Here is a 57,238-nt window from a genome sequence, read left to right as displayed (position 1 = left end):
GAAGAATTTGCACATCTGGAAATGATAGCAACAATGATATACAAACTAACAAAGGACGCTACACCGGAGCAATTAAAAGCAGCTGGGCTTGGTGCACATTATGCTAATCATGGGCATGCTTTATACTATCATGATGCAGCAGGAAACCCATGGACTGCAACGTATATTCAAGCAAAAAGCGACCCTATAGCAGATCTATACGAAGATATTGCAGCAGAGGAAAAGGCAAGAGCCACGTACCAATGGATTATCAACATGAGTGATGATCCAGATTTGAATGATAGTTTACGTTTTTTAAGAGAAAGAGAAATCATTCACTCCCAGCGATTTAGAGAAGCTGTGGAGATTATTAAAGATGATCGAAAACAACAAAAAATATTTTAAAAAGTGAATATAAAAAAACATAGACAAACTAAGATTAGGACGAAAGTTTGTCTATGTTTATGAAAAGACAGTTCTTATTTGGCTTGGTGAAATAGATTAATATCATACTGATTTTTTAATACATTATAAATTTCATGTCTGTTTTCCCAAGTATCACTATTTGTTATTAAATCTTTACTTTTATCAATAATTTCACATCGTAGCTCATGATATTCTTTTTCTGCTTTCTCTCTCTTCTGTTTTAACACATTGACAAATCCAAAGGATCCTATAACAATAATTAAGGCATACAAATTAAAGATATGACTAACATAGGCAGAAAACATGGAAGCAAAAGAATAAGAATAAGGCATAGCTATATGCTTATATATGTACATAAAATATAAGGACGTAAAAAAAATAGTAACCCAAAGCATAAGGATATGCCTACTCTTTAAATAATCAAATTTTTTCTTTTTCTCAATTAATTTCAACAATATTTTTTGTAGTGTCCCATCTATAAAATAGCTTTCAGGGAATATGGATTTAGTCATATCTTTGTCCCCCTTTACTATCTCAAATATATGTAGGAGGAGGACAAGATAGAATGTGTATATTAAATTAATTTAAAACAATTTTTAATGTTTGACCTGCCTGAATATCATTTGTTTTCAGGTTGTTTAATGCTTTAATCTTTTCCATACCATCACCTGCTGGATAGTATTTTAGTGCAATTTCAAATAGAGTTTCGCCTTTCTTTACTTGATGATAGATAATATTACTATCTACAGAGCTATTATCCATCACTTCTGTTGCTACTTCTTGTTCTTCCGTATTCGTTTGTGGCTCTTCTCTATTCGTTTCTTGTCCCTCTAATTCTGTTTCCTCGGAGACAAGTTGATTCTCCTCAGTATCATCATTTTCTAAAATGTTTTCTGCTTCTTCCGTCTCTTGTGCTTTATTCTCCATATCCTTTGTATTCTTTTCATTAGCCTGATTATCATTTTCTTCCGTAATACTCACCCTTTCAAAAAAGCTACTTGTAGCTTCAGATGGTATGAATGTAGGAAGTCCCTTACTTTTTAACATGCTATTAATTCCTAAAATGCTAACAGGAAGTAAGATAAACAGAATGGCAAGGCTTGAAATAATAGGAGTTTTCCATTTTCTCTTTTTTCCTGCGTGAATACTACTTCTCGAAGGAAGTGCGTTACTCTCTTCTTCATGTTCTATCTCTTTTTCTTCCATCCTGTTTACTCTGGTTAATTTTTCTTTATGTAATTCTGCTTTAATTCTATATGGATCTTCTTTCTTCATGAATAAAGCCCTCCCCCACAACTACAACTACTTCTCTCTCTTATCAAACAGTCTATAACGAAGTATACAACCGAGAATAAAGTCAATTAAAAAATGCATAATTACTGTTACCCAAAGATTTTCTGTCCATTCAAATAATAAACTGATCACTACACTTACTAAAACCACATTAAAAAACAAAAACAAATTAAATAAATAACGATAATGCATCAATGCAAAAATAAGACAACTAATCCATATACCTAAATTAGATTGAATGACACCTCTAAAGAGGATTTCTTCAACAAATGCAACAACGAAGGCAATGAAAGCAATATGCAAAGGATTGCGATTCTGAAAAACCCTTTTGTTGACACCTCCATCATCATGATATTGTTGTGGAAGTTTCACCATAAAGATTACATCCAAGCCAACTATAATAAAACCAGCCATGATTCCAATAAAAAAATCCACTAAATCATAATGAAACATCTGATAAAAAGTTTCTTCATCATGAAAAATCAGAAACTGTAACACAAGACATATGAATAAAAGAATAGCTTGTGTTGCATAAAGGTTTTTGACCAAGTCGCGATCAGAAAGTTGATTAATTAATTTAGAATAATTCTCTTTATTCATTTCATTACCTACTTTTTATCCCTAAAATTTCTTGTAACTGTTCCTTCCAACCCATATCAGAAAAAGTCGCAGATGGCTGTTCTTTATCTCCTGCAAAAAATGCTAAGTCAAATCCACAATAATCACAGCAGAATGTCTCATAAGAAATCCATACTTCTTCAAAATAACTTGCAATATACTTTCGTCTACATTCTTTTGCGGAAATCCAATCCATTAATTGCTGTATTTTTTGCTTTTTCTCCTCTATTCTTACTTTCCTAAATCGCTTAAAGCGTTCCAACTCAATGTGTATTTCTTCTATTGACTTACTATCAGGCTTTACAAAATCCCTTAATACTCTCCATTGAGTTTCCGTAAACAAGTTAGGTATAGTATGCTCATTAGCATGTAACCATTGCATATAATCAGAAAATTGATTTAGTGATATTTTCCATTGATCTATTTGTAATTCGTTCGACAGCTCAGACTCTACAAGCTGATAGGCGATTCTTTCATCACCGGAAACATAAAGTAAAATGGCAACACTTTGTTTCCCATCTCGACCAGCCCTCCCTATTTCTTGGAGATAGGATTCTAATTTTGTTGGAATATGGTAATGAATGATATATCGAATATCTTCTTTATTAATCCCCATCCCGAAAGCGCTCGTTGCACAAATAATATCTAATTGTCCTGCAAGATACTGTTGCTGTACGAGGATTCTATCCTCTTGATTCATACTCCCGTGATAAGCCATTATTCGCTTCTCTGTACGCTCTTTTAAATAACTAGATACTTGTTCCGCTACTTTCTTACTAGAAAAATAGATAATTCCTTGCCCCTTCAACTGTTTAATATAGTTTAATAAAACAGGTAGCTTTTCATTAGCATTTGAAATCTCTTTCATTTTCAAAGTAATATTAGCTCTGTCAACAGGGTAAATAATCTCATTAACTTCTTCTAAATAAAGAGATTGGATAATATCTTTCCTTATGGAATCCGTTGCAGTTGCTGTTAACGCTAAAGTGAGTGGATTATTTAATTTTTGTCGAATCTCTCCTAATTTTTGATAATCAGGTCGAAAATCATATCCCCATTGAGAAATACAATGAGCTTCATCGACAACAAATAACCCTATTTTCATTTTCCTCAAAATAAAGAGTACATTAGGCAAAACAATCATTTCTGGGGAAATAAAAATAAATTTATACTTATGCAATGTATGTAAAACATGTTTTTTCTCATTCAAAGTGAGAAAAGAATTTAGTGCAATTACATTCTTTTCTCCCTTCATTTTCATTTGTTCTACTTGATCCTGCATCAGCGATAACAATGGAGAAATTATGATGACAGAACCATCCAATAGCTTCCCTGTAAATTGATAACATAATGACTTACCCGTTCCTGTTGGTAGCATCGTAAGAGTATGTTGTTTACTAATTAGAGATGTGATTGTTTCTTTTTGACCAATACGAAAACTTTCTAAACCAAATGACTTCCTTAAAATAGCTTCTAAATTCATTTATAAGTCACCATACCTTGCTAATACTACTCTAATTTCGAAATAGGATACTTCCTCTAATTGTTCTTTGATAATTTTTAAAGATTTTGAGGAAGAGCTTTCGATACAAGCTTTAATTTTCTTAATTTTTTCAGAAGATACAAAATGTTCTGGGGTAAACTCTGGGATATTCAATAATATTTCAATAAAATGATCTTCAATAGTACTTCTTTTTAAGGATCTTCTTTCAACTATTTGTTCTATACTGAACCCTTTTTTCACATAATCTAGTGTTTTATTTGTAGAAGCAGTTAACGTATAACCGTTTTGATTAGACTCTAACATACAGCTTACTATTGGATATGCCTCTTGATTAGCTTTCATTTTATCCATCATATAGTGAAGAAGAGCAACAAATTGTACTTGATAATAAAATGGATCTAATTTTAACTCTTCTACCAATTGATTTGCCGTTAGCCCTATTTTGTTAATACCAGTAAATCTACTTATTATTAACAAAGGATCTATTGGTGAATCTATAAATATAGAAACCAATTCCTTATATAAGTAACTGTTTATTTCACTTTTTTCAATAGGTAATGATACAATTGCTTTTTTTACCCATTGTTGAACATATGGATTTCTTTGAACAGGAATGTATTGAGTTTTACTTTCTGCTAAATGAGCACATACTTGAACCATTAGCGTTAATTTAGCCCAAAAAAGATTTGTATCCTGATGAAATTTCCACCCCTGCAATTCCCTTGGAAAAGGTTTTTCTATCCATAGTTCTTGTAGCTCTGTCATCCTATTCTCTCTTACTTTATAGTGATCTTTATTTAATTCCGTTAACCAATTCTCCTGATTTAACTCGAACACTAATCCATTAAGGCGTTCTCTTGTTAGTGTTGGATATAGTTGAAAAAGAGGCGTTAACTGAAAAATATGGATATCTTGGATTGTTTGGGAAGATTTTTTTCCATTTAACAAGTGAAGAATAGAATAGACAGTCCTTTCTCCATTCATCTTAAATAAGCAATATAGAATAATGATTTTCTCAAAGGACATCTCTTCCCACTTCCTTATACATGTGTTAAAAGTTGTAGAATATTGTAGATATTTATTTTCATTTTACCATGAATGGTGAAAAAACGTGAACAACACATATAAACAAATACATGAAGTGCTATAAAATAAAGTCTCTATTCGACCAAATAAGAACAAGAAAATATTTCTTTCTCTCTTTTATCAGTCTTTTTTATTGAAAAGTTAAGTATTCAGACTTACAATAAGATAATGGTATGGAGTTTTACGACACTTGTATTTGTATGACTCTACTATGAATAACACTGGAGGTTTTTAATACTCATGGCAAAATATACAATAGTTGATAAAGACACATGTATCGCATGTGGAGCATGTGGAGCTGCGGCACCTGATATTTATGATTATGATGACGAGGGCTTAGCATTTGTTATGTTAGATGATAACCAAGGGACAGTCGAAATTCCTGAGGTATTATTAGAAGATATGTTAGATGCATTTGAAGGCTGCCCAACTGATTCAATTAAAGTGGCAGACGAATCATTTGAAGGTGATGCTCTTAAATTTGAATAGTACTGGTTAAAAGAGCAGAAAGATAATTCTTTCTGCTTTTTTTGTTTCTACATGAAAAACTCCTAAATACTTATTTAGGAGTTTTTCAACAGTCTTTATTAATTTATACATTTCGATATTGCATTTGCTTCATTATCCAAGTATTCATTTTAGAGAAAATGAGTACAAATAGGACAGAAATTATAGTGCCTTTTAATAAATTAAACGGAATAATCGCAGTTACAATCGTATTTTTTAATATTGTACCTTCAATTGGTAAGTTCATTAGAGTGTAATAAACAGGTAAAAGAACATAGTAATTAAATACACTCAGTAAAGTTGTCATTAAAACAACACTTACAATTAAACCAATAACCATACCTATTTTTGATTTAATTTTATTATATATATAGTAAGTTGGCAGTATAAAGGATATCCCAGCAATTAAGTTTGCTAAGTGACCTACAGGAACTCCACTTTCACTCCCTGTAAGAACATAATCAATTAGATTTTTTATTACTTCCACTAATATCCCTGCAACTGGACCTAAAATAAATGCGGCAAGTAATGCAGGTAAATCACTGAAATCTACTTGCAGATAAGTAGGAAATGATGGCAATGGGAAATTAAGAAACATAAGAACATACGATAATGCACTCATCATCCCAATTAAAACATAGGACCTTACTGTTAACTTTTTACTCTTTTTCATGATAAAACTCTCCTTCTTATTAGGATCTACCTAAGAAGAAAGATTCAGCAATTCATTAAGCATGCAGGCATATAAAAACCCTTAAGTACAAGTACTTAAGGGAGAATATTAAGGCATACTTAACAAACGTTCGAAACATAATTTTTGAACGATTTGCAGAACCTCCATCTTCTCCCATCCAGACTTTACTGTCGGTTTTGGAATCTCACCAAATCAACCTACCATAGTAGGTTCACGGACTTTGAGCATGTAAAACTCATCACCGCCGGTCGGGAATTACACCCTGCCCCGAAGATAGACCATATTTAATTTTTATATACTAACTTATTATACATAAGAAGAATTCATTTGTGAAGAAAATTGCTTAACTTTCATAAAGGGAGTTTTTGACTCTCCAACTTACTAACAGTTAGAAGATTATTTTGTTTTCCAAGGCATACCGCTCTCATGAAAGAAAGCGATATGCCTTAGAAAACAGAAGTTAGGATCATGAATTTAAAAAGAAAGTCCCTCTATATGAAAGGGAGAAAACAAATGTATATCTTGGTTTTTCCACGTTTCCAGTGCGTTAGAAGCATCACCTTGTGTAGAACCCTCTACTTTTTTCAAATCAATATTACTCTTCATAAAAAGAAGACTTTTCTTATAAGGAAGTACTGTAACTTGCTCTCCGTCTACTTGTACATCTTCCTTAGTGGCCGCTTCTTCTGCTGTATGTATTTCTTCGTTTCCTTCTACTATCACATTCTTCTCCATTTTTAATTCTTCTTGCTGTAATAATCCCATTTTAAAAGAATTAGGTTGCTCTACTTTTTGTTCCACTTGTTCTGTTTCTACCTCTTCTGTTGTAGCAGCGATAGTTACAGTCTGTCCTACTACCACTTCCCCAAGCACGAGAATTGGATCTATTGCGTTTTCTTTTGTGACAGTCCATTCCTTATTATGTATTTCAAAATGCAAATGAACACCAGATGAATGTCCAGTATTCCCCATTTCACCTATTTTATCTCCTCTTTTTACCACATCATTTTCGTTAAAGTCACGCGTATTTAAATGAGCATAGACGGTTTCTAACTCATTGTCATGTTTAACAAATATGACATTTCCATATGATTGTGAAAAATAAGACCTTGTCACTATTCCATCATCTACAACGTAAACAGCATCTCCTAAATCGCCTGCAATATCAATTCCTTTATGATTTCCATTTCTTGTATTAAATGTATCTGAGATAATCCCTTCACTTGGCCAAGTCCAATCTATCGTTCTCTCAGATAATGAAGGCGTTTCAGCTTGCGAGTGTCTACCACCTAAGAATAAAAAGCTTACAAAGAGTAATATAAATGCCGCTATCAATATTCTCCTCATGTAATCTCTCATAATATCCTCCTTTTCAAAAAAATCAATATTATGTTCATAGAAATAATTTTTGGCTATCAAAAATTGTCATTTAATCCATTATAAATAATTTTGATAATGGATTTAGCGTTCCATTCAACTTATGAGTACATGTTAGCTCTTAGAACAAGATACTATATCTGTGTTATTTTAAAATAATATCAAGTAAGATAACACCAATTATTACAGATCAATATCCCCTAAATGAACAAACTTTATTTTTCCCCATTTCTTTTCTTCTATCCTATAAATCATTATCTTAAAATATTTATTTTTTAATAATAGAAAGACAAAAAAAGAAGCCTAGATGTCTCTAGACTTTCTACAAATCCACATTATTAGCTGCAACTGGCACCTCTAATTCATTAGATAAGTTAAATTCTCCAACATATTTCTTCTCCGTATTCTCAAATTTAACAGATTGATAATTGAATTCCTTTGCCGTTAAAAGAATACACTCAATTGCCTCAATTGTTTCTTTATTGTCTTCTACAATACTTTCATCTGTTAAATACAAAATTAATTGATTTTCAGAAATATTTTCGGTTATTTCCTCAAAATTTATATTTTTAGGAATGGATGCTAATAATCCATATTTTTCCACATCTTTCTTCATTGCATTTAACGCAGCCTTAATAGAGTCAAAAGGCTCTTCCCATGGTACATATAATACCTCTTGTTCACTATCAGTATCATCTAGTAGAAAATATGCTCGATTCACTAGTGGTTGATAGTTTATTTCTGTTTCTTCCCTGTTTCCAAAAACGACTCCTTCTTTCCCATTTGAATAGAAAGCCATTTTTTTTGCTCCAATTGTTTCTAACTGCTGATCTATTAATGTACGGAAAAATCCTTCTGAGTGTGAACCTAACTGGATAACACCTTCCTCAAAGTTCACATTAACAGTAGCTTGTTCCTGATTATAAGTAAACATCTTTGGATCAAGTGGAAGGTAATCACTTAATTGCCATTTTGTTTGATTAATCACGTCTCGAATATACTGTTTATAGAGTTCAAATCGAGATAAATGTTCAGGATTATTAACCATTATACTAACTGGGACTAAAACTTGAACATTATCATCAGGTATTGGATAGGTTAACACTTCTTTTTCTCCAATTTCTTCCTTGTATATAGAGTTTGTATGAACTTTTTCTATTTTCTCTTGAATAGAACTGTCTTGTTCCGCATTCTCCATTAAGGAAGTATCTGATTGCATTTCCTTATTACTTCTATTTTCCAGACTAGGACTAGAGGCAATTTGGAAACTGCTGTTGCTATCCTTATTCGTAAAATCGTAGAAACTTAGTCCTATTATTAAGAGGAGAGAAGCAGCAAGAGCAGAAGCAATACTTGGGAATACCCATGTACTTTTTTGCTTCCCTTCTAACTGCACTTGCACTCTGTTATATACTACCTCTTTTGTCCTATCATCTTTTATAGTAGGTAATTTTCTAACTAAATCTTCTATGTTATTTTCATCCCATTTTTGATGCGGCATTACACTCCCTCCTCTCCATCTATATTTTCCAATTGTTTTCGCAACGATTTTAAAGCTCTATGCTGTGTTGTCTTTACTTTACTTTCTGTCCAACCTAGAGTGAGAGCTGTCTCTACTATCGAACGTTCCTGAATATAACGAAGTATGATTACTGCTTTTTGATCAACAGTACAAGTGGTTAATGCTTTATAAATGACCTGTAATTCTTCTGATTGTACCGTCATTTCTTCTGGTAACAAATCTTGTGATTGTATCTGTTGTTTGGACCAATCAAATTTGTCCATAATTCTTTCTTTCCAATTCTTCTGCTTACGAAAATGGTCAATTGCTACATTCCTAGCAATACTAAATAACCAGGTTTTTTCTGTACTTTTCCCTTCAAAACGGTGATAGGATTTAAGTACCCGAATATAAACCTCTTGTACCAAGTCTTCGGCTGTTTCCTTATGGTTAACCATATAAAAAAGGAACTGAAAAACGTCCTGATGATACTTCTCGTACATTTCATCAAAAACGGAGTTCATTCTTTTCCCCCCCCCGTTCATATAATTAGTCGTAAATTATGTATATTAGTTTCATTTTTTTTGTATTTTACAAAATAAAAAGGAAGGAAACATTCCTCCCCTTACTTTCTATTATGTTTAAATGTTTCTTGTGAATCAAGAACAATCGGCAGTTTCTATCAATTTATTCGTTATTTCGAGGTAAAAAGATAAAAAAGGTTGTTCCTCGACCAATTTTACTATGAACAGAAATACCTCCGTGATGAGCTTCCACAATATCTTTTGCTATTGCAAGACCTAAGCCTGTCCCATAATTCCCTCTTGTTCTTGCTTTGTCCGCTTTATAGAATCTTTCAAATACATACGGTAAATCCTCTTCAGGAATACCTGTGCCAGTATCTTCTATTTCTATGAATACTCCATACTCATCCGACTTGCTACGAACAGAAACAGCTCCACCTTTATTGGTATGTCGTATACAATTATCCATCACATTTGTTAACACTTGTTCCATTCGATCAGGATCCATTTCATAATAGTCCGTATCTCCTGTAATTAACACACTAAACTCTACTTCTTTTTCCCTTGCTAATGCATTAAATTTTCTAGTTACTCGATTAATAAAGGAAGAGACTTCTATTGATTCTTTATTTAAATCAAGGTGCCCTGCTTCCATTCTAGCAAGATCTAGAAACTCATTTACCAATCTTCCCATTCTAAGGGATTCATCATAAATAATTCTAGCTAATTCTTTTTTATCTTCTGCCGATTCTGCTATATCATCAACTATTGCTTCACTATACCCCTGTAGCATACTAATAGGAGTACGTAGTTCATGTGAAACATTCGCAATAAAATCAATTCTAAGTTTATCTAACTTTCTTTCCTCTGTCATATCCCGTATAACAACAATTGCGCCTCTTATATTTTCTTTATTATATAGAGGGGAAACAATCATAACCCAATTTCTTCCTTGAAGCGTAATTTCATCAATTTGTTCATCGCCTGTTGTAACAGCAAGCTGGAAGAGTTCTTTGAGCTGATTCGGGATTTGAGATTTATCTTTCACTTGCTCACCTTGCTCATAATACCAATGCTGCAGGAATCTTTCTGCTGGAGGATTCGTTATGAGTAAGCTGCCATTTTTATTAAATGTAATAACACCATCAGCCATTCCACTAAGAATATTATTCAATTGTTCTTTTTCTTGGCTGAGAGCATTCATGTTGAAGTTTAGCCTTCTAGCCATTTCATTAAAGGCTACTCCAAGCTCCCCTATTTCATCCTGGGAAAGTATTGGTATTTTTGTATCAAAATCCCCTTGAGCTAACTTTAGTGCAGCCTCTCTAATACTTCTTAACGGGGCAGTTATCCTTGTTAACAGGAAAAATGCAAAAATAGTGGTTAAGATAATGGCAACAACTGCTGCTAAAACAATAAATTTAGTTGTTGAAACCTTGGAGCCATCAATGGAGTTATTGGATTGGTACACATATACCATTCCATTACTACTATTTCCTCCAATAGGAGAAGCCGCGACAGCAACTTGTTGCGCTTTTTCCTTTTCTTTCCCTAAATCAAAACTAGTAACCGTTGACTCGTTGTTAGAAATAGATTTTGTCATTTCTTTATTTTTTTGAAGAGTGGAAAGAGTAATATCCTCTAGATTACTTACCGAAAAGGTGTAGATTTCCTTTTCTGGAAAAACTATAAATGCTCCAACCGAATTGTCTAATAATTCTTTGGATATATCTAATCCTATTTCCTTGTCCTGTTCAATCAAGACCTCTGATATCTTTAAAGCTGTTGCTGATAATGATTTTGCCGTTTGCTCCTTATATGTTTCATCAAAGTACTCAAGCAACATGATGGTCAAAATCGTTAACACGACAGAAACAAGCAATAAAAAAGTAATCCAAAGCTTAAATACTACACTTCTCCAGAATTTCATCCATTATTAACCTCAAACTTATAACCTACTCCCCAAACCGTAACAATCATTGCGGCTGCTTCTTCCGAGACCCGGTTAAGTTTTTCTCTCAATCTTTTCACATGTGTATCTACTGTTCTTAAATCACCGAAAAACTCGTAATGCCATACCTCTTTAAGCAAAAGCTCACGATCAAAGACTTTGTCTGGAGATTTTGCTAAGAAATATAACAGTTCATACTCTTTTGGTGTTAAGCTTACTTCTTTTCCATTTGCAAGTACACGGTGCGCATCATGATCTATCGTTAAGCTTGGAAATACAATAACGTCTTTTGATGCAATCTCAGTTTGAACATAACTTGCTGTGTTAGAGCGTCTTAGAAGCGCCTTTACTCTTAAGACCACTTCTCTTGGACTAAATGGCTTTACAATATAATCATCTGTACCTACTTCAAACCCTTGAACTCTGTTTACTTCTTCACCTTTAGCCGTTAGCATGATAACAGGAGTAGCTTTCTTTTCTCGTAATTCTTTACAAACTTCCATGCCGTCTTTTCCTGGCATCATAAGATCAAGAAGAATCACATCATAATCTGTTTGAAGAGCTTTTGAAAGTGCCACATTACCATCTTCCGCTTCTTCTACAACGAAATTTTCTCTTTCTAAGTACATCTTTAATAGACGTCTAATTCTTTCCTCATCATCAACTATTAAAACCTTAATTTCTTTTTCCAATTGAAAAACCTCCTAAACAATACGCAAAAAACCAATGCTGAATATTAGTAATACGTTTTTATCTACAGAATATTAACAATACGAAAGGTTATTTTCATATTCGTCATATATGAGAAGCGAAAGATCCAGTTTCGATCCTTTCACTAGCAAAATAGTATATTTCACCTAACCATTTAAGTAGCAAATTTCATTGATCTTCTTCTTAACTAACGCATTCATTATACCATTTATAGCATGTAGATATTGTTATCATTACTAGTTCAACTGTGAAAGTTTTATGAACGTTTAGTTACCAATTGGTATTTTTTCACATAGTCATAGCTACTACTTTTTCTTTGTTGCCTCTGTTCGTAATAACTTCACTTCATGCGCTGTTAATTCTCTAGCATCACCTGGCTGTAATCCATTTAGATTTAGAAAAGAGTATCTTTCTCTTTTTAGCTTCATAACAGGAGTCCCTATAGCTTCAAACATTCTACGAACCTGTCTATTTCTGCCCTCGTGAATTTTAAGTTCCACAATAGAAGATCCCTTTTTCTTATCTACAGACAGAACCTTCACCTTCGCCGGCGCTGTTTTTCCATCTTCTAACATGATACCTCTTTCCAAGAGTTTCACCTTTTCCCTTGATGGAATACCTTTTATTTTCGCCACATAAACTTTTTCAATTTCCCCTTTTGGATGCATCATCAAGTTAGCAAATTCGCCATCATTTGTTAAAAGGATGATGCCAGAAGTATCATAATCTAATCGACCAATAGGATAAATTCTTGCTTGAATTTCAGAAAAATAATCTGTTACTACTTTTCTTCCTTTATCATCATTCACACTAGAAATAACCCCTCTAGGTTTATAAAGAATAAAATAAACTGGTTCCTCACGTTCTAATGGTATACCATTCACTTCTATTTTATCTGACGGAGTTACTTTCACACCTAATTCTTTCACAACTTTTCCATTAACTGTAACTCTTCCTTCTTGTATAAGTTCTTCCGCTTTCCTTCTTGACGCAATCCCTGCATGTGCAATTACTTTTTGTAGTCTTTCCATTAAGTCACCTCGTTGATTCTTGCTACTATGAGCTTTTATCTATTTCATATATGTTTTAGTAAATAATTGATTAATACATACTAATGAATTATGACATAAATCGACGAAATTTCAAAGATTATCTTTAGAATAGAAAAAAGAACACTCTTCTAACACAAGGAATTTCTCATCATGAAAGAAATTTAGTGTCCAATAGTGTTCCGTCTGATTATTTACCAAACATTAATGTAACAACAACAATAGCAGCAATAAATCCGACCAAATCTGCTAAAAGTCCTACCTTCAGTGCATCTCCCATTTTCTTTACTCCAACAGCACCAAAATAGACAGTTAATACATAAAAAGTCGTATCTGTACTACCTTGTATGACAGAAGCTAGTCTACCTATATAGGAATCAGCACCATATGTAGAAATTAAATCACTTGTCATTCCCAAAGCTGCATTTCCTGAGATAGGGCGAATAAAAGCAAGTGGTGCCACTTCCGAAGGTACACCTATAAAATCAAGAAGGGGCTTTAGAAACCCCATGAAAAATTCTAATGCACCAGATGCTCGAAAAATAGAAATAGCTACAAGCATTCCAACTAAAAAGGGGATAATGGAAAAAGCGATTTGAATGCCTTCTTTACCACCTTCCACAAAGCTTTCGTAGGTTGGAACCTTTTTAAATGTGCCATAGAGTAAAATAAACCCGATTAAGGATGGAATCATCCATAATGAAATCAAGGATATTATCTGCATTCAATCACCCTTTTTTCATTCGTTTGTAATAAAAATAACGATCAATCAATATCCCGCTTATACAAGATATAATAGTGGCTAGAATAGTAGGTCCGACAATATCAGTTGGATTTGCAGAATCATAATTTATTCGAATGGCAATAACCGTTGTAGGAATAAGGGTTATGCAAGAAGTATTTAATGCAAGAAAGGTAATCATACTGTTACTAGCTGTATTTTTATCACCATTAAGCTGTTTCAATTCTTCCATCGCTTTAATCCCTAAAGGCGTAGCGGCATTTCCTAATCCAAAGATATTAGCCATTATATTAGACAGAATATATCCCATTGCTGGATGATCTTTTGGAACCTCAGGGAAAAGTCTCCCTACTAGAGGTCTAAATAAATTACTTAGCTTTTTTAATAAGCCTGCGAGTTCCGCTATTCTCATTATTCCTAACCAAAAAACCAATACACTAATTAACCCAATACAAATCGTTACTGCTTCTTTTGCGCCAGAAAAAATAGCTTTATTCACTTCATCCATTGTTCCATTTATAGCTGCAAAGATGATACCAATTAGTGCTAAGGCTGCCCAAATATAATTAACCATTACTCTCCACTCCTGTTAGTGCGAGAAATATACTTTTGAAAAAGTCTAGGAAACTTTTATCTTGTTTAGGATTATGTTTATAATGAATGGGAACACTTTCAACTTGCTGATCATTCAAATATATTTTTGCTTGACCTACAATCTCAGGGACTTTTGTTTCATCACTCTTCCATTCCTTTTTTACAGAATTTAGCTCGTATTTTATTTCAAAAGAATCTGTTTCTTCTTCCGTAATGGGATATTCTACATTGGAAGTTATATATATTTTATTTTTGTAAAATTCGTCTTCTACTGCTTTAATATTTCCCTCTTCTAATACTTGTACCTTTTTATACGTCTTAAAAGCTGTTTCAAACATATTAATATGGTCATCCCAATCGTCTGGATCATTTAAGGTAACAGCTATAAACGATTGGCCATCTTTTTCTGCTGTACTTACTAATGTTCTTTTCGCTCTAGTTGTATAGCCTGTTTTGCCACCTGTTGAATATTCATACAAGCTTGTTAGTAACTTATTCTTGTTTTTCCATACACGATCCCACTCATCATTTGAACTTTCCGAACGATAACTCTCTGTTCCTGCAATCTTTTTGTATGTATCATTTTCCATTGCATACCGAGTAAGTAGTGCCATATCATAGGCTGTTGAATAGTGATCTTCATGATCATCTAGTCCATGTGGATTGGCGAAATGAGTATTTTTCATACCTATTTCTTCTGCTTTTTGATTCATTAAATACACAAATCCCTCTAAGCTTCCACCTACATTTTCTGCAATAGCAACTGCTGCGTCATTTCCAGAGCGTAGCATTAACCCATAGACTAAATCTTCAAGTTTTATTTTCTCTCCTGGTTTTAAATAAATGGATGACCCTTCTACTTTTGTATTACTGTCGGTTATTGTTATGGTTTCATTTAGTTTTCCAGATTCAACCGCTAATAAAGCAGTCATTATCTTGGTAATACTTGCAATCCTTCTTTGAGTATAAGCATCTTTTTCAAATATAACTCGTCCAGATTCTTGTTCCATAAGAACAGCACTACTTGCGCTTACATATATTTGAGCATTACTTTTTCCAGGAATGGCTAGTAACAGAATGGAGATGACCATTGATAGAATAATTCCTTTACGTAATTTCATGACACACAACCCCGTCTCCTTTTATGGTTTGTACAAGTTTATGCAAGAGTTATCGTCCTATGACTAGATTTTCATTTCAACGGGTTGTTTTCGTAAGAATTCTTGTACTCGAATTTACCATTTACTCCTAAGGAGAGGGAGATTTCTTTCGTTATAAAGGCTGGATGGTCGTGCAAATAGTAAGTGTAAGAGGATTCGGAAAGAAAACTTTTATTGGAGGATATTAGGGATAGGGATTATAAACACCTATAAAAAATATATGATTATTTTATTTGTATATACATGACAGGAAGAGTCGTGCAGAGAATCGTTATGATTCTTGTTATCTGGAAAATAGGGGGCTTGCGGAGAATAGTTTATTCTTGGAACATTGTTTACAATAAATTTAAGGAGTTGTGGTTTTTATAAATTTCCTTGGAACCATTTTTGTTTGAAATATAATATTTTTGGTTCTTAGCAGCTTCTTTGGAACCATTTTTCTTTAAAATTTATTATTTTTGGTTCTTAGAAGCTTCCTTGGAACCGTTTTTGACTAGAAACTAGCGGTTTTTGGTTCTTAGAAGCTTCTTTGAAACCACTTATCAAGGCAATATAGGGATTCGTGGTTTTTAGAAATATCTTATGTACCACTTATGCCAAATATAGCGGCATGTATGATTTATACACTCATTCTTTGAACAATACAAAGACATCATCAGTTCTTAGAATCCATTACGAACCATGAAAAAGAGTTTTCCCCACTGCCAAATGCTAACCTTACCATTCACTTTTCCACCAAATTAAAATACTTTAAAACATAAATCACTTATATTAATATGGTCTCCACTTTAGTTCACTTGCCTTCAAGAAACGATTCTCTACATCCTTCCAGTTAACAACATTCCACCAATTATCAACATACTGGCCTTTATTATTTTTATATTGTAAGTAATAAGCATGTTCCCATACATCAAGTACTAAAAGGGGAATGGTATCCCATTGAGTTAGAAGCATATGACGTTCTGATTGCAGAATTTCTAGATGTCTGGCTCTTGGGGACCATACTAATATAGCCCAGCCTACCCCTTCTACTGCTTTTGCGGCTTCGCTAAAATGCTTTTTAAAAGCATCATAACTTCCAAAATATTTTTTTATTTCTTCCAGTAGAGCTCCTTTAGGGCTTCCACCTCCATTTGGGCTCATATTATTCCAAAATATAGTGTGTAGATAATGACCCGAGCCATGGAAGGCAAGCTCTCTAGACCAGTGCTTCACTAGATCATAATTGTTCGTTTTCCTAGCATTTTCTAATTTATCTTCTGCCTTATTTAAACCATCCACATAGGATTGATGATGCTTTGTATGATGAAGAAGCATGATTTCTTTTGCAATATAAGGCTCTAGTGCATCATATCCATATGGCAGAGCTGGTAATTTATGCTTTCCTACTCCTACCGATGGTTCTTTCATAAATATACTTCCTAACTGTTGTCTTTGAGCAAAATAATCTTCCATATCTTCATGTAATTCTTCTGCTTCATGTTGAATGCGAATTAATTCTTCTGTACTTAATGGCTTCCTCTGTACTCCATTCATTAAATGAGTAAATTTATCCAACCTTTTCCAGATACTTTCTTCTTTTTGTACATCTTCTGCTTCTAATAATCCTTTTAGTTGTTTATTCCAAATCAGTACTTCACGAACATAATCATTATAACTGCTCACTATATGCCAACCCCATTTCTAACATAAAGTATTCTATAAATGGTATGTCGTAAATTAGTTGAACATGTTTATGAAATTGTATAAATTCCTTTCAAGTAAAAAGAGAATATCAACTAGTGACATTCTCTTTAATCGTTATTTGTTAAAAGACTCAAAAAAGAGATCGGCTTCTTCTTGGTTGAATTCTTCTTCTGAATCGGATAATGGAGGTAGTTCTCCTAAATTTTTCAAACCAAAATGATCGAGAAACTCCTTTGTTGTCCCATATAGAATAGCTCTTCCTGCTCCTTCAGCTCTCCCCACTTCTTTTATAAGTGCTTTGGCTGATAATGTATGCAATGGTCTTTCTGTTTTTACGCCCCTAATTTCCTCTATTTCACTACGAGTAATCGGTTGTTTATAAGCAATAATAGCTAATGTTTCTAAGGCTGCTTGAGATAAAGTAGATGCGTGTGGTGATTCTACTAATTTTTTCAAGTAGTCAGAATGTGCTTTTTTTGTGGCGAACTGATATGTTCCAGCCATCTCAATAATGGCTATTCCTCTTGTTTTATCTTGAAGATAATGTTTTACCAATTCATCCATCAGTTGTTCCACTTCTAGTTGTTCTAAACTTAGAACATGCATTAGCTGTTTTACCGTTAATCCTTCATCTCCAGCAGCAAATAAAAGACTTTCTACTGCTGCTTTCCAGTCATTTACTTTCAAATTCTTACTCAACTTCCTTTCCACTAACAAAAATATCTGCGAAATTACCTTCTTGTTCCACAAATATATGACGCCGTTTCAATAACTCCAATATCGCTAAAAATGTAACCACAATATGCGATTTTGTAGCAACTGGAAATAATTGTTCAAAAGATACTCTTCCTTTTCTAGTTTGAAGAAAAGTCACAATTTCTTCCATTCTACCCTCTATAGGAATTTCTTGCCTTGTAATTTTTGTTGAAAGTGGAGCTTGTAGCTTCTTACGTTTTAATAATTTTTGAAAGGCTGCAAGCATATCATATAAAGAAACATCAAGCTCCTGCTTGCTGCTATCTACGGAATCAGAACTATAAGAAGATAAATCGCTAGGTGGCCTAGTAAAAATTAATCCCCTTTCTATTTCTAGTTCCTTCAATTCATCAGCTGCTTCTTTAAATCTTCGGTACTCTACTAACCTCTCAATTAACTCTTCCCTAGAATCCTCATCTGGTTCGAACATAAGTTCATCATCAAATAATTCATCCTCATGTTTAGGAAGAAGCATTTTGCTTTTTATGGCAAGTAATGTTGCTGCCATTACTAAAAATTCACTTGCCACATCTAGCTGTAACACATTCATGGCATGAATATATTCTAAATATTGCTCCGTTATTTCTGCAACATTAATATCATAAATGTCTATTTCCAATTTATTAATTAAATGTAGCAACAAATCCAATGGACCTTCAAAACTATCAATTTTCACACTATATTGCATTCTTCTCACCAATATCCCACTAAAATACATTTAAAATTGTAATGATAGTATTAGTATAGAGGAAACACAATAGTTATCCAACAGAAAAATAACCCAATTTTGATTAATAACACGAAATAATTACTTTATGATTCGAAAATAGGTATAATAATCTCTAAATCCAAACCATTTGTAAAAAATAGTTGTGACTAAAAAGGAGTTGTCCTATGTATCCTAATAGCTATATTCAATATTTAGTACATTTTCATGGTGATAGAGATTATTTTGAATGTCATGAAATATTAGAGGAATATTGGAAAGAAACAGATAATCGAAATAAAAAATCCGTTTGGGTAGGACTAATCCTCATCGCTGTTTCTTCCTATCATCATCGTAGAAATAATTATGAAGGAGCAAAAAAAACCTTAAAAAAAGGCATGGAGATATTAGAAGAAAACAGAATGAAAGTTGAACACCTTGGTTTAGATGTTAACAATTTATTTTCTGTTTTAGAAAAAGAAAATAATCGACTAAACATGTCGAAGGAGTTTTCTCCCTATTCTCTTCCTATTATTGACATTCATCTTAAAGAACAATGCTTAAATATGTGTTATAGACAGAATATGACTTGGCAAAGCACAGAGAAGGATTCAGTAGAAATTATACATAGACATATTACAAGGGACAGATCTCAAGTAATTAAAGAACGAGAAGACTCTATAAAAAAGAGAAAAAAGTAAAAAACTGACTTTAGTTCTCCTCCGCATTCATTTCTGAGGTTGCTCTAAAGTCAGTCTTCTTCTATTCTACCTGCATTTCTTCACTACATTTTGATAAAAAAGCTACGATTAAGTCATTAGACTTTATCTTCTTATTAGGATAGATTGCCTTCACTGCTTGCACCATAGCCTTTCCAACACCTTGCATTCGATGAGATGGATTTACCGAAATATGCTGGATGGTAAAAGAATCTTCATCTTCTAAAACAACACCAATCAAGCCAATAACATCTTCTTCCTCTTTCCATAAAAACAATTGCCAATTTTCATTTGCTTCATATTGTTTAATGGTTTGCTGCAGTACCTTTAAATCTTTTTCAGTCGGCATAAAAGAGAGTAAACCCATGGCTATTTTTTCGAATGCTTTCTTATATCGAATAATCATTTCTATCCCTCATTATAATTAGAACATATTTCCGCTATTAGTTTTTCCAAGAAAAATATGGTTCAATCAATCTTTCTTTTGTAAGAATGAATGTTTCTCTACCTAATCATTTATAATTGTATTATTGCTTATATCATACATAAATTCATGAAATTCTTCAATGAAAAAATTATAGACCCCTAAACTAATAGACTACACGACTTTAAGACTATTACTAGCCTTTTGGTAAAATAATATGATTACTATTTTCACCCTATAAAGTATGCAAAAAAAGGAAAAGAGCTACACTTATTTTTAATAATGGGCTTAAAAAAGGAAATAATAAAGAAGATATCATGTATTTAAGAAACCTTTTATCCCTTATAAACGTCTAATACATGTAGTTTCTTTACATTAAAGAGATTTATGTTATGTTAAGTAAATAGCAATCATATGCTATAAGTAAAAAATACTATGTTTGCTTAGGTTAAAAAGGAGGTAAAAAATGAAAAGTAAAAAAATAGTGATTTTCTCCCTATTATTCTTGCTATTATTACCAATTCCTGCATATGCAGATGTTGCAGTAGGTGACATGATTGTAACACTAGGAGAAAATCTAACAGAAGAGCAAAAACAATTATTGCTAACAGAAATGAAAGCACCTGATGATGCCCAAATAATCACTGTAACGAATGCGGAAGAACATCAATACCTTGGAAATTATATTTCTAAGTCTTTAATTGGGACAAGAGCGATTTCTTCTTCAGCTATCACAATTGGAGATAAAGATACTGGCATACAAGTTACTACTAAAAATATAAATTGGGTAACCGATGAAATGTATACAAATGCCTTAATTACTGCCGGAGTAAAGGATGCCAAGATTTATATTACTGCACCAATTGAAGTTTCAGGTACTGCAGCATTAACGGGTATCATTAAAGCATACGAGGTATCTACAGATACAGTAATACCAGAAGATGTTAAGCAAGCAGCAAATGAAGAGATGGTAGAAACAGCAAATTTAGGCGAAGAAATTGGTAAAGACGAAGCTACTGCTTTAATGGCTAAAGTGAAAGAACAAATTGCTGAAAAAAAGCCTGAAACAACAGCAGAAGTACAGCAAATAATTGAAGATACATCAAAGGATTTAAATATTTCACTCACAGATGCACAGTTACAAAGTTTGCTTGGTTTTTTTGATAAATTAAAAGAATTGAATATCGATTGGAATCAAGTAGGTGATCAGTTACAAGAAGCGAAAGATAAATTAACTGGTTATTTAGAAAGTGAAGAAGGACAAGGTTTCTTAGATAAAGTAAAAGAAGTGTTTGCGAATATAGTAGATGCTATCAAAAACTTCTTTTCTTAATAGCCTTATCGGCACCATAAACTTTAAGTAAAACAGACCAAGCAATCTGCTTGGTCTGTTTACTTTGCTCAAATTCACCCTTAATTTTTAATAGTTGTTTTTTTCTTAAGAGGTAAATCTAATCGAAGAATATCCTCGAAGCTTTCTCTTTTTACTACCAATGTAGCTTCTCTGTTCTCTACAAAAACAACAGGTGGTCTGGGAATTCGATTATAGTTATTTGCCATGGAATATCCATAAGCGCCTGTACAGAATACAGCTAATATATCTAAATCATTAGCTTTAGGAAGAGGTAAGTCCCAAATCAGCATATCTCCTGATTCGCAGCACTTTCCTGCTATTGAAACGATTTCTTCTGGTTGCTGTAAAGGTTTATTTGCTAATACGGCCTCATATTTGGCCTGATATAATGCTGGTCGAATATTATCGCTCATTCCACCATCAATGGCTAAATATTGACGAACATTAGGAACTTCTTTACGAGAACCAATTTTATAAAGTGTTGTACCAGCATCTCCGACTAAAGATCTTCCTGGCTCAATCCAAATTTCTGGCATATTTAGATCAAACACACTTACTTGCTTCTTTACCTCATTAATAATTACTTCTACATATTCAGACGGCTGAATTGGCTCATCTTCGTTCGTGTATCGAATTCCAAATCCTCCTCCTAAGTTCAATACCTTAGGTTCATAAGAGTGTTTTTTATTCCAGTTTGAAAGATGGCTTAGTATTTTTCTAGCAGCTAGCACAAAACCAGTTGTATCAAAGATTTGTGATCCAATATGACAATGTAAACCAAGTACATCTAGATAAGGAGATTCAATAGCTTTTAATAAAGCTATTTCTGCTTGTCCATTTTGAAGATCAAAGCCAAACTTAGAATCTTCTTGACCTGTTAGTATATAATCATGCGTATGTGCTTCTATCCCTGGAGTTACTCGTAGAAGGATAGACATGTTGACCTGTTTTTCTTCACAAATTTGTTGAAGCATCTCAAGCTCATAAAAATTATCAACGACGATACAACCAATTTGGTACGAAATTGCCATTTCTAATTCTTCACGACTTTTATTGTTTCCATGAAAGTGAATTCTCTCTACTGGAAATTCTGCTTTAATGGCTGTATATAATTCTCCTCCAGATACTACATCTAGAGATAATCCTTCCTCATCTGCTAGTTGAACCATAGCAACACTCGAGAAGGCTTTACTAGCATATGCTACTTGAGCCTTGACACCTAGCTTATCAAATGTAGACTTAAAACCTCTAGCTCGTTCTCTCATTAATGCTACATCATATACATAAACAGGAGTTCCAAATTTTTCGACTAATTCAACTGTATCTACCCCACCTATTTCAAGATGACCAGCATCATTTACCTTTGAAGTACCGTAATAGTGCACCTTATTCCCCTCGATTCTACTAAATATATCTTATTCTGAACAATAAACAGACAGTCTAGTAGAACTGTCTGTTTATCATGAGATATTAATCTTAAACAGCTCACTTTAATTATCCAAATGTACCATAAAATTAGTTAATTCACAATAGTTGATAAAATAATTACGGCTGTCTAAATCTGTCTCCAGGATGCAAGTGACTTGGTCTAATTTTACTTCCTGGCACTTTACGTCTAACAATTAAATGAGACAATGCTTTTGGATAAAATGGTATAAGTGGCCATAGGTATGGAACATTGAACGTACGAATACGGCACAGAAATAAGATATATAGCGTTATACCGATAACATATCCTGGAGTATGGAAAATTGCTACAATGATCAGTAATAGTAAACGAACAAGCTTATTTGCGATACCTAATTCATAACTTGGGGTAGCGAAATTCCCGATAGCTGCAACAGAAACATAAAGAATGACTTCAGGAACAAACAATCCAACATCAATAGCTATTTGACCAATTAACACAGCAGCTATTAAACCCATGGCTGTGGATAGTGGGGTCGGCGTATGAATGGCTGCTATTCTTAAAAACTCTAGACCAAGATCGGCTATAAAAATTTGAACAACAATTGGTATGTTAGTTGTTTCATTAGGACCAATAAAGGCAATTCTTTCAGGTAATAAGGAAGGCTCCAATACAACTAAAAACCAAAATGGCAGAAAGAAAAGGGATGCTAGTACACCAATATATCTAACCCATCTAATGAATGTCCCAACCATTGGCGCCTGTCTATATTCTTCAGCATGCTGAAGATGATGAAAATAAGTAGCTGGTGTAATAATAACACTTGGTGATGTATCTATATAAATAACAACATGTCCTTCTAAAAGATGAGTTGCAGCAACATCTGCTCTTTCTGTATAACGGATTAATGGATAAGGGTTTAAACCTTGCTGTAATAGAAACTCTTCAACCGTTTTATCTGCCATTGTTAAGCCATCTACTTTTATGTTTTCAAGTTCTTTTTTGACGATATCAATTAAATCTGGATCAGCCACACCATCAATATAGCTTATTGCTACATCTGTTTTAGATCGCTCTCCTACCTTCATCATTTCAAAACGTAATCGTTCGTCCCTAATTCTTCTTCTTGTTACTGCTGTATTGACAATAATATTCTCAACAAATCCATCACGAGATCCACGAACAACTTTTTCTGTATCAGGCTCCTGTGGCTGTCTTCCTGGATAGCTTCTTACATCAACTGAAAGAGCCTTATTATAACCATTCACACAAACTACAATTAGACCAGAGAGAACTTGATCAACTAATTCATCCATCTTTTCAATAGGTTGCACACTTTGATGTACTAGTTGATTTTGAACCACCTCAAACATAGTAGCTGCTTGCGGCTCTCTGTCGGTATCATTTAAGAACAATAGGGTTTCTAATAATTCTGCAATAAGTGCACTATCACATAAACCATTTACAAAATACAAGTTTACATCTTTATGCATAACCTTGATTTTTCGAACACCTAAATCAAAGCTTGTTCCTAGACCAACTCGGTCTTTCATGTACTTTTCAATTTGTTCTAAACTATCATAAATTTGAATCATATCTTCCTTTTTACTACTTGGCATGAAAACCACTTCTTTCTAAAATATATTCAACTGCTTTTCTTGTAATCGGTGCACCTTTTTCATAGTCATCCTTCTTACCCATTTTGCCTATATCACCTATTCCAACTACTAAGGGTAAATTCAGTTCATCTAAGCTATATACGGTATCTCCATTCATTCTGCCAATATCCATTTCTGGAATTCCATATTTGTCAACACCATATGGAGTAAGCTCTCCGTCTTGATCAATGGCAACATCGATTTTAGTCCATTCTTCTCTTCTAGTCCTACTTGCTACTGCAATTACTCCAAGCACATCTAAATGAGGATGCTTAGCTATGTATTTTAACGCTATTTCCCCTGCCCCCTCTCCTATAAAGCCACTATCATCAAACATAACTAGAACAGGGTCACACTTGGCTTTTTTTATTAGTTGAACAATCTCAGAACCACTATGGTTGCTAGGATTGCCAAATGAAGTAGAAATACATCTTCCTCCAATCTCTTTTGCAACAACCTCAACTGCTCTTTTTGCATATTCATCTCCATCTGTGATTAATATTACTTTTCTCCTTTTTTCCATTTCCATACTTCCTTTCTTTAATAAAAAACATTGGCATTATGGAACGAAATACATCCAATGAAACAAGGAGCCGAAAATTTTCCCGAAAACAAGGGCCATCATTAGTACTAGGAGTCTATCATCAATCCCGATTCTTTTTGCTAGTAGTGGAAAAACGTCTAAAACTTCTGTTAAAGCTGCAGCAATCATTCCAACATATATTCCATCCGCTAAACCAAGCACTGTTAGTAAAACTGCTGGAAGCGAAAAAGTAGGTTGCTGCAGAAATGCGATTGTCCCTACAAATGCACCTAAAACAGCTGCCCATTCATATGCATGAATTTTACTTACCGTTTTTGTTAATTGAGTAAGCCGAGGAATGATACCAAATACAGTTAAGAAAGCTACATATCCTGCTCCGACAGTAATTCCCCAAGCCATTCCGACGAATATGACAAATAAAATATTAATGATCATCTATTTTTTTTAACGTTTCTTTGTTTTCATGCATAATGACATATTGGTCTAAGGACTGCTGATAATTAAAGACTTCTACCTCTAAAGGACTAGGTTCTTCATTAAGTCTTTTCTTAAATACATGATTAAAAAATATAACCATTCCTAATCCTAACCCAATGGAATAAGGTATTTGAAAGAAGAGAGGCTTTTCGACTTCTTTTCCTGTTATCATGGTATACAGCCTTTGGTGAACATATTGCATACTTACATCTTCATGAAAATTCATGATGGTTAAACCTGAGCCAATAAATAATAGCAGCCATATTAAAATAAAAAGAGGCAGGGATGCTTTTCTCTTCTTAAAAATGACTTCTATAATAGTTTGAGCAGGTCCAATTAACTGAATTTCAGTTTCTTCATCCAATTTCTTTATTGCTCGAATGACTTGTGTGCTATCAATGACGATAATATTTTTATCTTCTTCTGAAATATGGTAAAGACATAAGTTATTTAACTTTGACATGAATGCATCAGTTGCAATTACTTGAGCAAGATCCTTTAAGTAGACTTTATTATTCAACTTTTTTTGAATTCGATGTCTCATTCGAATATAAATAGTCTCTGCCATTTTTTCACTCCTTAACAAGGTAATTTGTATTCTTATTTCTATTTACCTTAACAAAATCACCATACTTCCTTATAAAGGTAGTATTGGAATATCTGGTGAAAATTATGAAAAGCAAATTGTTGGTAATTTTTAACGTACATATATTGTAAAACAGTAAAAAGAGCAAACGGATTATAAATCCATTTGCTCTTTCATTTGCAGTAGTATTTTTTTCTCTAATCTTGAGACTTGAACTTGAGAAATTCCGAGTCTTGTGGCGACTTCTGATTGTGTTTGATCCTTATAGTATCGAAGGAAAACAATCAACCTCTCTCGTTCGTCCAATTCTCTAATTGCTTCTTGTAAAGCTATTTTATCAAACCATTTCCCTTCGTTTCCATCATCGATTTGATCTAATAGAGTTATTGGGTCTCCATCATTTTCGTAAACCGTTTCATGGATAGAAGATGGTGTTCTCGCTGCCTCTTGGGCTAAAACAATATCCTCTGGAGGGATATCAAGAAATTCCGAAAGCTCTCCGACTGTTGGTGTTCTACCGTATTGCTTCGACAATTCATCCCTAGCTTTACGAATTTTATTGCTAAGTTCTTTTAAAGATCTACTTACCTTCACAGTACCATCATCTCTGATGAAACGTTGAATTTCCCCGATAATCATGGGAACAGCATAAGTAGAAAATTTCACATCATAGCTTAAATCGAATTTGTCCACTGATTTTAACAATCCAATACATCCAATTTGGAATAAATCATCAGGATCATATCCTCTATTTAAAAATCTTTGAACAACAGACCAAACGAGTCGCATATTTTTTTGAACGATTGTATCTCTGGCTGACTGATCTCCATCTTGGCTTCGTTTAATTAAGTCCTTGACTTCATGGTCCTTTAGATACGTTTCCTTCTTATCTTTCTTTACCTCCACATCCATAGGCGATTCTCCTTAATTGCTTAGCATTTTGCTATTCATTAAATGCTTACGCAGACGAATCTCTGTTCCGCTATCGGGACTTGATTGAATTTCGATATCATCCATAAAGTTTTCCATGATGGTAAATCCCATACCAGATCGTTCAAGCTCTGGCTTTGTCGTAAATAATGGTTGTCTTGCTTCTTCTACATCGAAAATTCCTCTTCCTTCATCCCTAATGGTTAAATCAACAAATGAATCTTCGAGAATAACAGATATGTAAACAACACCACTAGGATCATTTTCATATCCATGAATAATACAGTTTGTAACTGCTTCAGATACTACTGTTTTAATCTCCGTTAATTCATCCATTGTTGGATCAAGCTGTGTAAGAAATGCAGCTACTGTCACACGTGCAAATGACTCATTTTGACTAAGAGCGCTAAACTGAATATGCATTTCGTTTCTCATGATTCAAGCAACCCCCAATCGTTGTAGAGCAAACTCTTCATTTGGCTCGAGTTTCATAATTTTAAACATACCCGACATATCAAATAATCTTTGTACACTTGGTGAGATAGCACAAATAACCATTTCTCCACCAAGCTGCTTTATTTGCTTATATCTGCCTAAAATTACCCCTAATCCAGAACTATCCATAAAAGATAAGTTTTCTAAATTTAACACGATATGACGAATACTATAGCTTTCTATAGCATTTGTAGCTTTTGTTCGCAATTCCTCTGCATAATGATGATCCAATTCCCCAGATAGACGTATACAAAGTACATTGTTTTTTACTTCCAACTCAATATTAAGACTCACAAGAATAGCCTCCTTATTTGGTTTAATGAGACTATTCTCTATTTCTTTTTACAAATCCTTCCCCAAAGACAAAACTAGTGTCCATTCGATAAAAATAGAAGGAATATCGATTCTTTCGACAAAGGGTGACTATTCTGTTTTAGTAAACATTCCTGCTGAACGCTTAAATAAAGTCCACCATTTTGCTTCTTTTACCTCTTTTTGGGCTACTAATGGGCTTGTTACTAACGTTTTACCGTCTTTTTTGTATTCAATTGTTCCAATTTCTTGTCCTTTTTCAATCGGAGCTTTTAAATCTTTATTCATTGTGATGACTTTTTCTAATTTATCTACTTGTTCCCCTTTTTTTGTTAAGATAGAAATCGGTTCACTTGTGACAGCTGCCAACTCTTTTTGATCTCCTTTACTTACTTTCACTTTTCCAATCGCTTCTTCTTTTTTATGCAATGGGTGTGTTTCATATTGACTAAAAGCATAATCCATCATTTTTGTAACTTGTGCATTTCGTTCTTTTGAAGTTGGCGCACCAAAAACAACTGCAATGACACGCATACCATCTTTCATAGCGGTTGCAGTTAGGCAGTATTTTGCTTCAGCTGTAAATCCAGTTTTTAAACCATCTACCCCTGGATAGAACTTCACTAATCTATTTGTATTAACTAACCAGAACTTATTATCTGTATTTTCTCTTAAATACGCTTCATAGGTTCCTGTAAATTTTGTAATGTCTTGATATTTTAATAATTCTTTTGCCATCAGTGCCATATCTCGTGCTGAACTATAGTGGTTATCTGTTGGAAGACCTGTTACGTTTTGGAATTGTGTATTCTTTAATCCTAATTCTTTGGCTTTATCATTCATCATATTAACGAACTCATCCTCAGAACCAGCAAGTCTTTCTGCAACTGCTACTGCTGCATCATTGCCTGACCCTATGGCTATTCCTTTTAACATTTCCTCTGTTGTCATTTCTTCTCCAGCCTCTAGGAAAATTTGTGATCCTCCCATGGAAGCAGCATGTTCACTCGTTCGAATTTTTTCATCCCATTTTAACTTACCTTGATCAATTGCTTCCATGATCAGAAGCATCGTCATTACTTTCGTCATACTAGCTGGGGGAAGTTGTTCATCACTATTTTTCTCATACATAACCGTTCCTGTGTCACGATCAATTAAAATAGCAGAACTAACGTTGTCTACCAGCTCTTTCTTTGTTTCATTGGCTAATGCTCCTGGTGCCAAAATGGATGTAAAAAAACAAGTTATGATTAACATTGATACGATGCGTTTCATCTATTGACCCTCCATTCTATATAGGCTCCATTTTTTCCAAAAAAGCTAAGTTTATACAGTTTGCAAAAATATTTATACATGAATGATTTAATAAGAGGTGAAACTTTCTATCTAGGGTATGATAGCTGTGGAGAACATATTTTTAAGAGTGTACATAAAAGGGATTAGCACTAGTCTTTCAAGTGGTATATAATTATTTACTGATAAAAGGGGAGGAACATGGTTTGATTTATTTAAAAACACCAGAACAAATAGAAAAAATGAAAAAAGCTGGGGAAATACTTGCTGATTGTCATAAAGAGATTGCTAAGTTCATCAAGCCAGGTATTACGACAGAAGAAATAAATATATTTGCTGAAAATTTCATTGTACAAAGAGGCGCAATACCAGAGCAAAAAGGATACCATGGTTATCCCTATGCAACATGTGCTTCTGTTAATGATGTCATTTGTCATGGATTTCCCTCAAAAGAAGCATTAAAAGATGGAGACATTGTTACAATTGATATGGTTGTGAATTTAGATGGATGGTTAGCAGATTCAGCATGGTCTTATGCTATTGGAACAATAAGTAGTGATGCAGAACTTCTATTAAAAACAACCGAAGAATCCTTGTATAAAGGGATTGAGCAGGCTGTTGTGGGAAACCGTGTTGGAGATATTGCCAATGCTATTCAGAAATTTGCAGAAGCAAAGGGTTTTTCGGTGGTTCGAGATTTTGTTGGGCATGCGATTGGTAGAGAAATGCATGAGCTTCCACAAATTCCTCACTATGGTCCACCACATGTAGGAACGGAATTAAAAGAAGGCATGGTTATTACCATCGAGCCTATGTTAAATATCGGGATGTATCACGCTAAAGTAGATCTTGATGGATGGACTGCTCGAACAGTCGATGGAAGCTTGTCTGCTCAGTATGAACATACCTTGGCAATTACTGCTAATGGGCCTGTAATACTAACAAAGCAATAATGATATTCTTATATTAAATTTTAGGCACATTTGATTCTTTCTTCAGAGACTAATAAAAACTTTCTAATTAGTCTCTGAAGTTAACATTTTAAAACATGTATCCTATTTTTTCCAACAAATTAGACGTTTATCTAATTAGCATGCATTTAGTAACCGTGAAAGATTTTCCTTTCACGGCCTCTTACATTACCCTGTAATCACTTCATAAATCAAAGTCGGAGCTTTTACTTCTTCAGAAGAAATTTGAATATGTTCATATAAAGAATTCTTAACCTCTTCTACGTCTTCATTATTACTATAAATAGTAACTAATGAATCTCCTTCATTCACTTGATCCCCAATTTTTTTACGTAAAACTAACCCAACTGCCAGATCAATCTCAGAATCTTTAGTAGCTCTACCTGCCCCTAAAATCATGGCAGCTGTACCAATAGAATCTGCTGTTATTTCAGAAATATAACCTGATTGTTTAGCAGGAAGTTCTATTACATATTTAGCACTTGGTAATAGCTCGGGATTATCAACAACAGTAGCATCTCCACCTTGTGAGCTTAAGAATAATTTAAAAGTTTCTAATGCTTTCCCGTTATCTATCACTTCTTGCAACATTAATCTAGCTTCTTCAGTAGAATCTGCTTTACCAGCTAAGTAAACCATATGACTTCCTAAAATTAAGCATAATTCTGTTAAGTCTTCAGGTCCTTTACCATTCAATGTATCAATCGCTTCTTTTACCTCAAGAGCGTTTCCAATGGCAAAGCCAAGAGGTTGACTCATATCAGATATGACTGCCATTGTCTTTCTTCCTACATTATTACCAATTTGAACCATTGCTACTGCAAGCTCTCTTGAATCTTCTAGTGTTTTCATAAATGCACCAGACCCTGTTTTAACATCTAAGCATATAGCATCAGCACCAGCCGCGATTTTTTTACTCATAATACTACTTGCAATTAATGGGATACTATTAACGGTTGCGGTTACATCTCTTAAAGCATAAAGCTTTTTATCCGCTGGTGTTAAATTGCCACTTTGTCCAATAACAGCAAGCTTATTTTTATTCACTAAATCAATAAATTCTTCATTCTCTATTTCCACATGAAAACCTTTTACTGACTCTAATTTGTCAATTGTTCCCCCAGTATGCCCTAAACCTCTACCACTCATTTTGGCCACGGGAACACCTAGAGTTGCTACAAGAGGACCTAATACTAAAGTAGTTGTATCACCAACACCACCAGTTGAATGTTTATCTACTTTTATTCCTTCTATAGCAGATAAATCTATTACATCACCTGAGTGAACCATTGCCATTGTAAGATCTGCACGCTCATTTTCCGTCATATCTTGGAAAAAAACAGCCATGCTAAATGCACTCATTTGATAATCAGGAATACTTCCATCTGTATAGCCATCAATAATAAATGAAATTTCTTCTTTTGTTAATTCTTTGCCATCTCTTTTCTTCTCAATTAAATCGACCATTCTTAATGCCATATGTAAAGTCTCCTTTATTTAGCTATATGTCCCTGTAAAAAGAGACATATAGTATACAATGTCAGATGAAGATTAAGCACCAATTTCACTAATTAATTCTTTTACATAAAGAAGGAAGTTAGCTTTTACTTTCTCAGTAGTTTCTATAACTTCTTCATGGTTTAACGGTTGATCTAAGATTCCTGCTGCCATGTTAGATATGCAAGAAATGCCTAGAACTTGTAGGCCCGCATGACGAGCCACAATTACTTCTGGAACGGTAGACATTCCAACTGCATCTCCACCTAATACACGAAGCATTCTCACTTCTGCAGGTGTTTCATAGGAAGGACCTGTATTACCTACATATACACCTTCTTGAATAGATAAATTAATTTTCGCAGCAATCTCACGAGCAGTTTCACGAAGTTGTTTGCTATATGCTTCTGACATATCTGGGAAACGCACACCAAGAGTATTATCATTCGGTCCAATTAAAGGATTCGTTCCCATATTATTAATATGATCCGAAATAAGCATTAGATCACCAGGTTCGAAGCTTTCATTAACCCCGCCTGCTGCATTTGTAACTATCAATGTTTCTACGCCTAGTTCTTTCATTACACGAACTGGAAATGTTACTTTATCAAAGGAATATCCTTCATAGAAATGGAAACGTCCTTGCATTGCTACAACTTCCACATCATTAATTGTACCAAAAACTAACTGTCCTGCATGTCCCTCTACAGTTGATACAGGAAACTCAGGGATTTCTTCATAAGGTACTTTTGTAGGATTTTGTATTTCTTCCGCTAGAACTCCTAATCCAGATCCTAAGATTAGACCTATTTTGGGTGTTTTTTCATATTTGCTTTTCAAAAAGTCTGCTGATTGTTTGATCATTGAATAGTTCATTTATATAATCCCCTTATTTTAAGTCTTTTAAAAAACTATGACCATGTTTTGGCATAGGAACATGGAAGTTTTCAGCAACCGTTGCACCAATATCTGCAAAAGTTTGACGCAGTGGCAATTCCTTCGCTTCTTTTAATTTCTTACTATAAGCTAAAAGTGGTACAAACTCTCTAGTATGATCTGTGCCATGATGAACAGGATCATTTCCATGATCTGCAGTAATGATTAATAAATCATCGTTCTTCATTAATTCTAGAACTTCCGTTAATCTTGCATCATATTCTTCTAGAGCTTCACCATAGCCAATAGGATCTCTCCTGTGGCCATATAATGCATCAAAATCTACTAAATTTAAAAAGCTTAAGCCCGTAAAGTCCATGTGTAATGTCTCTATCAACTTGTCCATACCATCCATGTTTGATACGGTTCTTAATGATTGTGTAACTCCTTCACCATCATAAATATCTGAAATCTTTCCGATTGCAATACTATCTAAATGATGATCTTTCAGCTCATTCATTACTGTACGATCAAAAGGCTTTAAAGCATAATCATGGCGGTTCGCTGTACGTTTAAAGTTGTCTGGCTCCCCTAGAAAAGGTCTTGCAATAATTCTACCAACCATGTATTTCTCATCTAGCGTTAATTCACGAGCAAATTCACATATTTTATAAAGTTCTTCTAGAGGAACAATTTCTTCATGTGCTGCGATTTGTAGCACAGAATCAGCAGATGTATAAACAATTAATGCACCAGTCTCGATATGTTCTTTCCCTAATTCATCTAGAATTTCAGTGCCACTTGCTGGTTTATTCCCAATAATTTTTCGTCCGAATTTTTCTTCTATTTCATTTAACAACTCAGCAGGAAAACCATCTGGAAAAACACGGAAGGGAGTCTCAATATTAAGCCCCATAATCTCCCAATGACCAGTCATCGTATCTTTTCCATTAGATGCTTCTTGCATTTTTGTATAGTACGCAAGTGGTTTTTCAGCCAACTCCACACCATCAATTTTCTCAATATTACTTAAACCTAGCTTCCCCATATTTGGCATATGAAGGCCATTCATTTTTTCTGCGATATGACCTAATGTATGGGCCCCTTTATCATTAAACTTTTCAGCATCTGGCGCTTCCCCAATACCTACTGAGTCCATCACTACTAAAAAAATTCTATTGAATTGATATGTAGACATAATGATACCTCCTTTTATTCTTTTCAATCTATTTTTCCCTTGAATATGTATAATTAACCTTAAAAATTATAGCATATTGTCAGAAGTCTGACATCTTTTAACCCCAATATTATAGAATATTTCTAGTTATTTTAATACATAATCTATTATATGGAAAAAGGCTTGCCTTATTTTTTCTCTAGCGCTTTTATTTACCCTTGTATTTTCACTAACGATTTTTTATATGTATATATCTAATCTAAGTTAAACCCTTATATAAGGTCTACGGGTTCAGTATATATTTTTTCTATATAAAAAAACACTGTCTATTAAAAAACAGTGTTCCTATCATGCTCTTGGATGGTACTGACTATATACATCTTTTAATCTAGTTTTTGTAACATGTGTATAAATTTGCGTTGTAGAAATGTCTGCATGCCCTAGCATTTCTTGTACGGCTCTTAAGTCGGCACCATTTTCAAGTAGGTGTGTAGCAAAAGAATGTCTTAAAGTGTGAGGAGTAATTTCCTTTTCAATTCGTGCTTCTCTCCCTAATCTCTTTAATATCTTCCAAAAACCCTGTCTCGAAAGTCTTCGACCATGATGATTGAGAAAAAGAGATTCCTCTCCTAGCTTTTTTTGCTTTAAAAAAACAGGTCTACCCTCCATTAAGTAAGCCTCTAACGCTTTTGTTGCAGCTCCTCCAATAGGAATAATTCTCTCTTTATTGCCTTTTCCTATACATCGAATAAATCCCATTGTGAGATGCACATGGTCCATATCTAAATTTATTAATTCACTTACACGAATTCCAGTTGCATACAACATTTCAAGCATCGCTTTATCTCTTAAACCAAAGTAATCCTTTTTATGAGGAAAATCTAGAAGTGCCTCTACTTCTTCCTTAGAAAGAACTTTTGGTAGAGACCTACTTGCTTGAGGTGATTCAATATGTACAGTAGGATCTTCTTCTAGTATTCTATCTCTAAAAAGAAATTGGTGAAACGCCCTTATAGATGCAATATGTCTTGCAATTGTTTTAGATGATTTTCCTTGATCTTTTAGAAAAGCTAAAAAGCGAATGATATGAGCGCGTTGTATATTTTTTAAATCACAATTTTCTACATTTTTTATATATTGCCCATAACTCTTTAAGTCTCTTTCATAGGACACTAATGTGTTTTTTGCAAGACCTTTTTCTACTAATAAATAATGAATAAAATCCTTTAATTGATCTTCCATCGCTTACTCCCCATTTAGATAAAACAGGAATATTCTGTCCCTCCAACTGAAATTTTCTGCTTCATCATTTGTATTTCCATTCACCTTTACAGCAGCACCAGATGGTTTATCATATCGATGCATTTGCTGATATTCTTGATTAAACCATACAATGGCGTAGTAAAAAAGGATGGTACAAGCTGTAAATAGTAAAAAAACCTTAAATGTTTGAAAAACTGCTTTAGCCCATCTAGTCATTCCTATCCCTCCAAACCCTCATTAATACAAGCTATGCCAGTTTGGACAAATATTATACCTAATAGGGCTTAATATTATTATAATAGAAACAAAGAACGAATACAGTTTTTAAACACAAAAAAACCTTCTCTTTTTCTGAAAAGGTTTAATCTTGATTATGTGTTTGTTCGTTTTTTCCTGTACAACGATGACAAATCCCATGAAATGTAAGGCGATGATCTTTTATTTTAAAATTCCAATCTCGTTCTACGATTTTTTCCACATCTCCTAAGAGATCTTCTTGAATCTCATCCACTGCACCACATTCAATACATACCAAATGGTGATGAAAGTGTGCAGCACCTTCCTGTCTCAGGTCATACCTAGAAACACCGTCACCAAAGTTTATTTTATCGACTATTTTTAATTCTGTAAGTAATTCTAATGTGCGATAAACGGTTGCCAATCCAATTTCAGGAGATTTCTCTTTTACGAGTAAATACACGTCTTCTGCACTTAGATGATCTTCTTCATTTTCTAATAGTACTCTTACTGTCGCTTCCCTTTGGGGAGTTAATTTATAGCTCGAAGAATGCAACAGTTTTTTGATTCTATCTATTCTACTTTCCATTCCGAAAGTCCCTCCCTAGCCACTGTCCATATCATTATAGCAGAAGTAGGAAAAGAATCCTAATAAAAATTATTACAAATAGAAATTTATAATAATTATCATAAAATATCGATTCTTAAATAAATACTATAGTTATAAAAGATTCAACCATATTCAATACGGTTTTCATTAAGAAAGGGGAAATATAGGCTTCGATTCCAGCTGCAACAGCAATTATGATGAAAGCAAAGAATAGTAAAAGCGTGTATCTTCCAAAAAGAGGAAGGATCGACTCTCCTTTCTTCTTCATAAATTGCTGACGAATCATTTTAAATGAAAATGCTACTGATATTGTAGCAGAAATAATAAAAATTGGAATAACAATTAAGTTTTGTGGCAATATGGACACAAATGATAATAAGAAACCATGCCATCCCATCTGATTAACAAGAAATCCAACAGTGAAGCCTACTACCATTCCTTTAATAAATAATAGAATGAGAATAATCGGTAATCCAATAATAGAGATGCCAAGTAACCATATGAACCCAATATATTTGCTATTATGGGACAAACTTTGAAAAAATAAATCCTTACTTTCAGCCACTTGCCCATTTGTAACCTGTCCAAAAAATTGGGATAAATAATAATACAAATCTTCTTTCTGTGATAAGGATATACTATTTACCACAATTGCCCCAAAGATAACTCCCATAAAGAATAACACAATGATAAACATATAAATAGAGGAATGCTCTCGTATATGCTGTGTGATTGCATTTTGGTACTTTTTCTTTTTCATTGCCTATCCCCCTAGCATTTCTGTTATTTCATCATATGCTTTAAAAATTGAGCATATGACTAGTAAATCTATGAAAAACAACTTTTTCCAATTTCTTCATTTACTAGGTGAAGAATAGAAAAATATATGATAGATTTAGATAATAGAATCTTAGGAGGGAGACATGTGAAACCAATATTAATAGATTTACCAGAATTTATAGAAACAGAACGTTTAGTAATCCGCCCTTGTATGCCTGGAGATGGAATAGATGTTCACAAAAGTATTAAACGTTCCCTAGAGGATCTAAAGCCATGGATGGCATTTGCAAATAAAGTGCAAACAGTGGAAGAGGTGGAAGAGGGAGTTAGAGAATCTTACGCAAAGTATATTCTTAGACAAGATCTTAGACTTCATATTTACTTAAAAGAAACAGACGAATTTATTGGTTCCACTGGATTACATTCTATTGATTGGAAAGTTCGTGTGTTTGAAATTGGTTATTGGTGTGATAGTTTACATACGAATCAGGGATATATAACAGAAAGTACGATTGCTTTAATTAAATTAGCTAAAGACTCTCTTAAAGCAAATCGCATTGAAATAAGAGTAGATACGAGGAACAAGAAAAGTAGAGCCATTCCTGTAAAATTAGGTTTTACTTTAGATGGAGTTTTAAAGAATGAGAGCTTAAGTGCTGATGGAGAGACTCTACGAGATATGTGTATATATTCTTTAACATAATAAAAATACTATTTCTCTATAAGAAAGCCTAATAGAGAAATAGTACTTACACATTAAAATATCTTCTTTAGTGTTTTAGCTTGTTTATCTAATTGATTGGCAGCTTCTCCAAATTCCTCAAAGGCTAAAACTGCATTTTCATTAAGAGCCTGGTTTTTTAGGATACTATCTTGTGAATTAGTCGTTACTTCGCTTATTCTATTGATTTCTTCCGTTATTCCTACTATATGGTCATTCGCTTCTTGTACCGACTCTTGTACTTTAGTTGCCAGCTTGCGTACTTCCTTTGCAACTATATCGAATCCTCTTCCATGCTCTCCTGCTCTCGCTGCCTCTATTCCAGCATTTAACGCAAGTAAGTTAGTTTGTGTAGCTATGTCTCGAATAGTTTTTACAATACTTCCAATGGATTCTGCCTGTGTTTTAAGTGATATCATGAATTCAAGATTTTCATTCGATTCTTTCACTAAATCAGCGTTTGCTTGTTTCGCTTCATGACTTCGTTCGATACCCATTAATGCTTTTTCACTTAAACTCTCTGCCATTTCTAACATTCTAGAAGCAATAATAGAAGCATTATTTTCTCTTTCTGTTATGTCTGTTGCAATTTTAATAACGCCTATTACTTTTCCATACGTATCCATGACGGGGCAATAAGTTGCTTCTAACCATTTATTCTGACAGTACTTTGTTACTCGCTCGATTTTATCTTGATAAATTACCCCTGCTCTTAAATTCTCCCAGAGTTGTTGATACTCTTTACTTGTCACAAACTCTTTTGTACAAAACTGTCTGTGAAGTAGTTTGGGCATCTCCTTTACATCATATTCTAACGTCTTGGCAAAATTCTCATTTGCCCAGAGCACTTTACCATTTATGTCAAATTCAATAATAGCTAGTGCTTTTTCTAATGAGTTAATCACTGCATTTTCATTAAATACTTGGTTATTCTTAATCTCGTAATTATTGTACATATCATTTATACTCTCCCTACGTCAAATGGTCAAGACAGTACAAATAAACATACAAAAGAAGACGGTTCTCTCTTGTAGTATATGGTCGGTTGCGCTACTAGCTCACATTCATTAAAAGCGCCCATAATTTAAATGAATCTTCATTGCTTCCATTATTTATTTGTAAGACTATCGTACTAATTATTCACAGTATTGACAATCATTTCTCTTCATAGAGTTGTTGAAAATATATTACATTTACATTTTTAATATTAGAAACCATATAAAAACCCATTGAGATTTAATGGGTTTTTATGGTTTCTTATTTCTATTCTTTTCTTTCTCCTTCTACTCTTCCATACTTCCCTCCACCACCGGTTTGAAGCACAATCTCTCCAGTTCTAGCGGCCATAATATACTCTACCACTTTTTTAGGAACAATATCTATTAGTAAGGAATAGGGAGCTTCATGAATAATCTGCATTTCAGTGGAAAAATAGAGAAGTAATTTCTCTAATGTTTTCTTGCCTAATCCAGGAATATATTCTAAAGGAATTTGATGAATATATGGTGGTCTAATAGGTGAATCTTCGTTATCTTTTAATTCAAGAATTCTAGCAGCTACACCTTTCACCCACTTTTTACTTCCACAATTCACACAATTATTTAATAAGGTTGAATGTGGAGCATAACAAGCTAAGCATACCGTTTCATGATATTTCCCAAGTTTCGGATCCAGACCATAATTAGCAACGATTGCTCTCCCTTCTTCCTGATGAAGAGCTTTTTTCCATTCTAAAAAACTAGCTTCTTCTAGCTTCATCACTTGATATTCTCTTGCTATTTTTTCTAATGAATGCGCATCAGAATTTGTTAAGAATGTAAAAGCATGTAATTCCTTTATTTGATCAGCCATTTGGGTATTTGCACTTAAACCAAGCTCTATACCATCTATCTTATGATAGTCAAATACTTCTGTTAAGGATTCTCTAACACCACTTCCATATAAACTCTTAAATGGTGTGAATACGTGAGCAGGAATAAAGATTCCATGTAGCTCTACTACCTTTTCTTGCAGCTCTCTTCCACTTACATAAATTCTTTGAGAGCTAAGTGTTATGTTTTTCATAAAGTCGCTTAACCATATAGAAAAATGATTCATTGCCTCAAGAGTTGGCATATAACAAAGAACGTGAATAGGGCCTTTACAAGTTTCATCATAAATCTCTAATTCTGAACCAAGGAGGATGGTTATGTCATTCATACGCATTCCTCCATTTGACATTTCTACCATTCTTCCTTCATGGATTAAGTCTTCCATTTCCTTTAGAACTTCTGGGGATTGACAATCAATGATCCCAATGATGTCTAATCCTTTTTGTTTGCTGGCAAATTCAATAATTGCTGTTAAAGTAAGGGATTTAGAAGCCGTAATCTTTACTGGTTTCCCACTTATCGTTCTACCTATGTGTATATGTAAGTCTGCGAAATAATGATTCATTTTATTTGGTTAATGATGCAATTTGTAAGTATTGTACGGCAAACATTGTTTTTGCATCAAAAATTCGTTGTTCAAGAATAAGCTCTTGTGCTTCCTCTAATGTTATTTCCTTTAAGTTTACAAATTCATCCTCATCTAGCTCTGCTGCATTCTCTTTTTTTGTTAAACCATGCGCTATATATATATGAACAATTTCATCTGCGAAACCTGGTGAGGTATAAAATGATGTTAAAAGCTCTATAGATTCACAATCATAACCTGTTTCTTCTTCTAGCTCTCTTTTAGCACAGATAGCAGGCTCTTCTCCTTTTTCCAATTTTCCAGCAGGTATTTCTATAATAGTTTTCTCTAGCGCCTTGCGATATTGCTCTACCATGACCATTTTATTCTCTGCTGTAACTGCTATAACTGCAACTGCTCCAGGATGCTTTACAATTTCCCTTTTAGAGGTTTTTCCATTTGGCAACTCTACTTCATCTACTTGTAAAGAAATGATTCTACCATTATAAATAGGCTCTGTTTTCAATGTTTTTTCTTCTAAATTATTCATTTACTTCACTCCTGTTCTACATTTCATTCCCAACCTCATATACATCATTATACTTCTTTTTAGCTTAATGGAAAGGAATGGGGTCAATTCATGAAAGCATATGTTCGTTCTAACGGAATTGTATTAACAGGGAAAGCCTGGGAAATTCGCTATATGCTTAAAAAATATCGAAAAAATTATATTTTTGTGAAAGATTGGATAGAAACTCAAAATAAGGGTAGTAAAAATGAGAAACAATCTTTGTGAATTCTTCTAATTTCTCGTAAAATAGAACTATCTTAATTAGTGAGGTGTCCTATTTTGCAAAAAACAACTTTAGGTCTTTCTGACTTACAGGTTTCCAAGTATGGACTAGGCTGCATGAGTATTGGAACGGATGAAAAACATGCATTTTCTATTTTAGAAGCAGCCTTGGAAGAAGGAATTAATTATTTTGATACAGCTGATCTTTATGACCAAGGACAAAATGAAAAACTAATCGGCCGCTTTTTTAAGCATAATCGCGAAGATGTTGTTATTGCAACGAAGGTGGGAAACAAATGGAAAGATGGCGAACAAGGCTGGAGTTGGGATGCAAGCAAATCCTATATTAAAGAACAAGTTAAAACAAGTCTCAAGCGCTTAGACACAGATTATATTGATCTTTATCAACTTCATGGAGGCACATTGGAAGATCCTATTGATGATACAATTGATGCTTTTGAAGAGCTTAAGAAGGAAGGAATTATCCGTTACTATGGGATTTCCTCTATTCGCCCTAATGTTATTCGTGAATACGTGGAACGGTCTTCAATCGTATCTGTGATGGTTCAATACAGTATTTTAGATAGACGTCCAGAAGAGCTTATCTTGCCTTTATTAGATGATTACGGGATAAGTGCCGTGACGAGAGGACCAGTTGCAAAAGGCTTACTAAGTCCCCAATATGCAAAAAAATTATCGGAGAAGGGTTACTTAGATTACTCATCAGAGGAACTTCACACCGTTCTTAATAATTTAGAAGAGAAGTTTAAGGATACTCGAACTTTAACGGAAGCAGCTATTCAATATAATTTATCTCAGCTTGCAGTGACAAATATCATTGCTGGAGCAAGCTCAGTGGAACAATTGCGCGAAAACGTAAAAGCAGTTAATAGTGCCCCTCTAACTACAGAAGAAATTGCCTTTATTCAAGATGTATCAAAAGTAAATAAATATACAAATCACCGTTAATAACTATTAAGATTACTCTTTATTTATACAAGACTAGTATTCTATTAATTGTTTTTAAGTCGTTCATATTAGTTATGAACGACTTTTTTTCTAGTTTCACTCTCTTCTGTCGTTCATTTAACATCAAATAAATTTACAAAAATACTAAAAATCAAATAAAGGGTTCTATTACCTTCCCATTTCATAGATTAAATTAGACTACTATTATGCCATGTAAAACAACCAGATCATCTATAATCTAGTTATTAATTATTAAATTCCCTCCACTTCCACTATCTTTACAAATCGATTATTCCAAACAGATTCATGATGACGAATAATATCTTTTGCTGTTAACACATTGCTGTCTAAAGTACTATGTCCATCTTTCACTAGTAAATTTTGTTGATATCCTCTACTATAAGCATTTCGCATCGTTGTATCTAAACAAAATTCTGTTTGTGCTCCTAAAAAGACTAATTGCTCCACACCAAGCTTCTTCAATGTTTCATCAAATGCTGTTTGATAGAATGCATCCCACGTAATTTTTTCTATAACAATATCCGAACCTTCCTTGTGTAAACCTTGATGCAGTTCCCAAGTAGCTGTTCCCCTCGCAAATTCAGACGGTGCTTCTTCAGTATGTTGAATAAATATAATGGGAACTTCATTCTCTCTAGCACGATTTATTGCATTGTTGATGGTAGCAACAACTTTCTCATATTCATACAAATGATACTCTTCCTCTAGAAAAAAAGCTTCTTGAATATCAATTATCACTAATGCTTGCTTCATGTATTAGTCCCTCCATTTTTCATTCAGAATATTTAAATAACATTTCTATTTTACCTCGAAATGTAACTTAAAGATATACAAGGAGGCGATCATAAGTAGTAAAAGATAGTGTTAAACCAAAAGATTCATATTAAACTTTTATTGAATTAAACATTGTTAATAAGGACGTACAACAAGAATTACTAGATGGTACCAATAATCTAGAGCACTTTTCCGTTGTAGGTTCCAAAGAGAATTTTCCTTCAACCCACTCATGATAAATTTCTGTAAGTAAAATGGAGGTTACCAACGAATTTTGCTACTTGGTAACACCTTTCTTCATTGTTCTAACATGATGGAAACCACGCCTTATGTAAAAGCTTAATTCCCCCTTCAATCTCATGAACGGATAATCCTCCATATCCTAAAAGAACCTGTGGAAAAAGACTTTTTTCTCCATGGAAATAATAGATAGAAAGAGGATACACTTTTACGCCAACACACTCTGATTCTATTATTAATTCTTCCTCCTTTTTATTCGTTTTTATTTCTAAGACAATATGTAAACCTGAATTCTCTCCAATTACTTCTACTTTTTCACCAAAATAGCTCACTATTGCTTGAAGAAGTGTATGACGTTTCTTACGATATAGTGTCCTCATTTTATTTAAGTGACTGTTATAGTAGCCTTCTTTCATAAAACGAGCTAAGGTATCTTGCTGTTGACGAGACACAGTTTGTTTATAAATAGTGAAATATTTTTTATAGATTGAAACCAAGTTATTCGGTAACACCATATAGCTAATTCTCACCGAAGGAATGAGCGACTTCGAAAATGTGCCCAAATAGATTACGCGATCACTGTTATTCCAACTAAATAACGCAGGTATAGGCTTTCCCTTGTATCTAAATTCTCCATCATAATCATCTTCTATAATATAACTATTATTTTCTCCTGCCCATTCTAACAATTCCATTCGTCTATTAATAGGCATAATCATTCCAAAAGGAAATTGATGAGAAGGTGTAACATATAGAACATCTGCCTTACTTTTATATAATTCCTCCACACGAACGCCATGTTCATCAAGTGATATTGGGATAGTATCAGCACCTAAATCTTCTATCACTCTTCTCGTACGGTGAAAACCTGGGTTCTCAAACGCATATCGCTTATCTCTCCCCATTAATTGACCAATTAATGCCATTAATACTTGCGTACCTGCACCTATGACGATTGAATTAGCATTGCAATTCACTCCTCTAGAAGAATAGAGATATGTAGCAATTTCTTTTCTTAATGAAACATCACCTTGAGGTTCTCCATTATGAAACCAATCTTTCTGGCTCTCCATAATAGATTGAATAGATAACTTCCTCCATGCATTTAAAGGAAATTGGTCACTATCTACTCTACCAGAGCTAAAATCGATACATATTGGTGGATCTGAATCTTGAATTTGTGCCAATTGTTCATCCGCTACCTGCTTAATAATATTTTCTTCTAAATGAAGAGATACAAAGTATCCTTTTCTTGGAGCACTTTCTATGAAGCCTTCTGCAACAAGCTGATCATATGCTGCTTGAACAGTATTAAAACTCACCTGAAGATGGAGAGCAAATTTTCGTTTAGAAGGTAATTTTTCATTTAAAGGTAATTTTCCATTTATAATCTCTTGCTTTAAATAGTTTGTTAACTGTATATATAATGGTTCCTTTACTTCTTTTTGTAAAATTGGTGTCAATTCATTCATCTACTTCTCTCCCCACCATCTGATACCTTCCATTTTATCAAAACTGATCCTTATATTTATACCAGAATATGATTTAATTGGTAAAAAGGATAGGAGGAAAAAGAATGAAGAAGCAAGCAACACACTTTAGTTTTTTAACAACAAAAGAAAAATGGATAGAAGCTTATCCAATCATGAAACAACTAAGAACTTCTTTAGATCTACAAGCGTATTTAGAATTAGTCGAAGAAGCAACAATCAAGGAGAAATATCAATTGGTAGCCTTATATGTTGATGGAAGTATTGTTGCTTTATGTGGGTTTATGCCAATGATTACTTTATATAATGGAAGATTTATTTGGATATGTGATTTAGTAACAAGTAGTCTTGATCGATCAAATGGATTTGGAGCAACCATTCTAAAATATGTTCAAGAATGGGCAATTAAGAATGACTACTCTACAATATCATTATCATCTGGACTTCAAAGAATAGACGCTCACCGTTTCTATGAAGAAAAGATGGAATATTCTAAAGTAAGCTATGTATATTTAAAAAAGCTATAAAAAGTAAAAGAAAGTAGACTCCTACTTTCTTTTACTCTCCCAAGCCCAGTTCTCTATTTGTTTTCTTAATTGTTCTTTCTGTTCTTGAAATTGTCTGATTCTATGTCCATTCGCACCTGAGGAATGAGGAAAGCCGGTGAGAAATGTTTGATGTATAGCACTATTTTGATTCAATGTTTTCAGGGTTTCCTCTACCATACTGCCAAGCGGAATGATTAAAGCATTTCTTGGAATCATACTAAGTTCTTGTGGAAAAACACGATAAGCATATTGGCATAGAAGATTGCTTTTTTGAATAGGTGGTTGATGACCAGTGTAATTTTTTACTTTATAAAAAACTGGATATTTTATTAATGATGTTGTATGAAGCAACTGTCTACTATCTGAAAAAAGAAAAGAACAATCTGTTAATCCTAATGCTTTTGAAAGAGAACATTCATTTAACATCGTAATAAGGTTTTTACGCATCTTTCCAGCAAAATTGGCAGCTTCTTTAACCTTTTGCAGCGTCTGATGTAAGGATATTTGGTCTTCATTAATAATAAACTTTCAAAGGAGTGTCGCATTTGTGTCCAGCCTGGTGTAATTCCAACAATAATAACTTTTGCATCTGTATTGTTATATTCATTATGAGGCGCATAATACATAGAAAGATTACACCCGTTTCCATCAGAAAATCACCGATTAGTAAGTCTGTCTTCTCCAAGAAATGGTTGTACGGAAGTTTCTGTATGGCTGGAAGAAAATCTTCTAGTTTCATTTTTCCCTCCTAGAAAAATAAGGTATATATTCTTCCTACTACTTATTAACTGTCAATAGTATACTCCCTCTCCACTTTGCAAATTCGAACTTTATAATTTTTATACCATTCTCTTTTACCTTTATCCTGAGCTGTTTTATGTGCAGCGTGTTCTTTCCAACTAGTTATATCCTCTAATGTCTCCCAATAGGACACAGTTATTCCAAGTTCACTATCTCTAGCACTTTCAATTCCAAGAAACCCTTTTTGTTTGGAAGCTAACTCTTCCATTGTTTTTGCCATTTTTCCATATCCATTATCTCCATCTGTTCTTTGTGAAGAAAAAATGACTGCATAATAAGATTTCTTTTGATTTATCATTCATTACTTCCCCCTACATACAAAGAAATTTATTGACTCACTTAACTATATTGCCATTAATTAAATTATCCTTTAAAATCTCCTCTCCTACTTACCCTCTTTATCAAGTCCATTTTTTCCTCTAACTTATCCACATTCATTTTAAACATTGCCTTTCTAAACTATTAATCCAGTAAATTACATTTCATTTCAGAAGTATAGCTAATTTTCACCAGTTAATCAAATAGTGCAAACTTTTTAAAGATGCTTATTATTTGAAAAAATATAGATTTTTCTAAATAAACAATTGCAAATATATCCTTTTTTGTATATATTGTTATTATAGTATATATACAATATTTCAAAAAAGAATCAACCTAAATGTATGCTAAAAAAAGAAAGAAGAGGGATTGGCATGCAAATCGTTATTTCTAACCATTCTAAAGAGCCAATTTATGAACAAATAACTAGTCAGATAAAAGCTTCTATATTAACTGGCGAACTAAAGGAAGGTGAAGCAATCCCTTCTATGCGCAAACTTGCCAAAGAATTACAAATAAGTGTGATTACAACTAAACGAGCCTATGACGAATTGGAAAAAGAAGGATTTATATATTCTATTGTCGGAAAAGGTTCGTATGTAGCAGAGCAAAACCTCGAGATTATGAGAGAAAAAAAGTTAAAAGTTATTGAAGAGCAGCTTAGCGCAGTCATTCTTAATAGTAAAGAAATTGGTCTTCCGTTAGAGGAATTGCAGCAATTACTAAATATTCTGTATGAGGAGTGAGCTAAATGGAAAATGTGGTTGAAATGATTAATGTAAATAAGAAGTTCAAGGATTTTTCTGTTAATAATATGAATTTGCAAATAAAGAAAGGTTATATTACAGGATTTATTGGTTCTAATGGTGCAGGTAAGTCTACCACTATCAAATTAATGATGAATTTGTTACGACCTGATTTAGGAGAAGTAAAAGTTTTTGGATTAGATTATAAAACACATGAAAAATCAATTAAAGAACGACTAGGATTTGTTTTCGATGAAAATATATTCTTTGAAGGTCTTCACTTAAAGGATATCAAACGTATTGTTGCACCAGCCTATAAAAATTGGGAAGATCGACTATTTTATGAGTATATGGATCAATTTGAATTGCCATTAAATAAGCCAATTAAAACTTTTTCTAAAGGAATGCAGATGAAAGCTTCCTTAGCCATAGCTCTATCTCATCATGCAGAATTAATCATTATGGATGAACCTACAGCTGGATTAGATCCTGTTTTTAAAAGAGAGCTTTTAATCTTATTACAGGATTTGTTAGTAGATGGAGACAAAACCATTTTCTTTTCTACTCATATTACCTCAGACCTAGATCGTATTGCAGATTATATTGCTTATATAAGAAGAGGAGAATTAGTGTTTCAAAAATCTATACATGAAATTGCAGAAAACTATGCGCTCGTAAAAGGAAGAACAGAACTACTTGATAGGGATACGGAGAAAGCTTTTCTTCACATTCACCGGGCATCTACTGGATTTGAAGGATTGACTGACCAAGCAAAAACAGTAAAAGATATATTCGGGGAATCCGTTTTGATAGAACATGCTTCTCTCGAAGATATTATGTATTATTTGAAAGGAGGAGTTCAGCGTGTTTAATTTAATCAGACGTGATGTTATCCTACAAAAGAAACAATTATTAATCTTTATCCCTTATCTCTTAGTTTTTATTCTAGCAGGATCACACCCTATCTTAATTTTTACCGTTGCAAGCATTTTCATCCCTTTAAATACTTATGCTTATGATGAGAAGGTACAAACAAATATCCTATTAAACTCCTTACCTTATACAAGAAAGGAAATTATTGCTTCACGTTACCTAGGTGCACTTTTTTATATGATTTTGGGCATATCCATCACTTGTATTGTACTGACGGTTTTCAATAAAGCTTTTACTATTCAAGATTTATTATTTAGCATAGGGTTATTTTTAATATATATTTCGATTATGTTTCCATTATTTTATATCGTTAAACAAGGCTATTTTTTTATAATTGCCATACTTAGCTTTCTTGCTTCAACTTTTATAGGTCCTCCTATTGTATCATTTTTAGGTAGACATTTCCCTGCCATTACCACAGTCATTACGGAAGCATCTCCTATTGTTTTATATATAAGCTGCTTTGTTCTACTTGCATTTGTTTTTCTTATTTCGTGGAGGACCACGCTAGGAATTTACCTAAAAAAAGCATTCTAAACTAAATAATAGTATATAGCTTGGCTCTTTAAAGAACGAATAATATTACTATTTTTAAAGGGCTTCTGTCTTTTTTAGCACTTTTTCATTTAGGAAAAACTCAATCTTCCCTATCCATTACCGTACATATCATCCATAACTTCTAAGAAAAAAAGCAACCGATATTACTTTTTACAAAAAATAGAAATAAGTACAGATAAAGAAGGAATTTTTCCGTAAATGAAAGAAATAATTAGAGAAAGGTTGGGAGATGCAATGATTAAAGCAATACTTTTTGATTTAGATGGAACATTACTGAATAGAGATGAATCTGTACAACTATTTATAGCTAACCAATATGACCGTTTTAGTCACTATCTTGATCATATCCCCAAAGAACAATACATACATAGATTTATTCATTTAGATAATCATGGATATGTCTGGAAAGATCAAGTTTATAAACAATTAGTGAGTGAATTTTCCATTGAGAAGTTGCAATCAGAGGATTTTCTACAAGATTATATAGAAAATTTTCACGATTATGCAGTTCCGTATAATCACCTTATATCAGTTCTTGATAACTTAAAAACACAAGGGTTACTATTAGGAATAATAACAAATGGTTTTGGTCAGTTTCAAATGAGTAATATAGAGGCATTAGGAATAAGCGATTATTTTCATACCATTCTAGTTTCTGAATGGGAAGGAATTAAAAAACCCGATCCTGCTATCTTTCATTCTGCAGTGAATAAACTTCAAGTAACTCCATCGGAATGTGTATATATTGGAGATCATCCCATTAATGATATAAAAGCTGCTCAGGAGGTAGGAATGAGAACCATTTGGAAGAAGAATTCGAATTATTTTCATTTTAAAGATAGTTTTAGCATTAATGAGCTCGTGGAGATTCCACCAATGGTAAAAGAGTTTTCTAGGTAGTACAAGTAATTGGATTCTCTTATCCTTTCGTTGTTTTTTAACTTCTTCGTTTCCACTTTATTAGTCTATATATATCTTTTGCCAGACTCCTCTTTAGAAATAGACACCCAAGATATAATTCTATGATTTAAAACATACTATGAATTTAAGGGTTATTTTTCCAAATAAAAATATCTTTTGCACTTTCTTCCGCATATTTTGAATAGGAGGTTTGAAAATGGGAAAAGAATGGAATGAAAATGAAGTATTAAATATGATAAAAGAATTAGAGCAACTATGTAATGTAAGCGAGGAACTTTCACAAACAAAGGAAAATGCTAATAAACAGCGCTTTTACGAAGGAATGGCCATTGCTTATACTACAGTAGTAATGAGATTAAAAAATGAGGTTCAACAAATTGATTTAAAAGTAATAAATGAGCTGTTTCAAGCGATAGAAAAAACCTCTCACGCAAATAGTATAGATTACCATTCAACCTGTTCTTTCTGTCAAAAGAATACGGTTAAAGTAGGTGTTTTAGCAGTTGGTCCAGGTGTATCTATCTGTAAAGAATGTATAGAGTTTGGAGGAGAGTTAATTAAGTCAAATAGCAGTATTATTTAAACGTTTTACCATACTTGCCATAGAGAGGAGATTCTCCTCTCCTTTTTGTTTACCATTCTTAATAAAGTTAAGCTCCTTATACTTTCTACTTGTCCCAAAAATATGCTGGTCATGACAAATGTGAGATTTGCTTTACTAAGTATTGGAGGAATATTTGTTACTTCCAGGAAGCTTCTTAATTACATTCCAAGCTTGAATTGCTTCTTCACGACTTTTCCCTTTGTTTTTCGGGTCAGCAAAAAAGTCTTGAACGAATTGATTATATTCGAATTGAGGAGCAATGGTTTTCTTGTATGAAGGGGCTTTTTTTCGTACTTCTTCCTCAAACCAGGCATCTACTACATCACGATATGTTTTCCCTACATTGTTTTTAAAATAGTCTTGGATATAGGTAGAGAAGTGGAATTTCGGAATAACTGTTTTAAAAAAGGCTCTTACATTTTGACTACAACGATGATTTTCTGTGATGACTGTATCGAGACTTAAATCTAATTGAAGTTGCATCTTATTATTCGCTTTCGATTTTCTACTCGTTTTTTTTATCTCACCTGTCTGAAGAAATATTTCAATCCTATTAGAAATCTCTAATTTTGATCCAGAGGTACTTATTCCATTTTCTCTACAAAAACACTGTAACTCTTCCTTTAACCAATAAAAGTCTTTAAAACTTTCTACACTTATGTCTTTTGTTAGATAAGGTCTCATAATCCCACCTCCGTATGTACATATTTAGGACAATAATGAATACTATTAATAGTTTGTTAACATTCTAAGACTTACCTTTCCTTCAATTCCAATAAATTATATTTAAATAATAAGATTATCTCATAATTCATGATAAAATGGGCGATCAAAGGAACTAAAATATTATTAGTTTCTGCAAAAATCCAACCAAATGTTAAACTTGGAATAAGAATATTCAATAACATTATAGGTTTTTTGAAGTACTGAATGTGTAGGGATAAAAATAGGATGGTCGTAATGAATATGGATAATAGTTGATTATCCATATAGAGATATAATAAGCTTTGAATAATTCCTCTAAATAATATCTCCTCGAATAAAGCACCAATAAACAGGAAAACAAAACTTTGCAAAATAGGATAGTTTTGAAAGCTCTTATTTGTTTCGTCTATATCAGTAACTGGAATATAGAAGGATAGAATACCATCATAAAGTAATAAACCAGTAGAAGCAACAGTGGAATAAACTATTAAATTCATTGGATTTTCAAATGAGATAACATATTGAATATCTAATACATCAAAGACAATAAAAATAAAAAGAAGAGCTACACAAATAACTGAATACGAAGTGAAGGCTATTATCGCTCTTTAGGCATATATTCTTTTCTTGTTTTTTTTCCATACAAACCCACTTATTTTACTAATAATTAAGATATTGACCAAAATTTCCTAGGCAATACTCGATTTACCTATATATCATATAGCGATATAAATAAATATAACTAAAAATAAGGAATCAATAAGATGAACAAACCCCTCCTGATTTTTCTAAAAACATGCTTCACATATAATTTGCCCTTCATCTTGTAGAAATGCTTTTATTTCTGCAAAACCTCTTCTTTCTGGATATCTTATTTTAACAAAAATCAGTTCATTTCCTTTTATCTCTTTCTTGCAATAAAAGCATTTAGCATGGTTGTTAAACCTTGTTTTCCCTCCTATCTTTACTTTTGTTTCCTTTACTACTACTTTTCCATAATATGTAATTACTTTAAATTATTTTTTCTATAAAAATATTTCGTAATAAGTATTTTCATTCCTGTTAAATATATAAGTAACATACCTAACTTGAAAAGAGGATTTAATATGGATAAACAAATTAAAGAACTTCAAGATCAATTAAGAAAAGAACATAAGGATGTGGCGAAATATACACAACATGTATTAGATGCACTTGATAATTTAATAAATGAACATCGAAAAGTTGTCGCATCTGATGCAATGGCTGGGATTAGGCCAGATGGATGTGAGGAACATGCATTTTACACAACCATGAATGATGTGAAATTTACAATCATGAGTGAATTGAGAAAAACAGTAGATGATTTTATGCATTTAGGAGATAAGTATCATACTAAGCATTATCCCGATGGAGTGAAAGAATAAGGTTATGGAATAACTAGATCCTTACTACATGAAAATACATTCTCGTTAAAGGGTTTTCTTTTACCTACAGACTTAAACCCTTTTTCTGAGAAGACGAGAATACAGTGCACTCACCTAACCAATTTTTGTCTGAATACGCTTTAAAAACTCCCTAATGATTCTGGATAATCCATTGTTAGCATTATAAATATACCCGAATGAATATGTTTTATAGTGTGGAGGAGCAAAATTAATAACAATGAATTGCTCGCTACGCGAAAGACTTGCATCTGTTTTAAATGCATAGTCAAATCCTATATTGATGGCTGTGTTATTTTCTAGAGCATGACGTATGGTATCTACGTTGTTCGTTGTAAATAATATCTCGAAAGGCTTAGTGGTAAAGCCTTTAATGAAATCTTCTATGTAAATATCATTATATAACACTACTGGTTGATTTTTTAATAGCTCTTCTGTGATGAGAGAATACTTAGCAAGTGTGGAATTTTTATTAACAGCAGCAACCATATGCCCTTCTATTAATTTCTTAAAAAAAAGATTCGGATACATCTTTTCTTCTTTTTCTGTATAAGTAATAAAGCCCACATCCACTTCTCCTTCTAGTACTTTACCAATTATATACTCTGTACTATTTTCATAGATTGAAGCTTTAATATTAGGATAATCCCTTTTGATATCTGCAATTAAATGAACGAGAATTTCCATTGGCCCAGGGTATGTGGCCACTTTTATTTCCCCATTCATAGTGTCTGTATATTCTTCTGCTTCATCTATAAATTCTTGTAATTTTACTAAAACACCATTTGCCTTTTCAACTAATTTTTGGCCTTCCTCTGTAGGAATTGTTCCTCTTCTAGATCGATGGAAAAGAAGAATATTTAACTCTTTTTCTAAGTTTTTGATAGATTGACTTAACGCAGGTAACGTGATGTGCAAGTTTTCTGCTGCTTCCTTTAAAGACCCCGTGTTAGCAATTTCAACTATATATTTTAGTTGTTCCATATTCATTTAGTCATCATCCGTTCTAGTTAATTAAAACTTAACTATCGTTAATAATAACTAAATTTACCATAAGTAACCTTCGTTGTATACTAAAATTATCCAAAATACAAAGGGGTTGTTTCATAATGAAAGCGCTAAGATGGCATAATCAGAAGGATATACGTATAGAAGAAATAGACGAACCTATTGTAAAACCAGGACAAGTCAAAATGAAGGTAAAGTGGTGTGGTATTTGTGGAAGTGATTTGCATGAATACTTAGGAGGTCCTATTTTTATTCCAGTTGACACTCCTCATCCACTTACAAACGAAGTAGCACCTGTTACGTTAGGTCATGAGTTTTCTGGTGAAGTAGTAGAAGTTGGTGAAGGAGTAACAAATTATGCTGTCGGAGATCGTGTAGTAGTGGAACCAATTTTTGCTACTCATGGGCATCAAGGTGCTTATAATTTAGATCCTGATATGGGCTTCTTAGGTCTCGCTGGTGGAGGCGGTGGTCTTAGTGAGTTTGTTACTGTTGATGAAGAGTTACTTTTTAAATTACCAGATGATTTATCATATGAACAAGGGGCACTTGTGGAGCCCTCTGCTGTAGCTCTATATGCTGTTCGTTCTAGTAAAGTAAAAGCTGGAGATAAAGTGGCTGTATTTGGTTGCGGGCCAATTGGTCTACTTGTGATTGAGGCACTGAAAGCAGCAGGAGCTACGGATATTTATGCAGTAGAACTATCACCAGAAAGACAAGCAAAAGCAACAGAATTAGGAGCTATCGTTGTGGACCCTACTAAAGTAGATGACACAGTTAGCGAGATTAAGAGATTAACGCAGGGTGGAGTAGATGTCTCCTTTGAAGTAACTGGTGTTCCAGCTGTGTTACGTCAATCTATTCAATCAACAGGTATTGGTGGAGAAACAATTATCGTAAGTATTTGGGAAAAAGGAGCAGAAATCTCACCAAATGATATTGTTATTCAAGAACGTACGGTGAAAGGAATTATTGGATATAGAGATGTATTCCCTGCCGTTTTATCTCTAATGCAAAAGGGATATTTCTCTGCTGAAAAATTAGTTACAAAGAAAATTAAATTAGATGATGTTATTGAAGAAGGTTTTGAAAGTTTAATTAAAGAAAAGAATCAAGTGAAAATTCTCGTTCAATCAGAGCAGTAAAGATAATAAATTAATAAGGAGCCACTATGGCAGGTGGATCCTTATTAATTTATTAATTTATTATTTTCTAATTATCCAACCATGAGTATTCAATGCTGAATAAATTGGTTGGATGCTAGAAAAACCTACGTCTGCCATTAGTCTCTCTATATCTTCCTTTTTAATAGGATAATAGGTTAGCCTCAGGGCTTCCCATGCTTCTTTTAGTCACTTGATGATTTAACATAAATTGTCGCCAGTACTTTTCATCCCATTTATTTTCTTCCAAACTAATTGTATAGAGAAAAAAAACACCAATTTCTTCTAATAAATCAAATACCTTTTGAAGAAAGAACTTTTTATCTTGAATGAAATGGATAACTAGACAAGAAGTTACTTTCCGATACTTTTGGTGGAAGGAATATTTCATAAAGTCTGCTACTACATACTGAATTTGTGCAGAAAGAGATATATTTTCTTTCTCAAGCTGTATCATGACTGTGGATTGATCAACCAATGTTAATGATGCGTGAGGGAAGCTCTTTTGAATAATGGAGATTTCCTTGCCACCACCTCCACCTATTATTAGCCCTTTTCCATTAAAATCACTAGAATATTTTGCTGTTAGACAAGCGTTCATAATTTCATGAAAAATATGATACCCAGGCATTTTATTGGAAATGGTAGATATATAGCTAGAAACTTTTTGTATACTATGCCAATCGTTTTTCATTATTAAATGGTCCTCCTTCCATTATTACTGAGACTTCTTGAAGGACATCTTCTAAGCTACATACAGAATTAATGGTCGTAATACCATATTTCTTCTTTGTATCTAATAGTTTTTTTATAACAAATGCAGCTACTTCTCCTGTTGCTTCTGCTTCCTTTTTACCATAAAGAACTATTGCATTAGGATCACTATTATTACTATTTGAGACTTTCAATGCATATAAGCCTGATCCTACTAGCTGTTTATTCATTATTTTTTGTAATAAACTAATCACTTTGCTAGAGGAAAGAATTCGTAGTAAATTCCACTTTTTTAAATAGAATAGTATCTTTGAAATAAATACTACATCAAACCCTAAGTAGGTAGTTACTAGTGTTTCTTGATACTCTTTACGTAAGACATGTTGGTCAGCAAAATTAAATGAGTATGTTTTTTTCATCCCTATAGGAGTGGAGAATTGCACATTTCGTTCCCTTTTAAAGCTTTCTATCTTTTCATCACCTAATAAATAATTCGAATTCATTTGAGAAAAGGTCCATTCTATTGCCGCTTTACCATGTGCATCCCCGATACCCAAAATGACATCAATGGTGATATCCTTCTCTTTTTGAGAAGTCATAGATACATATTTTTTCACCATTAAGTTGGTTACACCTGGTGCAATTCCAACATGAGTTATTATGGAAACATCTTGTTTTTTAGGTAGCTGATGAACTTTCTCCATAAAATCACTATTTGCGGAGATGTCAACATAATCAATTTTCTCTGCAATACAATATTTTACAAATTCTGTATTATTTTGATTGATACACATAACAACCATCCGAATATTCTCCAAATATGCAGAAGTTATTGTCCCCTCCACATCTATTAATTGATAGGTTAGACATGAATTGACTTGATTAACATATTCTTTCATCTTCTGTTCATTTCTTCCACCAATGACTATATTTGATACGCCCCTTTTCAATAAGGATTCAACAATGACATTTCCTACATGCCCATGTCCACCTATTACAAGTATTTTATCTCTCATCTTTTTCTCCTTTCCAATGAATGGCTAAAATACTCTACTAGAAGTCCTAATCCTTTTTCAAACATCTGTTTTTCTTCTTCAGATAATGATTTCTCCAAAATGTTTCTAAATTCTAATTCTATACTTTGGTGGTATTTATATACCGTTGCACCATTTTCTGTTAGTAATAAGGTTTGTTTTCTCTGATCATTTGAATTTGGTACGTTTTCAATAAGCCCTTTCTTTTTTAGTTTGGTAACTAACTGTGAGACGGCTCCCTTCGTTATTTTTAGATCTTCTCCTATCTCCTTTGCAGTTATAAGTTCGTTCACTCCAATTATTTCCAATATATGCATTTCACTTGGGGTAACCTCACCAATATTGGCAATAGAGTGTGGAACGGTTTCACTTTCTTTAATCTGATGTATAAGCAATCCAATTAATTGAGGTAATTCCATATTTTTCATCATAATATTAGTTTAGATACTAAACTAATATTATGCGAGTATCTTTCCTTCTTTTATTAAAATAAATAAGGATTCCAATTGGGTATTTCATTCCCCATTTAGAATATCCTCCTTTTTTTCTAATGAAATAAAAAGATTGAAAGATAACAATACCAATAGAACAACTAACTATGATAAGATACCATTCAATTGAATCTGCATATGTATTCGCTGAAGATAGTACAAAAAAAATTAGACCGTAAAAACATCCTGAGATGAAAAACGTAAAAGAATTCGCTCTTTCAATCTTAATAATAGCTTCACCAATAAGCGTTGCTATTAAAACGATTGGAATTCCATAAAAACTAGGAAATACCATGATACTTAGTATGTCTTCCACACCCAAATCATCATTATTGGATAGGATAAATAAGAAAGCCATCCAAATAAGATACACAACATAAGATACTAAAAATGCTAAAATTGTATAAAAAGTTTTATTCACTAAATATCACTTGTAAAGTTAGAAATACGATTAAAATGAGAAAAAATGCAAAAGTTTCTAGATTAATAAAGTAAGTATTTGACTTTACTTTTTCTAGTATTTTTATCGATCTAACAAGACTACTTTTAAACAATAGAGGCAGATAATAAAGAATTAGTAAACTAAACAGAAACATCATTCCTGCCATTATTAGATGCTGATTTTCCCAGAAAGCAAAACCTAACAGTAGTGCCCAAATGCATTTTATAACATTTGCCATTAATTCAAACGGACCAGATAAAGTTGCCATCATATGATTGCTTCTATCCATCGCTTCTGTATCATTGTTACCAACTCTATCTATATGTACAATATGCCCAGTCTGCAAGGTCATGGTGAATAGTAACATTATTAAGTAAAGTAAACCAAAAATTGTTCCTGTCTCTATCATTTCTCCATTTAATAAACGATTATAAATGATAGGAATTGGCACCCAACATGTGTACATCATCGCCATTAATAAATGAATCATTCCAAACTCATTTATATTTGCAAGTTTACTAAAACTAATAGCTGTAATTAGAAAAAGAACAATACCTATCCACCCTAAAATAACCGTAAAAAAATCCAATAATACCCCTCCATTTCCATTATTTTAACGCAAATATTAGTCTATCTAGCACGATTTTAAGAAGATATTATATATATGGAATCAAACTTAGTTACTAATTGTTATAATAAAAGAAATGTATTGATCATTTAAGGAAAAGATGTAAAGAGGATTTTAATAGAAAAGAGGGCATCTAGGTTGTATTCATTTAGTAAATTACTCAACTTTCGCACACTAAAATAGGCAGGTAGATCTTGATGTAATTAGGTAAGCCTGCAATCCAGTGTTGTAGTTGACATTGAATTAACCTTTGAATCTTTTTGTTGCTTTCTTTTAGGACA

General features: G+C 33.2%; 67 protein-coding genes, 1 pseudogene and 2 riboswitches (1 of these 70 cut by a window edge). Of the genes and pseudogenes, 16 read left to right on the top strand and 52 right to left on the bottom strand.

What is annotated here, in order from left to right; genetic code table 11:
* Positions 1-384, top strand: partial view of a manganese catalase family protein gene (locus F9279_RS00335; RefSeq protein WP_152110647.1) — the 3' portion only. 186 nt of this gene lie to the left of the window's left edge; only the last 384 of its 570 coding nucleotides appear in the window; its start codon lies off the left edge, out of view; its stop codon occupies positions 382-384.
* Positions 385-458: 74 nt separating this feature from the next.
* Here F9279_RS00335 and F9279_RS00330 read toward each other — a convergent pair whose 3' ends face one another.
* From F9279_RS00330 to F9279_RS00310, 5 genes are all read right to left on the bottom strand, one after another.
* Positions 459-917 (bottom strand): DUF2663 family protein, encoded by a 459-nt coding sequence (locus F9279_RS00330; RefSeq protein WP_152110646.1) that lies wholly within the window; start codon positions 915-917, stop codon positions 459-461.
* A 67-nt stretch (positions 918-984) separates the two neighbouring features.
* Positions 985-1,680: a LysM peptidoglycan-binding domain-containing protein gene (locus tag F9279_RS00325; RefSeq protein WP_152110645.1), complete on the bottom strand. Its 696-nt coding sequence runs from the start codon at positions 1,678-1,680 to the stop codon at positions 985-987.
* A 27-nt stretch (positions 1,681-1,707) separates the two neighbouring features.
* Positions 1,708-2,298 (bottom strand): CPBP family intramembrane glutamic endopeptidase, encoded by a 591-nt coding sequence (locus F9279_RS00320; RefSeq protein WP_152110644.1) that lies wholly within the window; start codon positions 2,296-2,298, stop codon positions 1,708-1,710.
* A gap of 4 nt (positions 2,299-2,302) precedes the next feature.
* Positions 2,303-3,799, bottom strand: coding sequence for a RecQ family ATP-dependent DNA helicase (locus tag F9279_RS00315; RefSeq protein WP_152110643.1), 1,497 nt, complete (start codon positions 3,797-3,799; stop codon positions 2,303-2,305).
* Complete coding sequence (locus F9279_RS00310; RefSeq protein WP_152110642.1) at positions 3,800-4,846, bottom strand: helix-turn-helix domain-containing protein; 1,047 nt, start codon at positions 4,844-4,846, stop codon at positions 3,800-3,802.
* A 300-nt stretch (positions 4,847-5,146) separates the two neighbouring features.
* On the opposite strand from F9279_RS00310, the gene F9279_RS00305 reads away from it, so the two are divergent.
* On the top strand, positions 5,147-5,395 hold the full coding sequence (locus F9279_RS00305) for a ferredoxin (RefSeq protein WP_152110641.1): 249 nt from the start codon (positions 5,147-5,149) through the stop codon (positions 5,393-5,395).
* Between the two features lie 103 nt (positions 5,396-5,498).
* Here F9279_RS00305 and F9279_RS00300 read toward each other — a convergent pair whose 3' ends face one another.
* From F9279_RS00300 to F9279_RS00240, 13 genes are all read right to left on the bottom strand, one after another.
* Positions 5,499-6,086: an ECF transporter S component gene (locus F9279_RS00300; RefSeq protein ID WP_152110640.1), complete on the bottom strand. Its 588-nt coding sequence runs from the start codon at positions 6,084-6,086 to the stop codon at positions 5,499-5,501.
* Between the two features lie 162 nt (positions 6,087-6,248).
* Positions 6,249-6,386: riboswitch (FMN riboswitch) on the bottom strand.
* 195 nt (positions 6,387-6,581) lie between these two features.
* Positions 6,582-7,466, bottom strand: a complete 885-nt coding sequence (locus F9279_RS00295) for a M23 family metallopeptidase (protein WP_152110639.1) — start codon at positions 7,464-7,466, stop codon at positions 6,582-6,584.
* Between the two features lie 340 nt (positions 7,467-7,806).
* Complete coding sequence (locus tag F9279_RS00290; protein ID WP_152110638.1) at positions 7,807-8,985, bottom strand: hypothetical protein; 1,179 nt, start codon at positions 8,983-8,985, stop codon at positions 7,807-7,809.
* Positions 8,985-9,509, bottom strand: a complete 525-nt coding sequence (gene sigX, locus F9279_RS00285) for an RNA polymerase sigma factor SigX (RefSeq protein ID WP_152110637.1) — start codon at positions 9,507-9,509, stop codon at positions 8,985-8,987. The genes F9279_RS00290 and sigX overlap by 1 nt, the downstream gene beginning before the upstream one ends.
* A 163-nt stretch (positions 9,510-9,672) precedes the next feature.
* Positions 9,673-11,439: an ATP-binding protein gene (locus F9279_RS00280; RefSeq protein WP_152110636.1), complete on the bottom strand. Its 1,767-nt coding sequence runs from the start codon at positions 11,437-11,439 to the stop codon at positions 9,673-9,675.
* Complete coding sequence (locus F9279_RS00275) at positions 11,436-12,152, bottom strand: response regulator transcription factor (protein WP_152110635.1); 717 nt, start codon at positions 12,150-12,152, stop codon at positions 11,436-11,438. The genes F9279_RS00280 and F9279_RS00275 overlap by 4 nt, the downstream gene beginning before the upstream one ends.
* 324 nt (positions 12,153-12,476) lie before the next feature.
* Positions 12,477-13,202 (bottom strand): 23S rRNA pseudouridine(2605) synthase RluB, encoded by a 726-nt coding sequence (gene rluB, locus F9279_RS00270; protein WP_152110634.1) that lies wholly within the window; start codon positions 13,200-13,202, stop codon positions 12,477-12,479.
* Positions 13,203-13,410: 208 nt separating this feature from the next.
* A complete protein-coding gene (locus tag F9279_RS00265) occupies positions 13,411-13,944 on the bottom strand; it encodes a spore maturation protein (protein WP_152110633.1) in 534 nt (177 codons plus the stop codon).
* 4 nt (positions 13,945-13,948) lie between these two features.
* Positions 13,949-14,536 carry a nucleoside recognition domain-containing protein gene (locus F9279_RS00260; protein WP_152110632.1) on the bottom strand — a complete coding sequence of 196 codons (588 nt, stop codon included), beginning with the start codon at positions 14,534-14,536 and terminating at the stop codon, positions 13,949-13,951.
* Positions 14,529-15,677, bottom strand: a complete 1,149-nt coding sequence (locus F9279_RS00255) for a D-alanyl-D-alanine carboxypeptidase family protein (RefSeq protein ID WP_152110631.1) — start codon at positions 15,675-15,677, stop codon at positions 14,529-14,531. Before F9279_RS00255 ends, F9279_RS00260 begins: the two co-directional genes overlap by 8 nt.
* An 810-nt stretch (positions 15,678-16,487) precedes the next feature.
* A complete protein-coding gene (locus tag F9279_RS00250; RefSeq protein WP_152110630.1) occupies positions 16,488-17,381 on the bottom strand; it encodes a superoxide dismutase in 894 nt (297 codons plus the stop codon).
* Positions 17,382-17,516: 135 nt separating this feature from the next.
* Positions 17,517-18,089, bottom strand: a complete 573-nt coding sequence (scpB, locus tag F9279_RS00245; protein WP_152110957.1) for an SMC-Scp complex subunit ScpB — start codon at positions 18,087-18,089, stop codon at positions 17,517-17,519.
* A 4-nt stretch (positions 18,090-18,093) separates the two neighbouring features.
* Complete coding sequence (locus F9279_RS00240; protein ID WP_152110956.1) at positions 18,094-18,846, bottom strand: segregation/condensation protein A; 753 nt, start codon at positions 18,844-18,846, stop codon at positions 18,094-18,096.
* Positions 18,847-19,052: 206 nt separating this feature from the next.
* On the opposite strand from F9279_RS00240, the gene F9279_RS00235 reads away from it, so the two are divergent.
* Positions 19,053-19,565 (top strand): DUF309 domain-containing protein, encoded by a 513-nt coding sequence (locus F9279_RS00235; RefSeq protein WP_152110629.1) that lies wholly within the window; start codon positions 19,053-19,055, stop codon positions 19,563-19,565.
* 61 nt (positions 19,566-19,626) lie between these two features.
* Here F9279_RS00235 and F9279_RS00230 read toward each other — a convergent pair whose 3' ends face one another.
* A complete protein-coding gene (locus tag F9279_RS00230) occupies positions 19,627-19,989 on the bottom strand; it encodes a GNAT family N-acetyltransferase (protein ID WP_152110628.1) in 363 nt (120 codons plus the stop codon).
* A gap of 484 nt (positions 19,990-20,473) precedes the next feature.
* On the opposite strand from F9279_RS00230, the gene F9279_RS00225 reads away from it, so the two are divergent.
* Entirely contained in the window at positions 20,474-21,340 is an 867-nt protein-coding gene (locus F9279_RS00225) for a DUF1002 domain-containing protein (protein ID WP_152110627.1), read from the top strand.
* An 80-nt stretch (positions 21,341-21,420) separates the two neighbouring features.
* Here F9279_RS00225 and lysA read toward each other — a convergent pair whose 3' ends face one another.
* The 9 genes from lysA to F9279_RS00180 form a co-directional block, all read right to left on the bottom strand.
* On the bottom strand, positions 21,421-22,746 hold the full coding sequence (gene lysA, locus F9279_RS00220; RefSeq protein WP_152110626.1) for a diaminopimelate decarboxylase: 1,326 nt from the start codon (positions 22,744-22,746) through the stop codon (positions 21,421-21,423).
* A gap of 160 nt (positions 22,747-22,906) precedes the next feature.
* On the bottom strand, positions 22,907-24,388 hold the full coding sequence (locus tag F9279_RS00215) for a spore germination protein (protein WP_152110625.1): 1,482 nt from the start codon (positions 24,386-24,388) through the stop codon (positions 22,907-22,909).
* Positions 24,378-24,950, bottom strand: a complete 573-nt coding sequence (locus tag F9279_RS00210) for a stage V sporulation protein AE (protein WP_152110624.1) — start codon at positions 24,948-24,950, stop codon at positions 24,378-24,380. Before F9279_RS00210 ends, F9279_RS00215 begins: the two co-directional genes overlap by 11 nt.
* A gap of 36 nt (positions 24,951-24,986) precedes the next feature.
* Positions 24,987-25,406, bottom strand: coding sequence for a stage V sporulation protein AB (locus F9279_RS00205; protein WP_152110623.1), 420 nt, complete (start codon positions 25,404-25,406; stop codon positions 24,987-24,989).
* Positions 25,396-26,016 carry a stage V sporulation protein AA gene (locus F9279_RS00200; protein ID WP_152110622.1) on the bottom strand — a complete coding sequence of 207 codons (621 nt, stop codon included), beginning with the start codon at positions 26,014-26,016 and terminating at the stop codon, positions 25,396-25,398. The genes F9279_RS00205 and F9279_RS00200 overlap by 11 nt, the downstream gene beginning before the upstream one ends.
* A 171-nt stretch (positions 26,017-26,187) precedes the next feature.
* Positions 26,188-26,946 carry an RNA polymerase sporulation sigma factor SigF gene (sigF, locus tag F9279_RS00195; protein WP_152110621.1) on the bottom strand — a complete coding sequence of 253 codons (759 nt, stop codon included), beginning with the start codon at positions 26,944-26,946 and terminating at the stop codon, positions 26,188-26,190.
* 12 nt (positions 26,947-26,958) lie between these two features.
* Positions 26,959-27,399, bottom strand: a complete 441-nt coding sequence (spoIIAB, locus tag F9279_RS00190) for an anti-sigma F factor (RefSeq protein ID WP_152110620.1) — start codon at positions 27,397-27,399, stop codon at positions 26,959-26,961.
* A 3-nt stretch (positions 27,400-27,402) separates the two neighbouring features.
* The gene (gene spoIIAA / locus F9279_RS00185; protein ID WP_152110619.1) at positions 27,403-27,753 is read right to left on the bottom strand and encodes an anti-sigma F factor antagonist; all 351 of its coding nucleotides are present in this window, start codon (positions 27,751-27,753) and stop codon (positions 27,403-27,405) included.
* 129 nt (positions 27,754-27,882) lie between these two features.
* Positions 27,883-29,046, bottom strand: coding sequence for a D-alanyl-D-alanine carboxypeptidase family protein (locus tag F9279_RS00180; protein WP_152110618.1), 1,164 nt, complete (start codon positions 29,044-29,046; stop codon positions 27,883-27,885).
* Positions 29,047-29,270: 224 nt separating this feature from the next.
* Here F9279_RS00180 and map point away from each other — a divergent pair, with 224 nt between their 5' ends.
* A complete protein-coding gene (gene map, locus F9279_RS00175; RefSeq protein ID WP_152110617.1) occupies positions 29,271-30,017 on the top strand; it encodes a type I methionyl aminopeptidase in 747 nt (248 codons plus the stop codon).
* Positions 30,018-30,203: 186 nt separating this feature from the next.
* Here the strand turns inward: map and F9279_RS00170 are convergent, their stop codons facing one another.
* From F9279_RS00170 to spoIIM, 7 genes are all read right to left on the bottom strand, one after another.
* Positions 30,204-31,514, bottom strand: coding sequence for a pyrimidine-nucleoside phosphorylase (locus F9279_RS00170; protein ID WP_152110616.1), 1,311 nt, complete (start codon positions 31,512-31,514; stop codon positions 30,204-30,206).
* A 72-nt stretch (positions 31,515-31,586) separates the two neighbouring features.
* On the bottom strand, positions 31,587-32,408 hold the full coding sequence (locus F9279_RS00165; protein WP_152110615.1) for a purine-nucleoside phosphorylase: 822 nt from the start codon (positions 32,406-32,408) through the stop codon (positions 31,587-31,589).
* A gap of 13 nt (positions 32,409-32,421) precedes the next feature.
* Entirely contained in the window at positions 32,422-33,606 is a 1,185-nt protein-coding gene (deoB, locus tag F9279_RS00160; protein ID WP_152110614.1) for a phosphopentomutase, read from the bottom strand.
* A 327-nt stretch (positions 33,607-33,933) separates the two neighbouring features.
* Positions 33,934-34,827, bottom strand: coding sequence for a site-specific tyrosine recombinase XerD (xerD, locus tag F9279_RS00155; RefSeq protein ID WP_152110613.1), 894 nt, complete (start codon positions 34,825-34,827; stop codon positions 33,934-33,936).
* Positions 34,828-34,830: 3 nt separating this feature from the next.
* The gene (locus F9279_RS00150; RefSeq protein ID WP_152110612.1) at positions 34,831-35,064 is read right to left on the bottom strand and encodes a YqzK family protein; all 234 of its coding nucleotides are present in this window, start codon (positions 35,062-35,064) and stop codon (positions 34,831-34,833) included.
* Between the two features lie 145 nt (positions 35,065-35,209).
* Entirely contained in the window at positions 35,210-35,674 is a 465-nt protein-coding gene (locus F9279_RS00145; RefSeq protein ID WP_152110611.1) for a Fur family transcriptional regulator, read from the bottom strand.
* A 115-nt stretch (positions 35,675-35,789) separates the two neighbouring features.
* Positions 35,790-36,455: a stage II sporulation protein M gene (spoIIM, locus tag F9279_RS00140; protein ID WP_152110610.1), complete on the bottom strand. Its 666-nt coding sequence runs from the start codon at positions 36,453-36,455 to the stop codon at positions 35,790-35,792.
* 165 nt (positions 36,456-36,620) lie between these two features.
* Here spoIIM and F9279_RS00135 point away from each other — a divergent pair, with 165 nt between their 5' ends.
* Positions 36,621-37,178 (top strand): GNAT family N-acetyltransferase, encoded by a 558-nt coding sequence (locus tag F9279_RS00135; protein ID WP_152110609.1) that lies wholly within the window; start codon positions 36,621-36,623, stop codon positions 37,176-37,178.
* A gap of 53 nt (positions 37,179-37,231) precedes the next feature.
* On the opposite strand, the gene F9279_RS26125 is transcribed toward F9279_RS00135, so the two are convergent.
* The 4 genes and pseudogenes from F9279_RS26125 to F9279_RS00120 all read right to left on the bottom strand — a co-directional run bounded on the left by F9279_RS26125 (position 37,232) and on the right by F9279_RS00120 (position 40,182).
* Positions 37,232-37,693, bottom strand: coding sequence for a methyl-accepting chemotaxis protein (locus F9279_RS26125; protein WP_226793110.1), 462 nt, complete (start codon positions 37,691-37,693; stop codon positions 37,232-37,234).
* A gap of 75 nt (positions 37,694-37,768) precedes the next feature.
* A pseudogene (locus F9279_RS26120) lies at positions 37,769-38,152 on the bottom strand (PAS domain-containing protein); the annotation flags it as partial.
* 74 nt (positions 38,153-38,226) lie between these two features.
* A riboswitch (cyclic di-GMP riboswitch) is annotated at positions 38,227-38,312 on the bottom strand.
* Positions 38,313-38,459: 147 nt separating this feature from the next.
* A complete protein-coding gene (locus tag F9279_RS00125; RefSeq protein WP_152110607.1) occupies positions 38,460-39,632 on the bottom strand; it encodes an endonuclease Q family protein in 1,173 nt (390 codons plus the stop codon).
* A gap of 1 nt (position 39,633) precedes the next feature.
* Entirely contained in the window at positions 39,634-40,182 is a 549-nt protein-coding gene (locus F9279_RS00120; protein ID WP_152110606.1) for an NUDIX hydrolase, read from the bottom strand.
* A gap of 90 nt (positions 40,183-40,272) precedes the next feature.
* On the opposite strand from F9279_RS00120, the gene mciZ reads away from it, so the two are divergent.
* Both mciZ and F9279_RS00110 read left to right on the top strand, forming a co-directional pair.
* The gene (gene mciZ, locus F9279_RS00115; RefSeq protein ID WP_152110605.1) at positions 40,273-40,428 is read left to right on the top strand and encodes a Z-ring formation inhibitor MciZ; all 156 of its coding nucleotides are present in this window, start codon (positions 40,273-40,275) and stop codon (positions 40,426-40,428) included.
* Between the two features lie 54 nt (positions 40,429-40,482).
* The gene (locus F9279_RS00110) at positions 40,483-41,394 is read left to right on the top strand and encodes an aldo/keto reductase (protein WP_152110604.1); all 912 of its coding nucleotides are present in this window, start codon (positions 40,483-40,485) and stop codon (positions 41,392-41,394) included.
* A gap of 252 nt (positions 41,395-41,646) precedes the next feature.
* On the opposite strand, the gene F9279_RS00105 is transcribed toward F9279_RS00110, so the two are convergent.
* Both F9279_RS00105 and F9279_RS00100 read right to left on the bottom strand, forming a co-directional pair.
* Entirely contained in the window at positions 41,647-42,168 is a 522-nt protein-coding gene (locus tag F9279_RS00105; protein WP_152110603.1) for an isochorismatase family protein, read from the bottom strand.
* Positions 42,169-42,494: 326 nt separating this feature from the next.
* Positions 42,495-43,901, bottom strand: coding sequence for a PLP-dependent aminotransferase family protein (locus F9279_RS00100; protein WP_152110602.1), 1,407 nt, complete (start codon positions 43,899-43,901; stop codon positions 42,495-42,497).
* A 104-nt stretch (positions 43,902-44,005) separates the two neighbouring features.
* Between F9279_RS00100 and F9279_RS00095 the strand changes: the two genes are divergently transcribed.
* The gene (locus F9279_RS00095; protein ID WP_152110601.1) at positions 44,006-44,446 is read left to right on the top strand and encodes a GNAT family N-acetyltransferase; all 441 of its coding nucleotides are present in this window, start codon (positions 44,006-44,008) and stop codon (positions 44,444-44,446) included.
* 21 nt (positions 44,447-44,467) lie between these two features.
* On the opposite strand, the gene F9279_RS25480 is transcribed toward F9279_RS00095, so the two are convergent.
* The 3 genes from F9279_RS25480 to F9279_RS00085 form a co-directional block, all read right to left on the bottom strand.
* Complete coding sequence (locus F9279_RS25480) at positions 44,468-44,914, bottom strand: hypothetical protein (protein ID WP_226793066.1); 447 nt, start codon at positions 44,912-44,914, stop codon at positions 44,468-44,470.
* A gap of 67 nt (positions 44,915-44,981) precedes the next feature.
* Complete coding sequence (locus F9279_RS25475; RefSeq protein WP_226793064.1) at positions 44,982-45,206, bottom strand: hypothetical protein; 225 nt, start codon at positions 45,204-45,206, stop codon at positions 44,982-44,984.
* 45 nt (positions 45,207-45,251) lie between these two features.
* Positions 45,252-45,566, bottom strand: coding sequence for an antibiotic biosynthesis monooxygenase family protein (locus F9279_RS00085; protein WP_152110600.1), 315 nt, complete (start codon positions 45,564-45,566; stop codon positions 45,252-45,254).
* A 394-nt stretch (positions 45,567-45,960) separates the two neighbouring features.
* On the opposite strand from F9279_RS00085, the gene F9279_RS00080 reads away from it, so the two are divergent.
* The 5 genes from F9279_RS00080 (at position 45,961) to F9279_RS00060 (ending at position 49,327) form a co-directional block, all read left to right on the top strand.
* Positions 45,961-46,332 carry a GntR family transcriptional regulator gene (locus F9279_RS00080; RefSeq protein WP_152110599.1) on the top strand — a complete coding sequence of 124 codons (372 nt, stop codon included), beginning with the start codon at positions 45,961-45,963 and terminating at the stop codon, positions 46,330-46,332.
* Between the two features lie 5 nt (positions 46,333-46,337).
* On the top strand, positions 46,338-47,204 hold the full coding sequence (locus F9279_RS00075) for an ABC transporter ATP-binding protein (protein WP_152110598.1): 867 nt from the start codon (positions 46,338-46,340) through the stop codon (positions 47,202-47,204).
* Positions 47,197-47,802 (top strand): ABC-2 transporter permease, encoded by a 606-nt coding sequence (locus F9279_RS00070; RefSeq protein ID WP_152110597.1) that lies wholly within the window; start codon positions 47,197-47,199, stop codon positions 47,800-47,802. Before F9279_RS00075 ends, F9279_RS00070 begins: the two co-directional genes overlap by 8 nt.
* Before the next feature lie 219 nt (positions 47,803-48,021).
* Complete coding sequence (locus tag F9279_RS00065) at positions 48,022-48,723, top strand: HAD family hydrolase (RefSeq protein WP_319020730.1); 702 nt, start codon at positions 48,022-48,024, stop codon at positions 48,721-48,723.
* 217 nt (positions 48,724-48,940) lie between these two features.
* A complete protein-coding gene (locus F9279_RS00060) occupies positions 48,941-49,327 on the top strand; it encodes a ClpX C4-type zinc finger protein (RefSeq protein ID WP_226793062.1) in 387 nt (128 codons plus the stop codon).
* A 135-nt stretch (positions 49,328-49,462) separates the two neighbouring features.
* On the opposite strand, the gene F9279_RS00055 is transcribed toward F9279_RS00060, so the two are convergent.
* Together F9279_RS00055 and F9279_RS00050 are read right to left on the bottom strand one after the other, a co-directional pair.
* On the bottom strand, positions 49,463-50,032 hold the full coding sequence (locus F9279_RS00055; RefSeq protein ID WP_152110596.1) for a DUF6434 domain-containing protein: 570 nt from the start codon (positions 50,030-50,032) through the stop codon (positions 49,463-49,465).
* Between the two features lie 71 nt (positions 50,033-50,103).
* Positions 50,104-50,550: a CPBP family intramembrane glutamic endopeptidase gene (locus F9279_RS00050; protein ID WP_226793060.1), complete on the bottom strand. Its 447-nt coding sequence runs from the start codon at positions 50,548-50,550 to the stop codon at positions 50,104-50,106.
* 609 nt (positions 50,551-51,159) lie between these two features.
* Here F9279_RS00050 and F9279_RS00040 point away from each other — a divergent pair.
* Positions 51,160-51,459, top strand: a complete 300-nt coding sequence (locus tag F9279_RS00040; RefSeq protein WP_152110594.1) for a hypothetical protein — start codon at positions 51,160-51,162, stop codon at positions 51,457-51,459.
* Positions 51,460-51,573: 114 nt separating this feature from the next.
* Here F9279_RS00040 and F9279_RS00035 read toward each other — a convergent pair whose 3' ends face one another.
* Positions 51,574-52,461 (bottom strand): LysR family transcriptional regulator, encoded by an 888-nt coding sequence (locus F9279_RS00035; protein WP_193224364.1) that lies wholly within the window; start codon positions 52,459-52,461, stop codon positions 51,574-51,576.
* 125 nt (positions 52,462-52,586) lie between these two features.
* On the opposite strand from F9279_RS00035, the gene F9279_RS00030 reads away from it, so the two are divergent.
* A complete protein-coding gene (locus F9279_RS00030; RefSeq protein WP_152110592.1) occupies positions 52,587-53,630 on the top strand; it encodes a 2,3-butanediol dehydrogenase in 1,044 nt (347 codons plus the stop codon).
* A 160-nt stretch (positions 53,631-53,790) separates the two neighbouring features.
* Here the strand turns inward: F9279_RS00030 and F9279_RS00025 are convergent, their stop codons facing one another.
* Genes F9279_RS00025 through F9279_RS00005 form a run of 5 tightly spaced genes read right to left on the bottom strand, consistent with a single transcriptional unit; the run spans position 53,791 to position 56,918 of the window.
* Entirely contained in the window at positions 53,791-54,342 is a 552-nt protein-coding gene (locus F9279_RS00025; protein ID WP_152110591.1) for a class I SAM-dependent methyltransferase, read from the bottom strand.
* A complete protein-coding gene (locus F9279_RS00020) occupies positions 54,323-55,378 on the bottom strand; it encodes a saccharopine dehydrogenase NADP-binding domain-containing protein (RefSeq protein WP_152110590.1) in 1,056 nt (351 codons plus the stop codon). The genes F9279_RS00025 and F9279_RS00020 overlap by 20 nt, the downstream gene beginning before the upstream one ends.
* A complete protein-coding gene (locus F9279_RS00015; protein WP_152110589.1) occupies positions 55,375-55,827 on the bottom strand; it encodes a MarR family winged helix-turn-helix transcriptional regulator in 453 nt (150 codons plus the stop codon). The genes F9279_RS00020 and F9279_RS00015 overlap by 4 nt, the downstream gene beginning before the upstream one ends.
* A gap of 16 nt (positions 55,828-55,843) precedes the next feature.
* The gene (locus F9279_RS00010) at positions 55,844-56,308 is read right to left on the bottom strand and encodes a hypothetical protein (RefSeq protein ID WP_152110588.1); all 465 of its coding nucleotides are present in this window, start codon (positions 56,306-56,308) and stop codon (positions 55,844-55,846) included.
* On the bottom strand, positions 56,301-56,918 hold the full coding sequence (locus tag F9279_RS00005) for a hypothetical protein (protein ID WP_152110587.1): 618 nt from the start codon (positions 56,916-56,918) through the stop codon (positions 56,301-56,303). Before F9279_RS00005 ends, F9279_RS00010 begins: the two co-directional genes overlap by 8 nt.
* Positions 56,919-57,238: the final 320 nt, after the last annotated feature.

This window comes from Bacillus sp. B1-b2, from assembly GCF_009183415.1.
GTDB lineage: Bacteria > Bacillota > Bacilli > Bacillales > Cytobacillaceae > Niallia.
The sequence above is the reverse complement of the archived record's forward strand: the minus strand, read 5'-3'. Positions and strand labels throughout refer to the sequence as shown.

What these genes read in the sequence shown, in the direction of transcription:
- F9279_RS00330 (WP_152110646.1), bottom strand. Translation starts at nt 917, where the DNA reads ATGACTAAATCCATATTCCCTGAAAGCTATTTTATAGATGGGACACTA.
- F9279_RS00325 (WP_152110645.1), bottom strand. Translation starts at nt 1,680, where the DNA reads ATGAAGAAAGAAGATCCATATAGAATTAAAGCAGAATTACATAAAGAA.
- F9279_RS00320 (WP_152110644.1), bottom strand. Translation starts at nt 2,298, where the DNA reads ATGAATAAAGAGAATTATTCTAAATTAATTAATCAACTTTCTGATCGC.
- F9279_RS00315 (WP_152110643.1), bottom strand. Translation starts at nt 3,799, where the DNA reads ATGAATTTAGAAGCTATTTTAAGGAAGTCATTTGGTTTAGAAAGTTTT.
- F9279_RS00310 (WP_152110642.1), bottom strand. Translation starts at nt 4,846, where the DNA reads ATGTCCTTTGAGAAAATCATTATTCTATATTGCTTATTTAAGATGAAT.
- F9279_RS00305 (WP_152110641.1), top strand. Translation starts at nt 5,147, where the DNA reads ATGGCAAAATATACAATAGTTGATAAAGACACATGTATCGCATGTGGA.
- F9279_RS00300 (WP_152110640.1), bottom strand. Translation starts at nt 6,086, where the DNA reads ATGAAAAAGAGTAAAAAGTTAACAGTAAGGTCCTATGTTTTAATTGGG.
- F9279_RS00295 (WP_152110639.1), bottom strand. Translation starts at nt 7,466, where the DNA reads ATGAGAGATTACATGAGGAGAATATTGATAGCGGCATTTATATTACTC.
- F9279_RS00290 (WP_152110638.1), bottom strand. Translation starts at nt 8,985, where the DNA reads ATGCCGCATCAAAAATGGGATGAAAATAACATAGAAGATTTAGTTAGA.
- sigX (WP_152110637.1), bottom strand. Translation starts at nt 9,509, where the DNA reads ATGAACTCCGTTTTTGATGAAATGTACGAGAAGTATCATCAGGACGTT.
- F9279_RS00280 (WP_152110636.1), bottom strand. Translation starts at nt 11,439, where the DNA reads ATGAAATTCTGGAGAAGTGTAGTATTTAAGCTTTGGATTACTTTTTTA.
- rluB (WP_152110634.1), bottom strand. Translation starts at nt 13,202, where the DNA reads ATGGAAAGACTACAAAAAGTAATTGCACATGCAGGGATTGCGTCAAGA.
- F9279_RS00265 (WP_152110633.1), bottom strand. Translation starts at nt 13,944, where the DNA reads ATGCAGATAATATCCTTGATTTCATTATGGATGATTCCATCCTTAATC.
- F9279_RS00260 (WP_152110632.1), bottom strand. Translation starts at nt 14,536, where the DNA reads ATGGTTAATTATATTTGGGCAGCCTTAGCACTAATTGGTATCATCTTT.
- F9279_RS00255 (WP_152110631.1), bottom strand. Translation starts at nt 15,677, where the DNA reads ATGAAATTACGTAAAGGAATTATTCTATCAATGGTCATCTCCATTCTG.
- F9279_RS00240 (WP_152110956.1), bottom strand. Translation starts at nt 18,846, where the DNA reads ATGCAATATAGTGTGAAAATTGATAGTTTTGAAGGTCCATTGGATTTG.
- F9279_RS00235 (WP_152110629.1), top strand. Translation starts at nt 19,053, where the DNA reads ATGTATCCTAATAGCTATATTCAATATTTAGTACATTTTCATGGTGAT.
- F9279_RS00230 (WP_152110628.1), bottom strand. Translation starts at nt 19,989, where the DNA reads ATGATTATTCGATATAAGAAAGCATTCGAAAAAATAGCCATGGGTTTA.
- F9279_RS00225 (WP_152110627.1), top strand. Translation starts at nt 20,474, where the DNA reads ATGAAAAGTAAAAAAATAGTGATTTTCTCCCTATTATTCTTGCTATTA.
- F9279_RS00215 (WP_152110625.1), bottom strand. Translation starts at nt 24,388, where the DNA reads ATGCCAAGTAGTAAAAAGGAAGATATGATTCAAATTTATGATAGTTTA.
- F9279_RS00210 (WP_152110624.1), bottom strand. Translation starts at nt 24,950, where the DNA reads ATGGAAAAAAGGAGAAAAGTAATATTAATCACAGATGGAGATGAATAT.
- F9279_RS00205 (WP_152110623.1), bottom strand. Translation starts at nt 25,406, where the DNA reads ATGATCATTAATATTTTATTTGTCATATTCGTCGGAATGGCTTGGGGA.
- F9279_RS00200 (WP_152110622.1), bottom strand. Translation starts at nt 26,016, where the DNA reads ATGGCAGAGACTATTTATATTCGAATGAGACATCGAATTCAAAAAAAG.
- sigF (WP_152110621.1), bottom strand. Translation starts at nt 26,946, where the DNA reads ATGGATGTGGAGGTAAAGAAAGATAAGAAGGAAACGTATCTAAAGGAC.
- spoIIAB (WP_152110620.1), bottom strand. Translation starts at nt 27,399, where the DNA reads ATGAGAAACGAAATGCATATTCAGTTTAGCGCTCTTAGTCAAAATGAG.
- F9279_RS00180 (WP_152110618.1), bottom strand. Translation starts at nt 29,046, where the DNA reads ATGAAACGCATCGTATCAATGTTAATCATAACTTGTTTTTTTACATCC.
- F9279_RS00170 (WP_152110616.1), bottom strand. Translation starts at nt 31,514, where the DNA reads ATGGCATTAAGAATGGTCGATTTAATTGAGAAGAAAAGAGATGGCAAA.
- F9279_RS00165 (WP_152110615.1), bottom strand. Translation starts at nt 32,408, where the DNA reads ATGAACTATTCAATGATCAAACAATCAGCAGACTTTTTGAAAAGCAAA.
- deoB (WP_152110614.1), bottom strand. Translation starts at nt 33,606, where the DNA reads ATGTCTACATATCAATTCAATAGAATTTTTTTAGTAGTGATGGACTCA.
- xerD (WP_152110613.1), bottom strand. Translation starts at nt 34,827, where the DNA reads ATGGAAGATCAATTAAAGGATTTTATTCATTATTTATTAGTAGAAAAA.
- F9279_RS00150 (WP_152110612.1), bottom strand. Translation starts at nt 35,064, where the DNA reads ATGACTAGATGGGCTAAAGCAGTTTTTCAAACATTTAAGGTTTTTTTA.
- F9279_RS00145 (WP_152110611.1), bottom strand. Translation starts at nt 35,674, where the DNA reads ATGGAAAGTAGAATAGATAGAATCAAAAAACTGTTGCATTCTTCGAGC.
- spoIIM (WP_152110610.1), bottom strand. Translation starts at nt 36,455, where the DNA reads ATGAAAAAGAAAAAGTACCAAAATGCAATCACACAGCATATACGAGAG.
- F9279_RS26125 (WP_226793110.1), bottom strand. Translation starts at nt 37,693, where the DNA reads ATGGGTATCGAACGAAGTCATGAAGCGAAACAAGCAAACGCTGATTTA.
- F9279_RS00125 (WP_152110607.1), bottom strand. Translation starts at nt 39,632, where the DNA reads ATGAATCATTATTTCGCAGACTTACATATACACATAGGTAGAACGATA.
- F9279_RS00120 (WP_152110606.1), bottom strand. Translation starts at nt 40,182, where the DNA reads ATGAATAATTTAGAAGAAAAAACATTGAAAACAGAGCCTATTTATAAT.
- mciZ (WP_152110605.1), top strand. Translation starts at nt 40,273, where the DNA reads ATGAAAGCATATGTTCGTTCTAACGGAATTGTATTAACAGGGAAAGCC.
- F9279_RS00105 (WP_152110603.1), bottom strand. Translation starts at nt 42,168, where the DNA reads ATGAAGCAAGCATTAGTGATAATTGATATTCAAGAAGCTTTTTTTCTA.
- F9279_RS00100 (WP_152110602.1), bottom strand. Translation starts at nt 43,901, where the DNA reads ATGAATGAATTGACACCAATTTTACAAAAAGAAGTAAAGGAACCATTA.
- F9279_RS00095 (WP_152110601.1), top strand. Translation starts at nt 44,006, where the DNA reads ATGAAGAAGCAAGCAACACACTTTAGTTTTTTAACAACAAAAGAAAAA.
- F9279_RS25480 (WP_226793066.1), bottom strand. Translation starts at nt 44,914, where the DNA reads ATGCGTAAAAACCTTATTACGATGTTAAATGAATGTTCTCTTTCAAAA.
- F9279_RS25475 (WP_226793064.1), bottom strand. Translation starts at nt 45,206, where the DNA reads ATGAAACTAGAAGATTTTCTTCCAGCCATACAGAAACTTCCGTACAAC.
- F9279_RS00085 (WP_152110600.1), bottom strand. Translation starts at nt 45,566, where the DNA reads ATGATAAATCAAAAGAAATCTTATTATGCAGTCATTTTTTCTTCACAA.
- F9279_RS00080 (WP_152110599.1), top strand. Translation starts at nt 45,961, where the DNA reads ATGCAAATCGTTATTTCTAACCATTCTAAAGAGCCAATTTATGAACAA.
- F9279_RS00075 (WP_152110598.1), top strand. Translation starts at nt 46,338, where the DNA reads ATGGAAAATGTGGTTGAAATGATTAATGTAAATAAGAAGTTCAAGGAT.
- F9279_RS00065 (WP_319020730.1), top strand. Translation starts at nt 48,022, where the DNA reads ATGAAAGAAATAATTAGAGAAAGGTTGGGAGATGCAATGATTAAAGCA.
- F9279_RS00060 (WP_226793062.1), top strand. Translation starts at nt 48,941, where the DNA reads ATGGGAAAAGAATGGAATGAAAATGAAGTATTAAATATGATAAAAGAA.
- F9279_RS00055 (WP_152110596.1), bottom strand. Translation starts at nt 50,032, where the DNA reads ATGAGACCTTATCTAACAAAAGACATAAGTGTAGAAAGTTTTAAAGAC.
- F9279_RS00050 (WP_226793060.1), bottom strand. Translation starts at nt 50,550, where the DNA reads ATGAATTTAATAGTTTATTCCACTGTTGCTTCTACTGGTTTATTACTT.
- F9279_RS00040 (WP_152110594.1), top strand. Translation starts at nt 51,160, where the DNA reads ATGGATAAACAAATTAAAGAACTTCAAGATCAATTAAGAAAAGAACAT.
- F9279_RS00035 (WP_193224364.1), bottom strand. Translation starts at nt 52,461, where the DNA reads ATGGAACAACTAAAATATATAGTTGAAATTGCTAACACGGGGTCTTTA.
- F9279_RS00030 (WP_152110592.1), top strand. Translation starts at nt 52,587, where the DNA reads ATGAAAGCGCTAAGATGGCATAATCAGAAGGATATACGTATAGAAGAA.
- F9279_RS00025 (WP_152110591.1), bottom strand. Translation starts at nt 54,342, where the DNA reads ATGAAAAACGATTGGCATAGTATACAAAAAGTTTCTAGCTATATATCT.
- F9279_RS00020 (WP_152110590.1), bottom strand. Translation starts at nt 55,378, where the DNA reads ATGAGAGATAAAATACTTGTAATAGGTGGACATGGGCATGTAGGAAAT.
- F9279_RS00015 (WP_152110589.1), bottom strand. Translation starts at nt 55,827, where the DNA reads ATGATGAAAAATATGGAATTACCTCAATTAATTGGATTGCTTATACAT.